The organism is Pseudomonas hormoni (assembly GCF_018502625.1).
Taxonomy (GTDB): Bacteria; Pseudomonadota; Gammaproteobacteria; order Pseudomonadales; family Pseudomonadaceae; genus Aquipseudomonas; species Aquipseudomonas hormoni.
In genome coordinates this window covers 3,515,491-3,571,417 of the sequence record NZ_CP075566.1, presented here as the reverse complement: position 1 = coordinate 3,571,417, position 55,927 = coordinate 3,515,491, and the positions used below count along the sequence as shown (strand labels likewise).

The 55,927-nt window shown below is 59.7% G+C and carries 53 protein-coding genes and 4 tRNA genes (2 of these 57 running past the window's edge); 35 read left to right on the top strand and 22 right to left on the bottom strand.

Annotation, left to right across the window (positions count from 1 at the left end; all coding sequences use genetic code 11):
- Nucleotides 1-941 carry the 5' portion of a glucarate dehydratase gene (gene gudD / locus KJF94_RS16700; RefSeq protein ID WP_214377394.1) on the bottom strand. 403 nt of this gene lie to the left of the window's left edge, so 941 of the gene's 1,344 nt are visible here — the first part of the coding sequence; its start codon is at nt 939-941; its stop codon lies beyond the left edge, outside the window.
- A gap of 24 nt (nt 942-965) precedes the next feature.
- The gene (locus KJF94_RS16695) at nt 966-2,312 is read right to left on the bottom strand and encodes an MFS transporter (protein WP_214377393.1); all 1,347 of its coding nucleotides are present in this window, start codon (nt 2,310-2,312) and stop codon (nt 966-968) included.
- 280 nt (nt 2,313-2,592) lie between these two features.
- Here KJF94_RS16695 and KJF94_RS16690 point away from each other — a divergent pair, with 280 nt between their 5' ends.
- On the top strand, nt 2,593-3,309 hold the full coding sequence (locus tag KJF94_RS16690) for a FadR/GntR family transcriptional regulator (RefSeq protein ID WP_214377392.1): 717 nt from the start codon (nt 2,593-2,595) through the stop codon (nt 3,307-3,309).
- 89 nt (nt 3,310-3,398) lie between these two features.
- Nucleotides 3,399-3,560 (top strand): hypothetical protein, encoded by a 162-nt coding sequence (locus KJF94_RS16685; protein ID WP_214384984.1) that lies wholly within the window; start codon nt 3,399-3,401, stop codon nt 3,558-3,560.
- A gap of 165 nt (nt 3,561-3,725) precedes the next feature.
- Here the strand turns inward: KJF94_RS16685 and KJF94_RS16680 are convergent, their stop codons facing one another.
- Nucleotides 3,726-4,637 (bottom strand): DMT family transporter, encoded by a 912-nt coding sequence (locus tag KJF94_RS16680; RefSeq protein ID WP_214377391.1) that lies wholly within the window; start codon nt 4,635-4,637, stop codon nt 3,726-3,728.
- Nucleotides 4,638-4,733: 96 nt separating this feature from the next.
- On the opposite strand from KJF94_RS16680, the gene KJF94_RS16675 reads away from it, so the two are divergent.
- Nucleotides 4,734-5,597 (top strand): LysR substrate-binding domain-containing protein, encoded by an 864-nt coding sequence (locus KJF94_RS16675; protein ID WP_214377390.1) that lies wholly within the window; start codon nt 4,734-4,736, stop codon nt 5,595-5,597.
- Between the two features lie 177 nt (nt 5,598-5,774).
- Here the strand turns inward: KJF94_RS16675 and trhP are convergent, their stop codons facing one another.
- Entirely contained in the window at nt 5,775-7,100 is a 1,326-nt protein-coding gene (gene trhP / locus KJF94_RS16670; RefSeq protein WP_214377389.1) for a prephenate-dependent tRNA uridine(34) hydroxylase TrhP, read from the bottom strand.
- Nucleotides 7,101-7,263: 163 nt separating this feature from the next.
- Between trhP and KJF94_RS16665 the strand changes: the two genes are divergently transcribed.
- Nucleotides 7,264-8,325: an AI-2E family transporter gene (locus KJF94_RS16665; RefSeq protein ID WP_214377388.1), complete on the top strand. Its 1,062-nt coding sequence runs from the start codon at nt 7,264-7,266 to the stop codon at nt 8,323-8,325.
- Here the strand turns inward: KJF94_RS16665 and KJF94_RS16660 are convergent.
- From KJF94_RS16660 to KJF94_RS16650, 3 genes are all read right to left on the bottom strand, one after another.
- Complete coding sequence (locus tag KJF94_RS16660; RefSeq protein ID WP_214377387.1) at nt 8,322-8,504, bottom strand: hypothetical protein; 183 nt, start codon at nt 8,502-8,504, stop codon at nt 8,322-8,324. The genes KJF94_RS16665 and KJF94_RS16660 overlap by 4 nt on opposite strands.
- Before the next feature lie 112 nt (nt 8,505-8,616).
- Entirely contained in the window at nt 8,617-8,811 is a 195-nt protein-coding gene (locus KJF94_RS16655) for a hypothetical protein (protein WP_084319749.1), read from the bottom strand.
- Nucleotides 8,812-9,046: 235 nt separating this feature from the next.
- Nucleotides 9,047-9,415, bottom strand: a complete 369-nt coding sequence (locus KJF94_RS16650; protein ID WP_214377386.1) for a hypothetical protein — start codon at nt 9,413-9,415, stop codon at nt 9,047-9,049.
- Nucleotides 9,416-9,661: 246 nt separating this feature from the next.
- Here KJF94_RS16650 and KJF94_RS16645 point away from each other — a divergent pair, with 246 nt between their 5' ends.
- Both KJF94_RS16645 and KJF94_RS16640 read left to right on the top strand, forming a co-directional pair.
- Nucleotides 9,662-10,480, top strand: coding sequence for a shikimate 5-dehydrogenase (locus KJF94_RS16645; RefSeq protein WP_214377385.1), 819 nt, complete (start codon nt 9,662-9,664; stop codon nt 10,478-10,480).
- 218 nt (nt 10,481-10,698) lie between these two features.
- The gene (locus KJF94_RS16640; protein ID WP_214377384.1) at nt 10,699-11,217 is read left to right on the top strand and encodes a cupin domain-containing protein; all 519 of its coding nucleotides are present in this window, start codon (nt 10,699-10,701) and stop codon (nt 11,215-11,217) included.
- 142 nt (nt 11,218-11,359) lie between these two features.
- Here the strand turns inward: KJF94_RS16640 and KJF94_RS16635 are convergent, their stop codons facing one another.
- A complete protein-coding gene (locus KJF94_RS16635; protein WP_214377383.1) occupies nt 11,360-12,007 on the bottom strand; it encodes a YceH family protein in 648 nt (215 codons plus the stop codon).
- Nucleotides 12,008-12,318: 311 nt separating this feature from the next.
- Between KJF94_RS16635 and KJF94_RS16630 the strand changes: the two genes are divergently transcribed.
- The 5 genes from KJF94_RS16630 to KJF94_RS16610 are packed head-to-tail and all read left to right on the top strand — an operon-like array spanning nt 12,319 to nt 16,431.
- Complete coding sequence (locus tag KJF94_RS16630) at nt 12,319-13,296, top strand: NAD-dependent epimerase (RefSeq protein WP_214377382.1); 978 nt, start codon at nt 12,319-12,321, stop codon at nt 13,294-13,296.
- 45 nt (nt 13,297-13,341) lie between these two features.
- Nucleotides 13,342-14,082: a glycosyltransferase family 2 protein gene (locus tag KJF94_RS16625; protein WP_214377381.1), complete on the top strand. Its 741-nt coding sequence runs from the start codon at nt 13,342-13,344 to the stop codon at nt 14,080-14,082.
- The gene (locus KJF94_RS16620; RefSeq protein ID WP_192419887.1) at nt 14,079-14,357 is read left to right on the top strand and encodes a lipid-A-disaccharide synthase N-terminal domain-containing protein; all 279 of its coding nucleotides are present in this window, start codon (nt 14,079-14,081) and stop codon (nt 14,355-14,357) included. The genes KJF94_RS16625 and KJF94_RS16620 overlap by 4 nt, the downstream gene beginning before the upstream one ends.
- Before the next feature lie 3 nt (nt 14,358-14,360).
- Nucleotides 14,361-15,881 (top strand): ArnT family glycosyltransferase, encoded by a 1,521-nt coding sequence (locus KJF94_RS16615; RefSeq protein ID WP_214377380.1) that lies wholly within the window; start codon nt 14,361-14,363, stop codon nt 15,879-15,881.
- A gap of 40 nt (nt 15,882-15,921) precedes the next feature.
- Nucleotides 15,922-16,431, top strand: coding sequence for a DUF1993 domain-containing protein (locus tag KJF94_RS16610; protein ID WP_214377379.1), 510 nt, complete (start codon nt 15,922-15,924; stop codon nt 16,429-16,431).
- Between the two features lie 420 nt (nt 16,432-16,851).
- Here the strand turns inward: KJF94_RS16610 and sstT are convergent, their stop codons facing one another.
- Nucleotides 16,852-18,084 (bottom strand): serine/threonine transporter SstT, encoded by a 1,233-nt coding sequence (gene sstT, locus KJF94_RS16605; RefSeq protein ID WP_214377378.1) that lies wholly within the window; start codon nt 18,082-18,084, stop codon nt 16,852-16,854.
- 280 nt (nt 18,085-18,364) lie between these two features.
- Here sstT and KJF94_RS16600 point away from each other — a divergent pair, with 280 nt between their 5' ends.
- On the top strand, nt 18,365-19,519 hold the full coding sequence (locus KJF94_RS16600) for an MFS transporter (RefSeq protein WP_214377377.1): 1,155 nt from the start codon (nt 18,365-18,367) through the stop codon (nt 19,517-19,519).
- A gap of 4 nt (nt 19,520-19,523) precedes the next feature.
- On the opposite strand, the gene nhaR is transcribed toward KJF94_RS16600, so the two are convergent.
- Nucleotides 19,524-20,423 (bottom strand): transcriptional activator NhaR, encoded by a 900-nt coding sequence (nhaR, locus tag KJF94_RS16595; protein WP_214377376.1) that lies wholly within the window; start codon nt 20,421-20,423, stop codon nt 19,524-19,526.
- A gap of 135 nt (nt 20,424-20,558) precedes the next feature.
- Here nhaR and KJF94_RS16590 point away from each other — a divergent pair, with 135 nt between their 5' ends.
- From KJF94_RS16590 to KJF94_RS16570, 5 genes are all read left to right on the top strand, one after another.
- Complete coding sequence (locus tag KJF94_RS16590) at nt 20,559-20,801, top strand: hypothetical protein (protein ID WP_214377375.1); 243 nt, start codon at nt 20,559-20,561, stop codon at nt 20,799-20,801.
- Between the two features lie 28 nt (nt 20,802-20,829).
- Nucleotides 20,830-21,579, top strand: coding sequence for a TerC family protein (locus KJF94_RS16585; RefSeq protein ID WP_017337577.1), 750 nt, complete (start codon nt 20,830-20,832; stop codon nt 21,577-21,579).
- A 481-nt stretch (nt 21,580-22,060) separates the two neighbouring features.
- Nucleotides 22,061-22,720, top strand: coding sequence for a C39 family peptidase (locus KJF94_RS16580; protein WP_250548171.1), 660 nt, complete (start codon nt 22,061-22,063; stop codon nt 22,718-22,720).
- Nucleotides 22,721-22,816: 96 nt separating this feature from the next.
- The gene (locus KJF94_RS16575) at nt 22,817-23,023 is read left to right on the top strand and encodes a DUF6021 family protein (protein ID WP_214377373.1); all 207 of its coding nucleotides are present in this window, start codon (nt 22,817-22,819) and stop codon (nt 23,021-23,023) included.
- A gap of 19 nt (nt 23,024-23,042) precedes the next feature.
- On the top strand, nt 23,043-23,258 hold the full coding sequence (locus KJF94_RS16570) for a hypothetical protein (RefSeq protein ID WP_214377372.1): 216 nt from the start codon (nt 23,043-23,045) through the stop codon (nt 23,256-23,258).
- 242 nt (nt 23,259-23,500) lie between these two features.
- On the opposite strand, the gene pbpG is transcribed toward KJF94_RS16570, so the two are convergent.
- Together pbpG and folD are read right to left on the bottom strand one after the other, a co-directional pair.
- On the bottom strand, nt 23,501-24,439 hold the full coding sequence (gene pbpG, locus KJF94_RS16565; RefSeq protein WP_214377371.1) for a D-alanyl-D-alanine endopeptidase: 939 nt from the start codon (nt 24,437-24,439) through the stop codon (nt 23,501-23,503).
- Nucleotides 24,440-24,678: 239 nt separating this feature from the next.
- Nucleotides 24,679-25,533 (bottom strand): bifunctional methylenetetrahydrofolate dehydrogenase/methenyltetrahydrofolate cyclohydrolase FolD, encoded by an 855-nt coding sequence (gene folD, locus KJF94_RS16560; protein WP_214377370.1) that lies wholly within the window; start codon nt 25,531-25,533, stop codon nt 24,679-24,681.
- Between the two features lie 275 nt (nt 25,534-25,808).
- On the opposite strand from folD, the gene KJF94_RS16555 reads away from it, so the two are divergent.
- The 12 genes from KJF94_RS16555 (at nt 25,809) to KJF94_RS16500 (ending at nt 36,586) form a co-directional block, all read left to right on the top strand.
- A tRNA-Arg gene (locus KJF94_RS16555) sits at nt 25,809-25,885 on the top strand.
- 32 nt (nt 25,886-25,917) lie between these two features.
- Nucleotides 25,918-25,993 (top strand) — tRNA-His (locus KJF94_RS16550).
- A 54-nt stretch (nt 25,994-26,047) separates the two neighbouring features.
- A tRNA-Leu gene (locus KJF94_RS16545) sits at nt 26,048-26,132 on the top strand.
- 78 nt (nt 26,133-26,210) lie between these two features.
- Nucleotides 26,211-26,286, top strand: a tRNA-His gene (locus KJF94_RS16540).
- Nucleotides 26,287-26,686: 400 nt separating this feature from the next.
- Entirely contained in the window at nt 26,687-27,997 is a 1,311-nt protein-coding gene (gene tig, locus KJF94_RS16535; RefSeq protein WP_214377369.1) for a trigger factor, read from the top strand.
- 93 nt (nt 27,998-28,090) lie between these two features.
- Nucleotides 28,091-28,726, top strand: a complete 636-nt coding sequence (clpP, locus tag KJF94_RS16530; RefSeq protein ID WP_214377368.1) for an ATP-dependent Clp endopeptidase proteolytic subunit ClpP — start codon at nt 28,091-28,093, stop codon at nt 28,724-28,726.
- 112 nt (nt 28,727-28,838) lie between these two features.
- On the top strand, nt 28,839-30,122 hold the full coding sequence (gene clpX / locus KJF94_RS16525; RefSeq protein WP_007946893.1) for an ATP-dependent Clp protease ATP-binding subunit ClpX: 1,284 nt from the start codon (nt 28,839-28,841) through the stop codon (nt 30,120-30,122).
- A 161-nt stretch (nt 30,123-30,283) separates the two neighbouring features.
- A complete protein-coding gene (lon, locus tag KJF94_RS16520; protein WP_045060166.1) occupies nt 30,284-32,680 on the top strand; it encodes an endopeptidase La in 2,397 nt (798 codons plus the stop codon).
- A 147-nt stretch (nt 32,681-32,827) separates the two neighbouring features.
- On the top strand, nt 32,828-33,100 hold the full coding sequence (locus tag KJF94_RS16515; protein WP_002552737.1) for an HU family DNA-binding protein: 273 nt from the start codon (nt 32,828-32,830) through the stop codon (nt 33,098-33,100).
- A 233-nt stretch (nt 33,101-33,333) separates the two neighbouring features.
- Nucleotides 33,334-35,205, top strand: coding sequence for a SurA N-terminal domain-containing protein (locus KJF94_RS16510; RefSeq protein ID WP_214377367.1), 1,872 nt, complete (start codon nt 33,334-33,336; stop codon nt 35,203-35,205).
- A gap of 231 nt (nt 35,206-35,436) precedes the next feature.
- On the top strand, nt 35,437-36,246 hold the full coding sequence (locus KJF94_RS16505) for a DUF2242 domain-containing protein (protein WP_214377366.1): 810 nt from the start codon (nt 35,437-35,439) through the stop codon (nt 36,244-36,246).
- Between the two features lie 193 nt (nt 36,247-36,439).
- On the top strand, nt 36,440-36,586 hold the full coding sequence (locus tag KJF94_RS16500) for a hypothetical protein (RefSeq protein WP_191623712.1): 147 nt from the start codon (nt 36,440-36,442) through the stop codon (nt 36,584-36,586).
- A 3-nt stretch (nt 36,587-36,589) separates the two neighbouring features.
- Here KJF94_RS16500 and KJF94_RS16495 read toward each other — a convergent pair whose 3' ends face one another.
- Together KJF94_RS16495 and KJF94_RS16490 are read right to left on the bottom strand one after the other, a co-directional pair.
- Nucleotides 36,590-37,630 carry an AraC family transcriptional regulator gene (locus KJF94_RS16495; protein WP_214377365.1) on the bottom strand — a complete coding sequence of 347 codons (1,041 nt, stop codon included), beginning with the start codon at nt 37,628-37,630 and terminating at the stop codon, nt 36,590-36,592.
- A gap of 3 nt (nt 37,631-37,633) precedes the next feature.
- Nucleotides 37,634-38,764: a nitrilase-related carbon-nitrogen hydrolase gene (locus KJF94_RS16490; protein ID WP_214377364.1), complete on the bottom strand. Its 1,131-nt coding sequence runs from the start codon at nt 38,762-38,764 to the stop codon at nt 37,634-37,636.
- Between the two features lie 209 nt (nt 38,765-38,973).
- Here KJF94_RS16490 and KJF94_RS16485 point away from each other — a divergent pair, with 209 nt between their 5' ends.
- Together KJF94_RS16485 and KJF94_RS16480 are read left to right on the top strand one after the other, a co-directional pair.
- The gene (locus KJF94_RS16485; protein ID WP_214377363.1) at nt 38,974-41,013 is read left to right on the top strand and encodes an oxidoreductase; all 2,040 of its coding nucleotides are present in this window, start codon (nt 38,974-38,976) and stop codon (nt 41,011-41,013) included.
- 189 nt (nt 41,014-41,202) lie between these two features.
- On the top strand, nt 41,203-42,129 hold the full coding sequence (locus KJF94_RS16480) for a 1-aminocyclopropane-1-carboxylate deaminase/D-cysteine desulfhydrase (protein WP_214377362.1): 927 nt from the start codon (nt 41,203-41,205) through the stop codon (nt 42,127-42,129).
- 181 nt (nt 42,130-42,310) lie between these two features.
- Here the strand turns inward: KJF94_RS16480 and KJF94_RS16475 are convergent, their stop codons facing one another.
- The 3 genes from KJF94_RS16475 to KJF94_RS16465 all read right to left on the bottom strand — a co-directional run bounded on the left by KJF94_RS16475 (nt 42,311) and on the right by KJF94_RS16465 (nt 45,187).
- Complete coding sequence (locus KJF94_RS16475) at nt 42,311-42,859, bottom strand: cytochrome b (RefSeq protein ID WP_214377361.1); 549 nt, start codon at nt 42,857-42,859, stop codon at nt 42,311-42,313.
- 235 nt (nt 42,860-43,094) lie between these two features.
- Nucleotides 43,095-43,922 (bottom strand): phosphonoacetaldehyde hydrolase, encoded by an 828-nt coding sequence (gene phnX, locus KJF94_RS16470; protein WP_214377360.1) that lies wholly within the window; start codon nt 43,920-43,922, stop codon nt 43,095-43,097.
- A 155-nt stretch (nt 43,923-44,077) separates the two neighbouring features.
- A complete protein-coding gene (locus KJF94_RS16465; RefSeq protein ID WP_214377359.1) occupies nt 44,078-45,187 on the bottom strand; it encodes a 2-aminoethylphosphonate--pyruvate transaminase in 1,110 nt (369 codons plus the stop codon).
- A gap of 109 nt (nt 45,188-45,296) precedes the next feature.
- Between KJF94_RS16465 and KJF94_RS16460 the strand changes: the two genes are divergently transcribed.
- Nucleotides 45,297-46,157 (top strand): LysR substrate-binding domain-containing protein, encoded by an 861-nt coding sequence (locus KJF94_RS16460; protein WP_214377358.1) that lies wholly within the window; start codon nt 45,297-45,299, stop codon nt 46,155-46,157.
- A gap of 96 nt (nt 46,158-46,253) precedes the next feature.
- Here the strand turns inward: KJF94_RS16460 and KJF94_RS16455 are convergent, their stop codons facing one another.
- On the bottom strand, nt 46,254-47,126 hold the full coding sequence (locus tag KJF94_RS16455; RefSeq protein WP_214377357.1) for a LysR family transcriptional regulator: 873 nt from the start codon (nt 47,124-47,126) through the stop codon (nt 46,254-46,256).
- Between the two features lie 268 nt (nt 47,127-47,394).
- On the opposite strand from KJF94_RS16455, the gene KJF94_RS16450 reads away from it, so the two are divergent.
- Both KJF94_RS16450 and KJF94_RS16445 read left to right on the top strand, forming a co-directional pair.
- On the top strand, nt 47,395-48,720 hold the full coding sequence (locus KJF94_RS16450) for an MFS transporter (protein WP_214377356.1): 1,326 nt from the start codon (nt 47,395-47,397) through the stop codon (nt 48,718-48,720).
- A 4-nt stretch (nt 48,721-48,724) separates the two neighbouring features.
- On the top strand, nt 48,725-50,122 hold the full coding sequence (locus KJF94_RS16445) for an FAD-dependent oxidoreductase (protein WP_214384887.1): 1,398 nt from the start codon (nt 48,725-48,727) through the stop codon (nt 50,120-50,122).
- On the opposite strand, the gene KJF94_RS16440 is transcribed toward KJF94_RS16445, so the two are convergent.
- Nucleotides 50,123-51,451 carry a type VI secretion system Vgr family protein gene (locus tag KJF94_RS16440; RefSeq protein WP_214384886.1) on the bottom strand — a complete coding sequence of 443 codons (1,329 nt, stop codon included), beginning with the start codon at nt 51,449-51,451 and terminating at the stop codon, nt 50,123-50,125.
- Nucleotides 51,452-51,670: 219 nt separating this feature from the next.
- Here KJF94_RS16440 and KJF94_RS16435 point away from each other — a divergent pair, with 219 nt between their 5' ends.
- The gene (locus KJF94_RS16435) at nt 51,671-52,375 is read left to right on the top strand and encodes a YebC/PmpR family DNA-binding transcriptional regulator (protein ID WP_214377355.1); all 705 of its coding nucleotides are present in this window, start codon (nt 51,671-51,673) and stop codon (nt 52,373-52,375) included.
- A 154-nt stretch (nt 52,376-52,529) separates the two neighbouring features.
- Here KJF94_RS16435 and KJF94_RS16430 read toward each other — a convergent pair whose 3' ends face one another.
- From KJF94_RS16430 to KJF94_RS16420, 3 genes are all read right to left on the bottom strand, one after another.
- Nucleotides 52,530-53,834 carry a protein kinase gene (locus KJF94_RS16430; protein ID WP_214377354.1) on the bottom strand — a complete coding sequence of 435 codons (1,305 nt, stop codon included), beginning with the start codon at nt 53,832-53,834 and terminating at the stop codon, nt 52,530-52,532.
- A gap of 187 nt (nt 53,835-54,021) precedes the next feature.
- Nucleotides 54,022-55,152: a cell division protein ZapE gene (gene zapE, locus KJF94_RS16425; RefSeq protein WP_214377353.1), complete on the bottom strand. Its 1,131-nt coding sequence runs from the start codon at nt 55,150-55,152 to the stop codon at nt 54,022-54,024.
- 271 nt (nt 55,153-55,423) lie between these two features.
- On the bottom strand, nt 55,424-55,927 hold the end of the coding sequence (locus KJF94_RS16420; RefSeq protein WP_214377352.1) for an ABC transporter substrate-binding protein. The gene runs 543 nt beyond the window's last position; 504 of the gene's 1,047 nt are visible here — the last part of the coding sequence; the start codon falls outside the window, past its right edge; the stop codon is at nt 55,424-55,426.

Sequence of the window (55,927 nt, the reverse complement as noted above, 5' to 3'; positions counted from 1 at the left end):
GCCAGCGGAATGTCCACTGATTGCAGCTGGATCGCGTGGCCCATTTCCCTCCAGTCGGTGGCGATCATGTTGGTCGCGGTTTTCAGGCCCGTGGCGCGGCGGAATTCAGCCATGACTTCGCGGCCCGAGTAACCGTTTTCCGCGCCGCACGGGTCTTCGGCGTAGGCGAGAACATGATGCTGATCGCGGCACAAACGAATCGCTTCTTTCAGCGACCACGCGCCATTCGGATCGAGGGTGATGCGCGCATCAGGGAAGCGCTCGGCCAGCGCGGTGACCGCTTCGATTTCTTCATCACCACTGAGCACGCCGCCCTTGAGTTTGAAATCCTTGAAGCCGTAACGGGCGTGGGCGGCTTCCGCCAGACGCACCACGGCGTCGGCGCACATGGCCTTCTCGTGACGCACGCGGAACCAGTCGTTGTCGGCGTCTGGTTCGCTGCGATAGGCCAGGTCAGTCTGGTTACGATCACCGACATAAAACAGATAACCGAGCATCTTCACTTCGTCGCGCTGCTGGCCTTCGCCGAGCAGGGCGGCGACCGGCACGTCCAGATGCTGACCGAGCAAGTCGAGCAACGCCGCTTCCAGGCCGGTGACGGCATGGATGGTGATGCGCAGGTCGAACGTCTGCAAACCGCGGCCGCCGGCATCGCGGTCGGCGAAGGTCTGGCGCACCTGGTTGAGAATTTTCTGATACGTGCCAATCGGGCTGCCGACCACCAGACTGCGCGCATCTTCCAGCGTCTGGCGAATACGCTCGCCGCCAGGCACTTCGCCGACGCCAGTGTGGCCGGCGTTGTCCTTGAGGATCACGATGTTGCGGGTGAAAAACGGACCGTGGGCGCCGCTCAGATTGAGCAGCATGCCGTCGTGGCCGGCCACCGGAACGACCTGCATGCTGGTGATGATCGGGGCTCTTGCGGTGTCTTGTGCGTTCATATTCTTATCCTTGTAGACCGGTGTTCAGGCGTGTTCAGGCGTTGGTTTGCCCAGCGCAACGGCCGGTGCTGTTTTCGGGGTATTACGGGCGGCGAAGACGATGATCGCGGCAATGATCGACGTGGCGGCCAGGCCATACAGTCCGCCCTGAATCGAACCGGTGTGCTCTTCGAGCAGGCCGAACGTGGTTGGCGCGACGAAGCCGCCGAGGTTGCCCACAGAGTTGATCAGCGCGATCACGCCAGCGGCGATCCGTGCGTCGAGGTATGCCTGGGGAATCGGCCAGAACAGTGACGAAGCGGATTTGAAACCCAGTGCTGCGAAGCAGATCGCAACGAAGGCAAAGATCGGCCCGCCGGTGGTGGACATGAACATCCCCGCCGCAGCGATCAGCAGGGCGACGGCGACCCAGGCTTGCTGGTGTTTCCATTTCGCCGACAGCGAAGCGAAGGCGTACATGCCGACGATCGACAGCAGCCACGGAATCGAGTTGAACAACCCGACCTGAATGTCGCTGAGGTCGCCCATCTTCTTGATGATGCTCGGCAGCCAGAAGGTCGCGGCGTAGATGGTCAGCTGAATGAAGAAATAGATCAGGCAGAACAGGATGATCTGGCGATCCTTGAGCAGCTTGCCCAGGGACGGTTTGATCGGCGTCGCGGCTTCGCGGGCCAGTTGTTCGTCGTCGATGGCTTTGACCAGTGCGTCCTGTTCTTCGCGGCTCAGCCATTTGGCGTCGTGGGGTTTGGAGTCCAGCCAGAACCAGACGAATACGCACAGCCCGACCGAGAACATCCCTTCAATGAAGTACATCCATTGCCAGCCGTGCAGGCCAAAACCGCTGATTTGCAGGAGCAGCCCGGACAACGGGCCGGAGATCAGTGAGGCAATGGCCGAACCGCTGAGGAAAATCGCAATGGCCTTGCCGCGTTCCACCCCCGGCAACCAGCGAGTGAAGTAGTAAATCACCCCCGGGAAGAACCCGGCTTCAGCCACGCCCAGCAGGAATCGCAGGATGTAGAAGTGGGTTTCGTTCTGGATGAACGCCATGCAAGCGGCCACCAGGCCCCAGGTCAGCATGATGCGGGTCAGCCAGATTCGCGCGCCGACTTTTTGCAGGAGGATGTTGGAGGGGACTTCGAACAGCGCGTAACCGATGAAGAACAGACCGGCACCGAGGCCGTAGGCGGCAGCGCCGATGCCCAGGTCATGTTCCATGTGGGCGCGGACGAAGCCGATGTTCACGCGGTCGATGTAGTTGACGATGAACATGATGACGAACAGCGGCAGAACGTGGCGTTTCACTTTCGAGATGGCGGACTTCAGGACCGAATCGGCGCCGTCGTGCATCCCGGAGATGGATGTATTCACTTGGTTTTCTCCCACTGATTATTTTTATGCGGGGTGTTGCTGGTGCTACGTTGTTGCTAGACATCATACAACTGCATTTTTTTGTTCTGCAAGCGGTAATGTCTTGTGAAATGGCCGTTATCTTAAAATTTGTTTGGTGGTGACGGGTTGTGAATCAGTCTTTGTGCGCTGTATTTGTGGCGTTTGTTGAGTGTTGTCATACAAGTAGAGAGGCGTTTCTTGGGGATTTCACTTGATCGCGGTGCTACGATTCCGTCAGCTCTGCTCTCGGATGACCGCCATGCAAGAAGATCTCGACGCGCCTGCCCGCAAGCGCACCCACAACCTGGCCCACGACCTGGTCGCCAAACTGACCCAGAGCATCCTGCTCGGCCAGATGTTGCCGGGGGACAAGCTGCCCTCGGAGAACACGATTGTTCAGGAACACGGCGTCAGTCGCACCGTAGTGCGCGAGGCGATCTCGAAATTGCAGGCGTCCGGATTGGTGGAAACCCGGCACGGCATCGGCACGTTCGTGATCGAGCGCGCGCCGGAGCAGGGGCTGCGACTGAATGTCGATACGGCGCTGGGGGTGCGCAGCATTCTGGAGTTGCGCATGGGCCTCGAAACCCAGGCCGCCGCGTTGGCGGCCATGCGCCGCACGGATCAGCAACTGGCGCAAATGCGCGAAGCGCTTGATGACTATCAAAGCCTGCTCGCCAACAACGACAGTTGCGTCGAAGCTGACAAGCGCTTTCACCTGCTGATTGCGGAAGCCACCGGCAACGTCTGCTTCACCGAAATCATGCAGCACCTGGGCAGCGCCATGATTCCCCGGACCCGGGTCAACGCCGTCGAGCGTGGCGCGGCGGATTTGAGCAAGCTGGGGCAGCTCGCCAACCTTGAGCACGAGGCGATTCTCAACGCCATCAAACGCCAGGACGCGGATGCGGCGCGGGCGGCCATGTGGCTGCACCTGACCAACAGCCGGGACCGGTTTCTCGCCGATCGCGATTAACCATTTGTCTGTTCGATAGCACGCCGTTAGCGCGCCTGCTTCCAACGAGTACGGCCCAGATTTGCTGGACCTCATCAATGAGGTGCGTCATGGCTAACTCAATGGATCACGATGCTCCACCCGGCATGGACCAAGCGCGGGACCCGGCCGGCGCAGAGCCTGATCGACCTGAAGACTGGATGGACCCCGCCACGGAGGAGGACGTGCCTCCGCCGGATGAGCCCACGCCGCTGTCCGATGACAGGCGCTAAACAGAACCCGGCCAGTGTGCCGGGTTTTTTGTGGCGGGCAGGTTGACCGCGTCATCGTTCATCGCGAGCAGGCTCGCTCCCACATTGACCTCATGAACACTGAAGATCCCCTGTGGGAGCGAGCCTGCTCGCGATGACGCCAGACGCATCACCACAAACTCCCAATCAAACACCCGCCACCCGAATCACCACCCACCGCCGCTCCAGATTCAACGCCAACACACTGACCAACACCACCATCGCCCCCACAACAATCATCACCGTCGGCCGCTCCCCCAGCGCAAACGAAGCCATCGCCATCGCCGTCGGCGGCACCAGATACAGGGTCATCGTCGCCCGGCTCAAATCAACGTGAGCCAGCACAAACGCCCAGGCCAGGTAAGCAAGTGCACTGGGAAACACGCCCAACGCCACCACCGCCCACTGCACATGCATCGGTGCGCTGACCACTTGCGCAACCAACCCCGGCAAGTACACCAGCAACAACACCGTCCCCGACCACACCGTGTAGCAAACCAGCGTCAGTCCGTCGTACCGCCCGGAGTGGTGTTTCTGCAACGCGAAGTAAAAACTCCAGGACACCGCCGCCAGCAGGATCAACAAACCGTGGGCATCGATGCTGCCCACTCCGCGATCGCCCGCGACCACGATCACCACGCCGATCAGCCCCAGAAAAACACAACCCCAACGCCAGGTGCTCACGCGGTCCTTGAACACGAAACGCGCCAGCAGCGTGCTGAACAGCGGCGTTGTTTGCGCCAGCACACTGGACGCGCCGGCGCTGACACCTTGCTGGCCGAAATTGATCGCCACGTGATGCAGGCTCACGGCAAAAAAACCGAGGCCGAACAGCAGCGGCAAATCGCGAAGGTTGGGCAGGGTGATGCCTTTGACCAGCGCAACCATCGCCATGAACGCAGATGCCACCAGGAACCGTAGCAGCGCCAGATGTCCGGGGTCATAGGCCTGCAAGCCGATGTGAATGCCGGTCGGGGAGTAACCCCAGCAGGCCACGACAAACGCCGTGGCCAGAATGATTTTGACGGGAGAGTGGGAGGGCGTTGCGAGCGGTTGCATGGTCGGGCACCTGTGGACAGATGCACCGAGTATCAGAACTCGGACCGTTCGCCACAACTGACTTATACTGCGTCAACTGTTCACTTTGGGTGATGTATGGAGCTGGCGCAGATTCGCATGTTCAAGACCGTTGCCGATGTCGGCAGCATCGCCCGTGCAGCCGAGTTGTTGCATTGCGTGCCGTCGAACATCACGGCACGGATCAAGGCGCTGGAGGCGGAGTTGGGTGTTGCGCTGTTTCTGCGCGAAGGCCGAGGGTTGCGCATCAGCCCGTCGGGGCAGACGTTTCTGGCTTATGCCTCGAAGATTCTCGCGCTCACGGCGGAGGCCCGGCGCGCGGTCGACCCCGCTGCCGAACCCTCCGGCCCGCTGCGCATTGGCGCCATCGAATCCTCGGCCACCGGGCGCTTGCCGCGATTGCTCGCCAAGTTCCACAAGCGTTACCCGGCGGTGGCGCTGGAACTGACCACCGGTACCTGGGGCCAATTGTTGGATGACACCGTCAGCCACCGGCTCGACGGCGCGATCGTCGCGGTGGATGTCGAGCGCGCGCACCTCAAGCGCACGCCGATGTACCGCGAGGAGCTGCTGCTGATCGCCTCGACGTCCCTGGGCCCGGTGCGTGATATCGCCGACTTGCAGGATAAAACCGTGTTCATGTGGCCACAGGGCTGCCCCTACCGCGCGGCGCTGGAACACTGGTTGTTGCGCCAGGGGCAGGCGCTGCCGATTGTCAGCCTGGCCAGTTACGGCGCGATTGTCGGTTGCGTCAGCGCGGGGGCGGGCGTCGCGCTGGTGCCTAAAGGTGTGTTCGATCAGTACGCCAAGGGCGCCGGTTGCGCGGGGTACGAATTCCCCGAGCTGACCGCCATCGACAACCTGTTTTACTGGCATGAAAACGCCGGGGTGCACCCGGCGCGAGAGGCGTTTGTGGCGATGTTGCGCGAAGAGTTCGCGTAGACGATTTTATGGAATACGGGACTTTGTGGCGAGGGAGCTTGCTCCCGCTGGGGAGCGAAGCGCCCCAAAACCAGAGCATAGGTTTCTTCAGGTTGAACAGTGAACACCCATCTGCGAGCGCTTCGCGCTCGAGCGGGAGCAAGCGCCCTCGCCACAGGTTTCATCTGGTCTACCGGGCTACTTCATACCCACATCCCGCATCAACAACCCGAACCGCAAATCCACCGCATCCGGAATCGGCAGGTACACCGTGTGCCCGTCCCCCGGCGCCACGTCGATTGGCTGGCCTTTGACGTTCTGCAGCTGATGCAGATCGAAGTGGAAGTTGCCCTTGGGCGTCATCAGTTCCATGTGATCGCCCAGGCCGAAGCGGTTCTTCACCTTGACCTCCGCCAGACGCTCACGCCGCTCACCGGTCAGCTCACCGACAAACTGCTGCCGTTCCGACACCGAGCTGCCGTTCTGATAGTTCTGGTATTCGTCATGCACATGCCGACGTAGAAAACCCTCGGTGTAACCGCGCTGGGCGAGGGATTCAAGATCGGTCATCAGGCTGCGATCAAACTCTCGACCGGCCACCGCATCGTCGATTGCCCGGCGATACACCTGAGTGGTCCGGGCGCAATAGAAATGGGATTTGGTCCGGCCTTCGATTTTCAATGAGTGCACGCCCATCTGCGTCAGACGCTCGACATGCTGCACGGCGCGCAGGTCCTTGGCGTTCATGATGTAGGTGCCGTGTTCGTCCTCGAACGCCGGCATCAGTTCGTCCGGTCGATTGGCTTCCTGCAACAGGAACACCTGATCGGTCGGTGCGCCAATCCCCAGGGTCGGTTCGGGCTGGAAGGTCTGCACGATCTCGCCGAGCTGGTTTTCCGTGGCCTCTTGCGCCGAGTACTTCCAGCGACAGGCGTTGGTGCAACTGCCCTGATTGGCATCGCGTTTGTTCATGTAACCCGACAACAGGCAGCGGCCGGAGTAGGCCATGCACAGCGCGCCGTGAACGAACACTTCCAGCTCCATGGCGGGCACTTGCTGGCGGATTTCAGCGATTTCTTCCAGGGACAGTTCACGCGACAGGATGATCCGGCTCAAGCCTTGTTGTTGCCAGAACTCGACGCTCGCCCAGTTGACCGTGTTGGCCTGCACCGACAGGTGAATCGGCATCTGCGGGAAGTGCCGGCGCACCAGCATGATCAGGCCGGGATCGGACATGATCAGCGCATCCGGCGCCATGGCGATCACCGGCTCCAGATCCTTGAGAAAGGTTTTCAGCTTGGCGTTGTGCGGGGCGATGTTCACCACCACGTAGAAACGCTTGCCCTGGGCCTGGGCTTCGCGAATGCCAAGCGCCAGGTTGGCGTGATCGAATTCGTTGTTGCGCACCCGCAGGCTGTAGCGCGGCTGGCCGGCATACACCGCATCGGCGCCGTAGGCGAAGGCATAACGCATGTTTTTCAGGGTGCCGGCGGGGGCGAGCAGTTCTGGCGTGGCGAGGGTCATGGGCGGGTCGATCGCAAAAGTCCGCGAGGGTAATCGGCTTGGCCGCAGGTTTCATTGATCTGGATCTATGCTTGATGAACAAGCGGATGGCACTCGCGCGGACCGTGGCGGACTAAGCATCAGGACGCGACATTGCGTCCCTGCGGACTGACATGGATCGGACATGAACGAAGAGACGGTACAAAACAAATCACTGGTGGTTCTGCTTGGGCTGGTCACCGCCGCGTTTATCTGGATTTTGCTGCCGTTCTACGGCGCGGTGTTCTGGGCGGTGATCCTCGGCATTCTCTTCGCACCGCTGCAGCGTCGCCTGCAACTGAAGTTTGGCTGGCAACGTAACGTGACATCGCTGCTCACCCTGAGCATTTGCCTGGTCATCGCCATTCTGCCGGTGATCATCCTCAGTATCCTGCTGGTGCAAGAGGGGGCCACGCTGTACAAAAGCATCGAAAGCGGCGAGCTGGACATTGCGGGGTACGTGACGCATTTCAAACACAGCCTGCCGCCGTACTTTCAGCACTTGCTCGATCGGGCCGGGGTCGGTGAGCTGGACGGGTTGCGGGAGAAAATCATCAAGAGTGCGGTGACGGGCAACGAGTTTGTCGCCACGCAGGTGTTCAGTTTCGGGCAGGGTACGTTTGATTTCGTGGTGGGTTTTTTCATCATGCTCTACCTGCTGTTCTTCTTTTTGCGCGACGGTGCAGAGCTTGCACGCAAGGTTCGCGCTGCCGTGCCGCTGGAGGAACACCAGAAACGCCGCTTGCAACTCAAGTTCAACCGCGTGGTGCGCGCCACGGTGAAGGGCAACCTGCTGGTGGCCATCACGCAGGGCGCATTGGGCGGTTTGATTTTCTGGTTTCTCGACATCCCGAGCGCGTTGCTCTGGGCGGTGTTGATGGCGTTTCTGTCGCTGTTGCCAGCGGTGGGCGCGGGGATTGTCTGGGCGCCGGTGGCGGCATTTTTCCTGTTCACCGGAGCAATCTGGCAGGGCGTGGTGCTGGGGTTGTTCGGCGTGTTCGTGATCGGCCTGGTGGACAATGTGCTGCGACCGATCCTGGTGGGCAAGGACACCAAGATGCCGGACTATCTGATCCTCATCTCGACCTTGGGCGGCCTGGCGATTTTCGGGCTCAACGGCTTTGTCATCGGGCCCCTGATCGCGGCGCTGTTCATGTCGAGCTGGGCGATTTTCACCGAAACCAAACCGCGGGTGCAGCTGCCTTAAGCGCTGAGTCGACCGGGGTCGAGGCTCTGCGACAGTGCCTTGGCGGCGTTAAGCGAGGGGAGTGGGCCGCTGATCGGTTCGCCGTCCTGCACCAGATACCAACAGGCGAGCAATCCTAGCTCTCTAAGCGGGGCGGGAACGGCGCTGCCGATAACGGACATGATCTGAACCTGGGACATAAGTACCTCCATCAATCTATGGAGCTACCTTACGGACCCGACGCTTGAACGAGAAATCAACGCTTTCGATAGTCGTCATTGACGCCAGTGGCCCCAAACGACCGCCTGTCGGTCAGTCGACCACCAGGTCCAGCATATGGACCACTTCGTGCTCGTTGAGCAGGCCTTTGCGCACCAGGTTTTCGGCCAGCAGCGAAAGAAACTTGGCGCTGCGATGGCCTTCCAGGTGCTTGAGTTCGGTCAGGGCGTTGTACACCTTGCTGGAGGTGCACAAGCTGATATCGCGGTGCGGGTTTTGCGTGGGCATGAGGTCGTCCTTGTTGTTATCAACCTGTTGTTGGCGGACAGATCCAAGCTTGCGGACCTGACATGACATAAACATGACCGTTTCCCCCGGCGCGGGGGAAGGGCGCTTGATTCAATCTTGCCCGCTTGAACCGGCGGGACTGTCCCGATAGCGACCTTGGCGAGATTTTTTCAGACCTTCACCGACGAACGGGCATAAAAAAGCCCCGCTATAAAAGCGGGGCCTTGTGCGCCTGTTACCAGCGGCCGTAACCATGGGGATGGCCGTAATAACCGCGTGGCGGGCCGTAATAGCCACGGGGCGGACCGTAGTAGACCGGTGGCGGGGCGTAATAGACCGGTTGTTGTACGTAGACCGGCGCCGGCTCGTAGTAAACCGGTGGCGGTTGCTGCACGTACACCGGTTGCGGCTGGTAGTAAACCGGTTGTTGCTGGACATAAACGGGCCGGTTGCTGTTGATGATGGCCGAACCGACAATGGCCGAGCCAACGATCGCGCCAAATACCGCTGGACCTTGCCAACCGTGACCGCCGCCAGCCTCTGCCTGCCCTGCGATAGCAAGAGCACCGATCAGCAAGGCAACTGTGGGGATTTTACGGATCATGATCATTCCTCGGTTCTTCAACCCGGCGCTTGCGTCTGCAATAGACCCAAGGATTGTCGCGGGGATACTTCTAAGACAGCGTTTTTTCGAAAATCAGCACAGCCGTTGGGTAAATTTTGTGTAAGGTCTGTACCGGCTTCCTTACCCGCGTGCGCTGCCACGAGCAGGCACGCCGATATGATCGATCAGATCTCGATGGAATGGCTAATCCCGTCCATCTGAAAGTGCTACCGAAGGAGATTCTTCATGCAGATGAACCCCAACAAAGACACCCAGCTGTGCATGTCCCTGTCGGGGCGCCCGGGAAACTTTGGCCTGCGATTTCACAATCATCTGTACGAACAGTTGGGGCTGAATTTCTACTACAAGGCCTTTCGCAGCCAGGACCTGACCGGTGCCGTCGCGGGTATTCGCGCCCTGGGCATTCGTGGTTGTGGCGTATCGATGCCGTTCAAGGAAGCGTGCATTGCGCTGGTCGATGAGCTGGACGCGTCCGCCGCCGCCATTCAATCGATCAACACCATCGTCAACACCGACGGTCACCTCAAGGCTTACAACACCGATTACATCGCCATCGCTCAATTGCTGGAAACCCATCAGGTGCCCAAGGAATCGACCTTCGCCCTGCGCGGCAGCGGCGGCATGGCCAAGGCTGTGGCGAGCGCCTTACGCGATGGCGGGTACAAAAAGGGTTTGATCGTGGCCCGTAACGAGCGCGCCGGGCGTGCCCTGGCGGAGTCACTGGGCTATGAATGGCAAGCCGAGTTGGGCGCCCGGCGTCCGCAGATGCTGATCAACGTGACGCCGATCGGCATGACTGGCGGGCCGGAGGCCGATCAGCTGGCCTTCGACTCCAATGTCATTGTTGCTGCCGAGACTGTCTTCGATGTGGTGGCGATCCCCTCGGAAACACCGCTGATCGTGCGCGGTCGCGCTGAAGGCAAGCGAGTGATCACCGGGCTGGAGGTGATTGCAATCCAGGCGTTGGAGCAGTTTGTGTTGTACACCGGTGTGCGGCCGACGGAGGAGCAGTTCAAGAAAGCGGTGGAGTTTGCCCGGAGCTGACTTTCCTCAAGTTATTTGATGGCTGTGCCGGCCCCATCGCGAGCAGGCCCGCTCCCACATTTGATCGCATTCTTCTGGAAGAACTCGGTCAAATGTGGGAGCGAGCCTGCTCGCGATGGGCGCGACCCGGTCTCCCAGATGAATTCGCACCTGGGCCTATACTTCCTCGCCAGCAAGCAAAGACTTGCCACCCCATAAAACCGTGCCCCGAGGTCCCCATGCATCCCGCCATCCTCAACCTCAATCAGGTCGAACTCGAACCGCTGCCCCAAGCCCTGGCGCCGACCGGTGAAACGGCTGGCCGCTATCAGCAGCGGATGGCTCGCGTCGGTCAGCAACTGGGTGCGCAAAAGCTTGGCTATCGCTTGTACGTGCTGGAACCGGGCATGCGTGGCAGTCCGTTTCACAGCCATCGGGTCAACGAGGAAATGTTTTACGTGGTGGCCGGGGAAGGGGAGATCCGTCTCGGGGCCGAGCGTTTTCCCATTCGTGCGGGTGACGTGATCGCCTGCCCGCCGGGCGGTCCGGAAGCAGCGCACCAGATCATCAACACCAGCACCCATGAACTGCGCTACCTGGCGGTCAGCACCCAGCAATCGCCGGAAATATGCGAGTACCCGGATTCCGGAAAATACGCGGTGATGGACGACTTCAAGGTCGATGCCGAGGGTAATGCGTCGGGCTTCGTCGCCATTGCCCGGCCGTCTGACGGCGTGGATTACTGGGACGGCGAGTAAAGCACTGACACCCCCCATCTAACTGTGGGAGCGAGACCGGCTTGCCGGCGATAGCGGTTCGTCATTCAACATCAATGTCGACTGATCCACCGCTATCGCCGGCAAGCCGGTCTCGCTCCCACAGTTGGTTCTACGTTGCTGGTTATTCTAGGCGTGCCAGTCGCTCTTCCAGCGCGGCAATGCGTGCTTCGAGCTCTTCGATCCGCTCTACGGAAACGCCGCTACCCGAGCCACGCTCCACCGGATTCTGCCGTGCCGCGAGAATCACTTCGATATCCGCCGGATCGCCCAGCGCATGCATGTAGCGATCTTCCCGCTGCCCGGCCTGACGGGGAATCAGCAACGCCAGACCGCGAGCAATCAACCGTTCAAGTTGATGCACGACCTGTTCGGCATCTTCGAACTCATGCATGCGGCCGCTGCGGGTCAGCAGTTCGTTGACTGTCTGCGGACCGCGCAGAAACAGCAGTCCCGTCAGAATCACCTGCGCCGGCACCAGCTCCAGGGCCTTGTCGACCTTGTGTTCCCAGCGGTCGGCGCGGCTGCCCATCACCAGTTTGGTAAACCCGCGACCTTCAAGGGCGCGCAGGCTCTGGCCGACCTGGCCCTGGGTGAGGTTCATCACCGGTTCGCGGCTGGTTTTCTGGTTGCAGGCGATCACCAGGGCGTTGAGGGTCAGCGGATAGGTTTCCGGGCTGGTGGCCTGTTTCTCGATCAACGAACCGAGAATGCGGATTTCCGTGCTGTTCAGGCGCGGTTCGTCGAAGGTCGTTTCTTGCTCAGTGCTCATGATGCTGCGTCCTTACCCCGGTTCATATTCTTCTCCTGCTGGCATGCACTTTAGATTGGCGTGCGCCAATGGCAACTGAATTCGTCGCGCCACCCCTGCAATGGTCATAAAAGCGACATCAATCCATAACGCTATTTTTACATTCTGGCGGGCACCGTATGCAGGGCCGCGAAATGACGGCCGCACCTGACAGGCGCGGCGTCAGAGCGTATCGACGACGTCACTGGCCTTACTGACTGCAACCTGGAGCAAGGCATGACGCTGACGTTGGGAACGACCCGCAATAATGCGCTGATCGGCGCGTACCTGCCATGACCGTGCTGGTCACCGGCGCCGCCGGTTTCATCGGGTTTCACACGGTCAAGCGCCTGTGTGAGCAAGGTCTTGAAGTGGTCGGCATCGATAATCTCAACGACTACTACAGCGTGGAACTCAAACACGCCCGGCTCAACGAGCTGCGTGCCTTGCCGGGCTTTCATTTCCAGACGCTGGATATCGTCGACAAGCCTGCCCTGCTTGCGTTGTTCAAGGAGCACCGCTTTACCGAAGTTATCCACCTGGCCGCCCAGGCCGGCGTTCGTTACTCGCTGGACAACCCGGACGTGTACGCGCAATCGAACCTGACGGGGTTTCTGAATGTGCTGGAAGCCTGCCGACACCATCGCCCCGAGCATCTGATCTATGCCTCGAGCAGCTCGGTGTACGGCACCAACAGCAAAATGCCGTTCTGCGTCGAAGATGCCGTCGATCATCCGGTTTCGCTGTACGCCGCGAGCAAGCGTGCCAATGAGCTGATGGCCCACAGCTACTGCCATCTGTATGGAATCAAGGCCAGCGGCTTGCGGTTCTTTACCGTGTACGGACCTTGGGGCCGCCCTGACATGGCGCTGTTCAAGTTCACCCAAGCGATCCTCAACGACAAACCGATCGACCTCTACAACCAGGGCCTGATGTCGCGGGATTTCACCTACATCGACGACATCGTCGAAAGCATCGTACGTCTGCGTCCTCGTCCGCCATTGCCGGAGGGCGCGGGCGAGGGCGTCAACCGGATTTTCAATATCGGGCGGGGCGTGCCGGTGGCGCTGCTGGATTTCGTCGATTGTCTGGAGTCGGCGCTGGACCGGCAAGCCCAACGCAATTTGCTGCCGATGCAGGCGGGCGATGTGCTCAGGACCTGGGCAGACGTGTCGGCATTGGCGCAATGGGTCGATTTTCGTCCGCAAGTGTCGGTCGAGGCCGGCGTTGCGCAATTCGTGAAGTGGTATCGCCACTTTTATCAGATTTGAAACGTTGGCCCTCGATCATAAAAAATCCAGGGAACAGGGGCCTCTATGAGCCAAGACCTATTTGTATCCGTGCTGATTCCGGCAAAAAACGAAGCGAGCAATCTCACCTTGCTGCTGGAAGAAATCCGCATCGCACTGGCGGATGAAGCGTACGAAGTCATCGTTGTCGACGACGGCAGCACTGACGCCACCTTGCAGGCATTGCGAAACACCCGGCACAGCGGGCTGAGCACGTTGCGCATCCTGCGGCATGAGCGTTCGCTGGGACAGAGCACTTCGCTCTACCACGCCGCACTTGCCGCCCGGGGCCAATGGCTGGCCACCCTCGATGGCGACGGTCAAAACGACCCTGCGGACATCCCCGGCATGCTGGCGCTGGTGCGCAGTGAGTCAGCCACCGCCGACCTGCAATTGGTGGCCGGGCATCGGGTCAACCGCCGCGACACCGCGAGCAAGCGCTGGGCCTCGCGGTTTGCCAACGGGATACGCCGCCGCATGCTCAAGGACCAGACGCCGGACACCGGTTGCGGGCTGAAACTGATTCAGCGCGCGGCGTTTCTGCGTTTGCCGTACTTCGACCATATGCACCGCTACATTCCTGCGCTGATCCAGCGCCACAACGGCCGCATGATCACCCACCCGGTCAACCACCGATCCCGTACGGCCGGGGTTTCCAAATACGGCAACATTGACCGTGCGCTGGTGGGTGTTCTCGACCTGATCGGTGTCTGGTGGCTGATCCGGCGCACGCGTCTGAACACTCATGCGCAGGAGATCGAAGGATGAACCTGTCCCGCGAAACCCTGTGGCTGGTGGTCGGTTTCAGTGGCCAGATCGCCTTTACCGGCCGCTTTGTCCTGCAGTGGCTGTACAGCGAATACAAAAAGCGCAGCGTGATTCCGGTGAGCTTCTGGTACCTGAGCATCATCGGCAGCGCGCTGTTGTTCGCGTACGCGATTTACCGACAGGACCCGGTGTTCATCGCCGGCCAGGCGTTCGGCTCCATCGTTTACTTGCGCAACCTGCAATTGATTGCCCGCAGCAAAACCTTGAAGGACTGACCCATGCGCCGAACCCTGTCACCCGGCGTCGAATGCCTGGGGCTGATGTTGCTTGCTCTGTTGCTGGTCGGCGCGGGGCTCGGTCTGCGCCAGCCGCAGAATGTGGACGAGGAGCGCTTCCTCGGCGTGGCGCTGGAGATGCTGCACAACGGTTCGTGGCTGATTCCCCATCGCGCCGCGGAGATTTACGGCGATAAACCACCGATATTCATGTGGACCGTGGCGTTTTTCACCTGGATCACCGGGATGCCCGCCATTGCCCTTTATATTCCGGGGCTGCTGTCTGCCACCTCGGTTACGGCGATGCTCTACGACCTGGGCCGCAGACTCTGGAACCGGCGAGCCGGTCGAACGGCGGCGCTGCTGTACCTGGCGACCTATCAGACCTACAGCATTCTGCGGACCGGCCAGATCGACAGTTTTCTGATTCTGTTCACATCGCTGGGCCTGTACGGCCTGACCCGTCACCTGCTGCTCGGGCCTGCCTGGCGCTGGTTTTACGCCGGATGCGCCGCCATGGGCATCGGCGTGATCACCAAAGGGGTCGGCTTCGTGCCGGCGTTGATGCTGATTCCGTATGCCTATGCCGTGCGCAAAGGCTGGCCCGGCGTGGTGGCGATGCCGGGCGAGGCGCGCAAGTGGTTGATGGGTGTTGTGGTGGTACTGGGCGCCGTTGCCATCTGGCTGCTGCCCTTGGCCCTGTCCATCGCGCTCAATGGCGGCGCTGACGAAATCGCTTATGCGCGGGAAATCCTGCTGCGCCAGACGGCGGGGCGCTATGCAGCAGCCTGGGATCACCGCGAGCCATTCTGGTATTTCTTTGTCAACGTCATTCCGCAGTATTGGCTGCCATTGGTGCTCGCCTTGCCGTGGCTGATTCCCGCCTGGCGCAGGCAGTTGCGCAAGCGCGACGGTCGAGTGCTGGTGCTGCTGGGTTGGGTGGTGCTGGTCGTGCTTTTTTTCTGCCTGAGCAGCGGCAAGCGCAAGTTGTACATCTATCCGGCATTGCCGGGGCTGGTGCTGGTCGCCGCGCCGCTGATGCCGTGGCTGTTCAAGCGCTGGTTCCGTCGGCGTCTGCTCGGCTGGCGAATCTTTCAGGGGGTGGCCGTGGCCTGGTTTGCGCTGTGGTTTGCCCGCGGTTTCATCGAGCCGGTCAAGGATGGGGACAACCCTCATGAAGCGCTGATGGCGCAGGCGGCGACAATGACCCAGGGCGCTGACCTGGTGTTGGTCAACTGGCGCGAGGGGCATTGGTTGTTCGCAAGGCAACCGATCGTGCATTTCGGAATGGCCGGTTCCACGGTCGAACAGGCGGCGCAGTGGCTGCGCGAGCATCCGCAGGCGTACGCGTTGGTGCCGGATGAACAGCTCGGCCAGTGTTTCAATCCTCAGGCCGCCCGCGAGTTGGGCGAGACCTCGCGGGCGCAGTGGTCGATCGTCGGTGCCGACGCTGATAATGGCAATTGCCATCCTGGCCCGCCCGCCCATATCTATCGCTTCACCTGGGACCGTGCATCGCTATAATCGTCCCCACGTTTCACACCTGTCACCACACGAGACTGCCATGACCATTTCCCTGTATGACGCTTCCGTTCCGGTTTTCAAACAATTGCTCACCGCCCTGAGCGACGTTCTGAACAAGGCCGAAGCCCACGCCACTGCGAAGAACATCGATCCGAACGCTTTCCTGCAGGCCCGTCTGTACCCGGACATGTTCCCGCTGGTGCGTCAGGTGCAGATCGCGGTGGATTTCGCCAAGGGTGTTTCTTCGCGTCTGGCCGAGATCGAAGTGCCGAAGTACGACGACACTGAAACCACCTTCGCCGAGCTGCAAGCGCTGCTGACCAAGGTTCTGGCTTACATCGGCGAGATCAAGCCGGAGCAGATCAACGGCAAGGAAGGCATCGAGATCGTTACTCGTCCAGGCACGCCGAAAGAGAAGCGCTTCAGCGGCCAGGCTTACCTGCTGAGCTACGGTTTGCCGCAGTTCTTCTTCCACGTCACCACCGCTTACGCGCTGCTGCGTCACAACGGCGTGGAAGTGGGCAAGCGCGATTACATGGGCGCGTTCTAAACCGCCCGGGTACAAAAAAGCCCCCGCAGCCTCAGGTTGCGGGGGCTTTTTCATCTGTAAGCATTTTTCATTTACGCCGCTGACCCTTGTGGGGGCTGGCTTGACAGCGATGGCGGCCTGATAGCCGACCTATATTTTGTTGACCGAGTACATATCCATTCCTGCGGTAACGGCGGCTAGTGGTTTCGCCCTTACGGCGAGTCCCTTTTCCAAACGCCGAAAAGGAACCAAAAGGCTTTGCCCCTGACGTACGGCCCGAGCCTTAGCGAGGCACCGAACGAAAGGGGCAAAAGCGCTTGGTTACTTGGCGCCGGGCGGCGTTCCGTTTTTCCAAGTAACCCGCTGTAAGAGCGGAACCAATAGCCGCCGTTACCGCAGAAACGGATATGCCCCCAAAACAAACCAACCCCAAACAGCGTGTCACGCCAAACGCTGAGCCTTCTCGTCCTCACCCAAACAAGCCGCCGCCGTAAACAACACATCAGTAGAAGAATTCAACGCAGTCTCCGCCGAATCCTGCAACACCCCGATGATGAACCCGACCGCCACCACCTGCATGGCGATCTCACTCGGAATACCAAACAGGCTGCATGCCAATGGAATCAGCAACAACGACCCGCCCGCCACACCCGAAGCGCCACAAGCACAGATCGCCGCAACGACGCTCAACAGAATGGCGGTTGGAATGTCCACCGCAATACCCAGCGTATGCACAGCCGCCAGAGTCAGCACGGTGATGGTGATCGCAGCCCCCGCCATGTTGATCGTCGCACCCAGCGGAATCGAGACTGAATAAGTGTCCTCATGCAGCCCCAAACGCTTGCTCAACTCTAGATTGACCGGAATGTTCGCCGCCGAGCTGCGGGTAAAGAACGCCGTGATGCCGCTTTCACGCAAGCACATGATCACCAGCGGATACGGGTTGCGACGCAGCTTCCAGAACACGATCACCGGGTTCATCACCAGCGCCACAAACAGCATGCAGCCCAACAACACCGCCAGCAGATGCGCGTAGCCGATCAAGGCACCGAAGCCGGAAGTGGCAAGGGTCGAAGCCACCAGGCCGAAAATCCCCAGCGGCGCAAAACGGATCACCAGGCGCACGATCAGGGTCACGCCGTTAGACAAATCACCGAGTACTTCACGCGTGGTGTCACCGGCATGGCGAATGGCAACGCCCATGCCGATGGCCCACGCCAGAATGCCGATGAAATTGGCATTCATCAGCGCGCTGACCGGGTTATCCACCACGCTCAGCAGCAGACTTTGCAGCACTTCACCGATACCGCCCGGCGCCGTCACCGCGACGTCGTGAGTGGACAGCACCAGACTCGACGGGAACATCATGCTGGCCACGACCGCGACCACCGCGGCGGCAAACGTGCCAAGCAGGTACAGAAACAGAATCGGCCGGATGTGGGTTTCCTGGCCGTGCTTGTGGTTGGCGATCGACGCCATGACCAGCACGAACACCAGAATCGGCGCGACAGCTTTCAGCGCCGAGACGAACACTTTGCCGATGAACGCGGTGGACTTCGCCACCTCGGGCGCAACCAGCGCCAGGGCAATCCCGGCGAGCAGGCCGATGATGATTTGCGAAACCAGGCTCAAGCGTTTCAAGCGTTGCAATAGCGAAGGGGATGAAGCGGTCATAAAACGGCATCTCTGATTTTTTTAGGTGCGGGGGTGTTGCGACATCGCGGCCATTGAAGGGCGGATGAACAGGGTGTACGAATCGCAGGGCGCGGACTTTATCACAGCGTCGTCTGCATCCTTCAGACCTGTGACGATCTGCCACCCGCCTGTTAAACGCGATTGGCAGGTTCGTGCAACCCCATTTGGAAACACTCTGTTAACATTGCGCATCCTCATTTTCATCTCTGCCAGTGGGCCTTCGGGCTATCGCTGGTGTCGTCGTTTTCTGGAGTTCTGCATGCTGTTGCCCATCCTTCTGTTGTCCGCCGCCGGTTTCACGGTGCTGACCACAGAATTCGTTATCGTCGGCCTGTTGCCGGCGATTGCTCGAGACCTCGAAGTCAGCATCCCGCAAGCGGGTTTGCTGGTGACCCTGTTCGCCTTCACCGTCGCCGCGTTCGGGCCATTCCTGACCGCGTACTTCGCCCGGTTCGAACGGCGCAAGTTGTTCATTTCGGTATTGATCATGTTCGGCCTGGCCAACACCCTCGCGGCGTTTGCGCCGAACATTTGGGTGATGGCCGTTGCGCGGTTGATTCCCGCGCTCGGGCTGCCGGTGTTCTGGGCGCTGGCCAGTGAGACAGCGGTGGACATCGTCGGGCCGGATTACGCCGGGCGCGCCATCGCCAAGATCGGTTTTGGCATCGTCTGCGCCACGGTGTTTGGCATTCCGGTCGGCACGCTGATTTCCGATGCATTCGGTTGGCGCAGTGCCTTTGGCATTCTGGCGGTGATCGCGTTTGCCAAGGCGTTGCTGCTGTTTATCTACCTGCCAAAAACCAGCCTGCATCAGCATCAAGTGAGTTTTCGTTCACAGTTCAAAATTCTGCGCAGTCCCCTGATGATTGGGCATGTGTTGCTGTCGATCCTGGTGTTCAGCGGCATGTTCACCGCTTACACCTATCTGGCCGACATCCTTGAGCGGCTGGCCGGCTTCAATGGCACGGTGGTGGGCTGGTGCCTGATGGGCTTCGGCGCGGTGGGCTTGATCGGCAACTCGCTGGGCGGTCGCGCGGTGGATCGTCATCCGCTGATCGCTTCCGTGACGTTCTGCGCCTTCATGATTGCCGGCATGGTGGCGCTGGTGCCGAACATTCATTCGCCGCTGGGGCTGGCGGCGGCGATGGGGATCTGGGGCGTGACGCAGGCGGCGTTGTTCCTCGTCAGTCATGTGCGATTGATGAAGGCAGCGCCTGAAGCGCCGGCCTTTGCCGCGTCGCTGAACATTGCCGGGGCCAACCTCGGGATCGGTCTGGGTGCGATGATCGGCGGGCGCGTGATCGACAGCGTTGGCCTCGGCGGGCTTGGCTTTGCGGCGGCTGCTTTTATCCTGGCTTCGATTCTGCTGGCCATGGCGCTGATGACCTTCAAGCCCCGCGAAATCTGCGCCTGACACCTCACATCGCGGTGAACAGCTCGCGTCGGGCACCTTCGGTAATCGCAACGATGCCGGGGTGCTTGACCTTGCGTTCCACCGAAATGGCGTAGAACGACTCGGTCACGGCGTCGGTCTGGCCAATCAGCTCCACGCCGTATTGGCGTTTCACTTCATCGGCAATCACGCTCGGGCCGATGAAAATCCCGCTGCCCGATTGACCAAACGCCTGCATCAACGCGCTGTCGTCGAATTCGCCGACGATGCGCGGCTGGATCTGTTGCTCGGCAAACCAGCGCTGCAAACGACTGCGCACCACGGTTTCCGGCCCCGGAATCAGCAACGGTGCGCCGTGCAGGCTGCGCGGGAAATCCTGACCGTACTGCGTCGCGAGTTCAGCGGTGGCGAAGAAGCTGATCCCGCATTCCCCGAGTTTCTGGCTGTAGCCCTTGATGTCCAGGTGCGACGGCATCGGACTGTCGGAGATCACCAGGTCAAGGCGCTGAATCGCCAGGTCGGCGAGCAAGCGCTCCAGTTTGTCTTCGCGACAGGTGATACGCAGCGGCTCGCTCAACTCCATGGTCGGCGCAATCAGGCGATAGACGATGGATTTGGGCACAACGTCGGCCACGCCGACCCGAAACAGGATCTGCTGCTCATTGGGTTGCGCCCGCAACATCAACTCCAGTTCACCGCCGAGCTGAAACATCTGTTCGGCGTAGGGCAGGGCCTGACGCCCGGCTTCGGTGAGTTCCAACTGTCGGCCAACCCGGCGAAACAATTCGATGCCATACGTTTGTTCGAGCAGGGAAATCTGCCCGCTGATGGTCTGCGGCGTCAGGTTCAGCTGCTCGCACGCGCGCACGATGCTGCCGGTCTTGGCCACCACCCAGAAATAATGCAGTTGACGATAGTTGAGCATGGCGACCTACAGTTCGTTAAAACCGAAGTATAACCGCTGAAAATACGAATTTTCCTGAAGTGTTCGCCTCCCTAGAATGCCTCGCTATCAACGGGCCATCGTTTCGGCCCGTTTTGTTCTATCGAGGAAAGCATCATGAAGCTTAGAACCACGGCACTGCTGATTGCGTCTTTACTGGTATTGGCCGGTTGCGACCAGGCCGAAAAAAGCGCTCAGCAACTGATGGGCAAGGCTGCCGAATCCGCCAAACAAGCGATCGACGATACCCACAAAGCTGCCGAGCAAGCGATCAGCGATGCCACCGGCGGGTTGATCAGCAAGAAAGAACCATCGGGCGATGACAAAGAGAAATCCGAATCTTCGTCCCAGGAAATCTAAACCGTCTTAAACGAGTCAGGACTGACCCATGGAATACCTTTTAGAACTTGCTGCAAGCCCCACCGCCTGGGTCGCCCTGGCTACGCTGGTGGTGATGGAAATCGTGCTCGGCATCGACAACCTGATCTTCATCTCGATCCTGACCAATAAACTACCCGAGCAGCATCGGCAGAAAGCGCGGCGCATTGGTATTGGCATGGCGCTGATCCTGCGACTGGCCCTGTTGAGCACCATCGCGTTCATCGTCCAGCTGACTGAGCCTGTGATCGAGATCCTCGGCCACGCGTTCTCCTGGAAGGACATGATCCTGATCGCCGGCGGACTGTTCCTGTTGTGGAAGGCGACCACCGAGATCCATCACAGCATGGACCCGGCGCCGGATGATCCGAAGTCGGCGACCTCGACCGTGACCCTGGGCTTCGCCGCTGCGATTGGTCAGATCCTGATGCTGGACATGGTGTTCTCCATCGACAGCATCATTACCGCTGTCGGCATGACCGAGCATTTGCCGATCATGATCATCGCGGTGGTGGTGTCGGTGCTGGTGATGTTGCTGGCCGCCGACCCGTTGGCCAAGTTCATCAACGACAACCCGACGGTGGTGATGCTGGCGCTGGGCTTCCTGATCATGATCGGCATGACGCTGATCGCCGAAGGCTTCGGCGCCCACGTACCGAAAGGCTACGTCTACGCGGCCATGGCGTTCTCGGCCACGATCGAGGGCTTGAACATGATGTCCCGTCGGGCGAAGCAGAAGCGCATAGCCGCTGAAGCGTAACCTGCGTTATACAAAAGGCCGCCTGCGCTCGAAAGAGCCCAGGCGGCCTTTTTTTGTTCGGGGTGGCTGAATGCGCCCGTCAATGCGCAGTAGCGTGGCGCGGAGCCGGTTTATCGGTGTTTGCTATCCGAATGGGCCGGGCAGGGTGATGGTGCCGGCGCGCAATCCGCAGGACGCCCCACAACATGGAGGCGGCAACGGCCAGCCAGCCAGAAATCAACATTACTATGGTCATTGTCAGGCTCATCGGTGCCTCCTCTTTGCCCTGCTGCGGGCACACACTCTGTGCAACTGACAGTCTAGTCGCTGCCGTGTTTCAGGCTATTGACCAAAGGTCGTCTGTCACCAACCAGTTCGCTCTATCGAATGCACTCGACTGCCGGTTAAGGCTATACCGCTGCCGCGTGGCGTCCTATGATCGACGGCCAAGCCGGGAGCACGATGACGGCGTCTGAACAAAAGAGTGATGAGGGTGCGGGTAATGTCGCGAATTCGAATGGCAGCACTGATTGCCGGTTGTGTTGCGGGTCTGGCCGGCTGCGCGGGAAGCGTTGCGCCAGAGGTCAAGCGGCTGCCGGAACGGGTAGAGCTCAGCGGCACGTTCTACCGCGGGCAAGACTATCAAAGCGGACCGCAGGTCCTGGCGAGCATGCTGTCGCAGCAGGGCGTGGTGATTACACCGGGTTTGCTCGAAAAACCCCTGCACGTGCCTGGCGCGGAAGCTCAGTTGCAACAGAATATGCAGAACCTCGCCCGCGAGTACGGCATGGTGGTTTATCCCCTCGACAGCAATCTGCCTGCGCTGCTGACCCAGGTCGCGGCGGGTTATCCGGTGATGGTGCGCTTCACCGAGGGCTCGGCGTTCTGGGCGGAACCGCGTTACGCCATTCTCGCCGGGTACAACCGTCAGAAACAGACAGTGCTGCTGCGCGCCGGGATGAATCGTCGGGAGTTGATGAGCTTCGGTTCGTTTGAGTCAGCTTTCAAGGACGCCGGCGGTTGGGCGGTGCTGATCCAGAAGCCGAACCAGATTCCGGCCAATGTCGATCAGCAACGCTGGTTGAAAGCAGCGAGTGACCTGGCTCAAGCCGGTCAGGAACAAGCGGCGGCCCGAGCGAAGAAGGCGCTGGGCGCTCAGTAGGTTTCCGTTCGTCATCTGCATTGCACTGCTGCGCGCGGTTAGCCTCTGAAGGATAAGGGCCCGGATTTTTTCCGGGTCAGTTCCAAGGAGGCGTTCATGACAAATCCCACTGCACCCACCGGCCCGCACTCGTCTGAGCATTCATCAGGCGACGAGTTGGGTTTTGACCCCGATTCGCCGGACCTCGCCGATCCTCAGGTCGACCCCATCGGCCCTGCCAAGGCGCCCAAAGACGTAAAACCGGGCGAGGATACCAAGGCCCCTGCGAAGCCTTACGACCCGCTGGCAAATCTGAAACCCTGACGTTAAGTGTGAGGTGTGTATGTCTACCGATTCGAGTTTTGACGACAAACGTCCCGACAGTGTTCCAACCACCCCCGAAGACGACATGGATCCGGTGATGGATCCGGACAGCCCGATGCGCGACCCGTTGGCCAGGCCGTTGGTCACGCCAACCGAGCATCCGCTGGGCAGGAGGGATCCGAGTGCCGGCGACGGCATTCCGGATGACGACCAGATGCCGCTGCCCAATGATTAACGCTGGACGAAAAAAAACCGACTGTGTTCAGAGAGTCTTGAAACAGAGAAACCTGTGGCGAGCGAGCTTGCTCGCGCTGGGGCGCGAAGCGGCCCTAAAAATCTGAAAACCATTGTCGATTTTGTGAGTGCTACGCACTCAAGCGGGAGCAAGCTCCCTCGCCACAATGCTACGTACGGTCCAAGAGCGCGCCTAAGTGAACAGCATTACCCGACCAGTCGGGGCTTTTGCTTTCTGCGTCGTTACTTCGAGGCTTCAACCACACCGCTCTGACGGTGCTTGAGGTTTTTTTCCGATTTGTATTGCAGTGCTTCAGACGGAACGTTGGTGCCCTTGCCGGTCTCGATCCAATTGCGAATACGGCTGGCATCGGCGAAGTGCGTGTACTTACCGAAGGCGTCGAGAATCACCAGCGCCACCGGGCGATTGCCCATGCTGGTCACTAGCACCAGACAATGGCCTGCCTCGTTGGTGAAGCCGGTTTTCGTCAGCCGGATGTCCCAGTTCGGCTTGCCGACCAAATGGTCGGTGTTGCGGAAACCCAGGCTGTAATTGGGCTTGCGGAACGAGACGGTTTTTTCCTTGGTGGTGCTCAGCTCGGTCAAAATCGGGTACTTGTGCGCCGCGACCAGCAATTTGCTCAGGTCGCGTGCGGTCGATACGTTACGCGGCGAAAGACCGGTCGGTTCGACATAGTGGGTACTGGTCATGCCGAGCGCCTTGGCCTTGGCGTTCATGGCGGCAATAAAGGCGACATAACCGCCCGGATAGTGGTGGGCCAGGCTGGCGGCCGCGCGGTTTTCCGACGACATCAGGGCAATCAGCAACATTTCCCGGCGCGGCATTTCGCTGTTGAGTTTGACCCGGGAAAACACACCTTTCATCTCCGGTGTGTCGCTGATGTTGATGGAGATGTACTCGTCCATGTTCTGCTTCGCTTCAACCACGACCAGTGCGGTCATCAGTTTGCTGACCGAGGCGATCGGCACGACCACGTCCGGGTTGCTGGCGTAGATGACTTTGTTGGTCTGCAGATCCATCAGCAGCGCGCTGCCGGAGGCGATCTTCAGTTGGGTGGTGTCACGTGGTGCCGCAGTGGTGTCGGCAGCATTGACCGTTGGCGTGATGAACGTCCCTGTAAATGCAAAAAATAGGCTCAGGATGGAAAGACGGATTTTCACGCTGGCAGACTCATAAGGTGTGGATTAGCCGTTTTGTAACGGGCTGTTTCTTAAAAACCGACGCATTTTAGAAGTATGGCTGAAGAACTGTCGATGGTTGTTCAGTGAACAGGTGAAAGTCCTTGAAAACCCCTACAAAACAGCAGGTTTCCGGCGAATGGTAGGGGCCGTTCTCCGGGCAAAAAGAACCCCGCCATTGGCGGGGTTATTTTGTTCGTCGCTGATACTCAAGCGTGAACTCAGCTGTGCAGCGTTTCCGCCGCGTACAGCGTGTTTTCCAGCAGGCAGGCGCGGGTCATCGGACCTACGCCACCCGGCACCGGCGTGATCCAGCCAGCGCGGGGCAGGGCGGTTTCGTAGATCACGTCGCCGACCAGTTTGCCGTCTTCCTGACGGTTGATGCCGACGTCGATCACGATGGCGCCTTCCTTGATCCACTCACCCTTGACCAGGCCCGGCTTGCCGGCGGCCACGACCACCAGGTCGGCGCGACCGATGTGGCCTGCCAGATCCTTGGTGAAACGGTGGGCGACGGTCACGGTACAACCGGCCAGCAGCAACTCCATCGCCATCGGACGGCCCACAATGTTTGAGGCGCCGACAACCACTGCGTCCATCCCGTAAAGATCGGCACCGGTGCTTTCCAGCAGCGTCATGATCCCTTTGGGCGTGCACGGGCGCAGCAGCGGAATACGCTGGGCGAGGCGGCCGACGTTATAAGGATGGAAACCGTCGACGTCTTTGTCCGGACGGATGCGCTCCAGCAATTTGGAAGCATCCAGGTGTTCAGGCAAAGGCAGCTGAAGCAGAACGCCGTCGATTGCCGGGTCGTCATTCAGGCGATCGATCAGATCGGTCAGCGCTTCTTGAGTGGTTTCGGAAGGCAGGTCGTAGGCTTGGGAAATGAAGCCGACCTCTTCACAGTCTTTACGCTTGTGCGAGACATAAACCTGAGAGGCAGGATCGCTGCCGACCAGGATCACCGCGAGGCCCGGCGTGCGCAGGCCTTGCTCGCGACGCTCGGTCACTCGTTTGGCGATCTGCTGGCGCAGGCTGGCGGCGATCGATTTGCCGTCGATTAGTTGTGCAGTCATTGCGCGTGATTAACCATCGAGAGGGGAAAAAAAGAGAACGCATTCTCGCATGTCATGAGGTGAGGGCAAAGGCGCTTGGTCTGCAAATTCCTCTAACCCCTTTAATTAAATGAATTTTTTATAAAAAGGATTTGACGCCCCCCGGGGGGCTCTATACTATTCGTCGCACTTGTCGGGCACAGCCTAGCACTGGTTAAGAAGGCTGCGCGGAATTACGGTTCTGCAAGGCTGAAAAGCACTTAGTTTGTAGTCCTCCAAGAGTACAGATTAATAAGGCGCCCGTAGCTCAGCTGGATAGAGCATCCGCCTTCTAAGCGGATGGTCGCAGGTTCGAGTCCTGCCGGGTGCGCCATTAGGCAGCATTGGCACAAGTAGCGCGATATGGTGGGCGTAGCTCAGTTGGTAGAGCACGGGATTGTGACTCCCGTTGTCGTGGGTTCGATCCCCATCGTCCACCCCATATTTCGAAAGGCGCCAGATTAACAGTCTGGCGCCTTTGCTTTAACGGCTATACGCGGATGTGGTGGAATTGGTAGACACACTGGATTTAGGTTCCAGCGCCGCGAGGCGTAAGAGTTCGAGTCTCTTCATCCGCACCAAATAAAGCTTCACTCATGCCGGTTGGCCTGGTTGGGGCTCCACAAAGAAGTTGTTTGGCTTCTTTGTAACGCAATATGGTGGGCGTAGCTCAGTTGGTAGAGCACGGGATTGTGACTCCCGTTGTCGTGGGTTCGATCCCCATCGTCCACCCCATATTTCGAAAGGCGCCAGATTTAACAGTCTGGCGCCTTTTTTGTTTCAGTGTTTTGAGAGTCGGCGGCTGCAGTTCCGGGTCGCATGGGCAGGGCGTTTCGTCGTATTTATGTTTCTCGATGATGCCGCGCTGCCCGCCGGCCTTGCTCGCAAGGTCGGCAGTCAGGGTGATGATCGGCAACCGCTTCTATATATAGAAGGGTTGGCGCAGAGCCTTGGCGTGATGGGTTGTATTTGCCACCGGGGCGAGATGCATTCGTGTATTCGCCCCTCTAAATTGCCTGCTGCGTTTTTACCCGTTTTCAGTAGGGTGACTTCTTGAGTTTGACCTACTAGAATGCATGCCCTTGATTCTGGGGTCGGAAACGGCCGGCCAACGTCTGTGCAACGAGGAATATCCATGCAAGTTTCTGTTGAAAATACTTCTGCTCTTGAGCGCCGCATGAGCATCACCGTGCCGGCTGAGCGCATCGAGACTCAGGTCAACAAGCGTCTGCAGCAGACTGCCCAAAAGGCCAAGATCGCTGGTTTCCGTCCAGGCAAAGTGCCGATGAGCGAAATCAAGCGCCGTTTTGGTGCTGATGCACGTCAGGAAGCTGTCGGCGACGTTATCCAGTCCTCGTTCTACGAAGCTGTTGTCGAGCAGAAGCTGAACCCGGCTGGCGCTCCTTCGATCGAGCCGAAATCCCTGGAAGCTGGCAAAGACCTGGAATACGTCGCGATTTTCGAAGTGTTCCCTGAGTTCACCGTTGCCGGTTTCGAAGGCATCACCGTAGAGCGCCTGAGCGCTGACGTGGCTGACGCTGACCTGGACAAAATGCTGGACGTCCTGCGCAAGCAGAACACCCGTTTCGAAGTGGCCGATCGCGCTGCCCAGAACGATGACCAGCTGAACATCGATTTCGTCGGCAAGGTCGACGGTGAAGTGTTCGCTGGCGGTTCCGCCAAAGGTACTCAGCTGGTTCTGGGTTCCGGCCGCATGATTCCTGGTTTCGAAGACGGTCTTGTTGGCGCTAAAGCCGGCGAAGAGCGCGTTCTGAACCTGACGTTCCCAGAGGACTATCAGAACCTCGACCTGGCGGGCAAAACCGCTGAGTTCACCGTGACCGTGAACACTGTTTCCGAGCCAAAACTGCCAGAGCTGAACGAAGAGTTCTTCGCTCAATTCGGCATCAAGGAAACCGGTCTGGAAGGCTTCCGCGCCGAAGTTCGCAAGAACATGGAGCGTGAACTGCGTCAGGCAATCAAATCCAAGGTCAAGAATCAGGTAATGGACGGTCTGCTGGCCACCAACCCGATCGAAGTGCCAAAGGCTCTGCTGTCCAACGAAGTTGACCGTCTGCGCGTGCAGGCTGTTCAGCAGTTCGGTGGCAACATCAAGCCTGATCAACTGCCGGCCGAGCTGTTCGAAGAACAAGCCAAGCGTCGCGTTGTGCTGGGTCTGATCGTGGCTGAAGTGGTCAAGCAATTCGACCTCAAGCCTGACGAAGCCCGCGTTCGCGAAATGATTCAGGAAATGGCTTCGGCTTACCAGGAGCCTGAGCAGGTTGTGTCCTGGTACTACAAAAATGACCAGCAACTGAACGAAGTCCGTTCGGTTGTGCTGGAAGAACAAGTTGTGGATACTGTTCTGCAGAAAGCTAGCGTGACCGACAAATCGGTCTCTTACGAAGAAGCAGTCAAGCCGGTAGAAGCTCCACAAGCCGACTGATCGTTTTTGCGGTAAGAAGTACACACCATAAGCCAGCCTTCGTGCTGGCTTATGCGTATTCAAGACATAACTATTTGGGAGTGACTGCAGAGCATGTTCCGTAATTCGTATATTCAGCAGAACTCTGATATCCAGGCCGCAGGCGGCCTGGTCCCGATGGTTGTCGAGCAGTCCGCTCGTGGCGAGCGCGCCTACGACATCTACTCGCGTCTCCTCAAGGAGCGAGTGATCTTTCTGGTTGGTCCGGTAGAGGACTACATGGCCAACCTGATCTGTGCGCAACTGCTGTTCCTTGAAGCGGAAAACCCGGACAAGGACATCCATCTCTATATCAACTCCCCGGGCGGTTCGGTGACGGCGGGCATGTCGATCTACGACACCATGCAATTCATCAAGCCAAACGTGTCGACCACCTGTATCGGTCAGGCCTGCAGCATGGGCGCATTCCTGTTGACCGCCGGTGCCCCTGGCAAGCGTTACTGCCTGCCGAACTCACGCGTGATGATTCACCAGCCACTGGGCGGTTTCCAGGGGCAGGCATCGGATATCGAAATCCATGCCAAGGAAATCCTCTTCATTCGTGAGCGTCTCAACACGCTGATGGCCAAGCATAGCGGGCACACTCTTGAAGAAATCGAGCGTGATACCAACCGCGACAATTTCATGAGTGCAGAAGCCGCGCGTGAATACGGGTTGATCGATGAAGTGATCACCCAGCGCCCCGCTTAAAATAAGCAGCTCAAAATAAGGTGGGTCGGCTGGTCCGATCACCAGCGGGCTTGAAAAAGCCCGCAATAGCCTTCATCTTGTGTTGCAAGCCTATCGGATTTGGATCGAACGAATGACTGACACCCGCAACGGCGAGGACAACGGCAAGCTGCTCTATTGCTCCTTCTGTGGCAAAAGCCAGCATGAAGTGCGCAAATTGATTGCCGGCCCCTCGGTCTTTATCTGCGACGAGTGCGTCGACCTGTGCAATGACATCATCCGAGAGGAGGTGCAGGAAGCCCAGGCCGAAAGCAGCGCGCATAAATTGCCTTCGCCTAAAGAAATCAGCGGCATCCTTGATCAGTACGTGATTGGTCAGGAGCGTGCGAAAAAGGTTCTGGCCGTAGCGGTGTACAACCACTACAAACGCCTGAACCAGCGTGACAAAAAGAATGACGACGTCGAACTCGGCAAAAGCAACATCTTGCTGATCGGCCCGACAGGCTCGGGTAAAACCCTGCTTGCCGAAACACTGGCCCGCTTGCTGAACGTTCCGTTCACCATCGCCGACGCAACCACCCTCACCGAGGCGGGTTACGTGGGTGAAGACGTCGAGAACATCATTCAGAAGCTGCTGCAGAAGTGCGATTACGACGTGGAAAAAGCCCAGATGGGCATTGTCTACATCGATGAGATCGACAAGATCTCGCGCAAGTCTGACAACCCGTCGATCACCCGGGACGTTTCCGGTGAAGGCGTGCAGCAGGCCCTGCTCAAGTTGATCGAAGGCACGGTAGCTTCCGTTCCGCCTCAAGGTGGTCGCAAGCATCCGCAACAGGAATTCCTTCAGGTCGACACCCGTAACATCCTGTTCATCTGTGGCGGTGCGTTCTCCGGTCTGGAAAAGGTTATTCAAAACCGTTCCACCAAGGGCGGCATCGGTTTCAACGCAGAAGTGCGCAGCAAGGAAGAAGGCAAGAAAGTTGGTGAGTCCCTGCGTGAAGTCGAACCTGACGATCTGGTCAAGTTCGGTCTGATCCCGGAATTCGTCGGTCGTCTGCCGGTCCTCGCCACGCTGGACGAGCTTGATGAAGCTGCATTGATGCAGATCCTCACCGAGCCGAAAAATGCTCTGACCAAGCAGTACGCCAAGCTGTTCGAGATGGAAGGCGTGGACCTGGAATTCCGGGCCGACGCGCTGAAATCGGTCGCTAAACGTGCCCTGGAACGCAAAACCGGTGCCCGTGGACTGCGCTCGATTCTCGAAGGTGTGTTGCTCGACACTATGTATGAAATCCCCTCGCAGTCCGAGGTGAGTAAAGTAGTGATCGATGAAAGCGTTATAGAAGGCAAGTCCAAGCCACTGTATATCTACGAAAACAGTGAGCCGGCTGCCAAGGCCGCGCCAGACGCTTAAGCGTCACGCAGCTGGAATAAAGAAGGGGCCTTCGGGCCCCTTTGCTTTTTGCGCGTTTTAACCCTGTCTTTGCGCTTGTTTTTTTTGAAGGCAGCCCCCATCTTGGTTTCAAGCTTACTTCCATCTGTTTACGGCCTTATGGCCGCCGTAGAGGCGAAATCATGAAGACAACCATCGAATTGCCTCTCCTGCCATTGCGTGATGTTGTGGTTTATCCGCACATGGTTATCCCGCTGTTCGTGGGGCGCGAGAAATCCATCGAAGCCCTCGAGGCCGCGATGACGGGCGACAAGCAGATCCTTCTGCTGGCTCAGAGAAACCCTGCTGACGACGATCCCGGTGAAGATGCACTCTATCGCGTAGGTACGATCGCTACCGTTCTTCAACTGCTCAAGCTGCCGGATGGCACGGTCAAGGTTCTGGTCGAAGGTGAGCAGCGCGGCGCCGTGGAGCGCTTCAGCGAAGTGGACGGCCACTGCCGTGCCGAAGTCTCATTGATCGACGAAGTCGACGCGCCTGAACGCGAGTCGGAAGTGTTTGTCCGTAGCCTGCTGGCTCAGTTCGAACAATATGTGCAGCTGGGCAAGAAAGTCCCCGCAGAAGTCCTGTCGTCGCTCAACAGCATCGACGAGCCAGGCCGCCTGGTCGACACCATGGCTGCGCACATGGCCCTGAAGATCGAGCAAAAGCAGGAAATCCTCGAAATCATCGATTTGTCGGCTCGGGTCGAACACGTCCTGGCGTTGCTGGATGCCGAAATCGATCTGCTGCAAGTCGAAAAACGCATTCGCGGTCGCGTCAAAAAACAAATGGAGCGCAGCCAGCGCGAGTACTACCTGAATGAGCAGATGAAGGCCATTCAGAAAGAACTCGGCGACAGCGACGAAGGTCACAACGAAATCGAAGAGCTGAAAAAGCGCATCGATGCCGCCGGCCTGCCGAAAGATGCCTTGGCCAAGGCCCAGGGTGAACTGAACAAGCTGAAACAAATGTCGCCAATGTCCGCGGAAGCGACCGTGGTGCGTTCGTACATCGACTGGCTGGTTCAGGTGCCGTGGAAGGCTCAGAGCAAAGTGCGCCTGGACCTGGCACGTGCAGAAGACATCCTCGACGCGGACCACTACGGTCTGGAAGAAGTCAAAGAGCGGATCCTCGAATACCTCGCCGTGCAAAAGCGCGTGAAGAAGATTCGTGGTCCGGTGTTGTGCCTGGTCGGGCCGCCTGGTGTGGGTAAAACCTCGCTGGCGGAGTCGATTGCTCACGCCACCAACCGCAAATTCGTACGCATGGCCCTCGGCGGTGTGCGCGATGAAGCGGAAATTCGTGGTCATCGCCGGACTTATATCGGTTCGATGCCAGGAAGATTGATTCAAAAGATGACAAAAGTGGGCGTCCGCAACCCGCTGTTCCTGCTCGATGAAATCGACAAAATGGGCAGCGACATGCGTGGCGATCCGGCGTCGGCGTTGCTGGAAGTGCTGGATCCGGAGCAGAACCACAACTTCAACGATCACTATCTGGAAGTCGACTACGACCTGTCCGATGTGATGTTCCTGTGTACCTCGAACTCCATGAACATTCCGCCGGCGCTGCTCGACCGGATGGAAGTGATTCGTCTGCCGGGCTACACCGAAGACGAGAAGATCAACATCGCCGTCAAATACCTTTCGCCGAAGCAGATCACGGCCAACGGTTTGAAGAAAGGCGAGTTGGAATTCGACGCTGAAGCGATCCGCGACATCATCCGCTACTACACCCGCGAAGCCGGTGTACGTGGGCTGGAGCGCCAGATTGCCAAGGTTTGCCGCAAGGCGGTCAAAGAGCATGCGATGGAAAAACGCTTCTCGGTGAAGGTCACTGCCGACATGCTGGAGCACTTCCTGGGCGTGCGTAAATTCCGCTACGGCCTGGCTGAATCGCAGGATCAGATTGGCCAGGTGACCGGTCTGGCATGGACTCAGGTCGGCGGCGAATTACTGACTATTGAAGCGGCTGTCGTGCCGGGTAAAGGCCAGTTGATCAAGACCGGTTCCCTGGGTGACGTGATGGTCGAATCCATTACCGCAGCCCTGACCGTTGTCCGCAGCCGTGCGAAGAGCCTGGGGATTCCCCTGGACTTCCACGAGAAGCGCGACACACACATCCACATGCCGGAAGGGGCGACCCCGAAAGATGGCCCTAGCGCCGGTGTAGGCATGTGCACGGCCCTTGTGTCGGCATTGACCGGGATTCCGGTGCGCGCTGATGTCGCCATGACCGGCGAAATTACACTGCGTGGTCAAGTACTGGCGATTGGTGGTCTTAAAGAAAAACTGCTCGCGGCTCACCGCGGCGGAATCAAGACGGTCATCATTCCTGAAGAGAACGTACGCGATCTGAAGGAAATTCCGGACAATATCAAGCAGGATCTGCAGATTAAACCGGTTAAATGGATTGACGAGGTCCTGCAAATTGCGCTGCAATACGCGCCGGAGCCCTTACCCGATGTAGCTCCGGAGATAGTTGCAAAGGATGAAAAACGCGAGTCTGACTCTAAGGAAAGAATTAGCACGCATTAGTACGCATTTGCCTGGGTGGCTTGTTGACAGCTTTTTAGAGCCCTTGTTATAAAGCGGCTCTTAAGTGTCTGTAGGCCATTCAGCACTCGTTTTTGCTTTCACCAAAAAACTTAGAATCATACTCAAATAGATATAAGGGGACTTAGAGTGAACAAGTCGGAACTGATTGATGCTATCGCTGCATCCGCTGATATCCCGAAAGCTGCTGCTGGCCGTGCGCTGGACGCTGTAATCGAATCCGTCACTGGCGCTCTCAAGGCTGGCGACTCTGTTGTTCTGGTTGGTTTCGGTACTTTCTCCGTAACTGATCGTCCAGCTCGCATTGGTCGTAACCCACAGACCGGTAAGACACTGGAAATCGCAGCAGCCAAAAAACCAGGTTTCAAAGCCGGTAAAGCACTGAAAGAAGCTGTCAACTAAGTTCGATTCAGGTTTTTGCCTATCCGGGTCGGGGTCATGCCTGACCTGGCAGCGGAGCGGTAGTCCAGTCGGCAAGTCGCCGGTCCGAGACGCCGAGGGTCGCAAGTTCGAACCCTTGGTCCGCTCCGCCAGTTACGAGAAGGCGCATCCTCGGATGCGCCTTTCTTCTATCCGGATTCTACCCACGCTCCACGGTTGCCTAATTTTGAAGTTCAACCGTTTCTGGGGGACGCATGCTGCAGAATATCAGGGACAATTCACAAGGCTGGATTGCCAAGACCATTATCGGGGTCATCGTCGCACTGATGGCTTTGACCGGTTTCGACGCCATTTTTCAGGCCACCACCCATCGTAATGATGCGGCCAAGGTCAACGGCGAAGAAATCAGCCAGAACGAGCTGAGCCAGGCGGTTGATATGCAACGCCGTCAGCTCATGCAACAGCTGGGCAAGGATTTCGATGCTTCCTTGCTCGACGAAAAAATGCTGCGCGAATCGGCCCTCAAAGGCCTGATCGATCGCAAACTGCTGCTGCAAGGCGCAGAAAACTCGAAATTCGCTTTTTCCGAAGCGGCTTTGGATCAGGTGATCCTGCAAACCCCTGAATTCCAGGTGGACGGCAAGTTCAGCTCCGAGCGTTTCGATCAGGTCATTCGTCAACTCGGCTACAGCCGCATGCAATTCCGCCAGATGCTGGCTCAGGAAATGCTGATCGGTCAGCTGCGCGCGGGTCTGGCAGGTAGCGGTTTCGTCACCGACGCACAGGTTCTGGCTTTCGCCCGTCTGGAAAAACAGACCCGCGATTTCGCAACCCTGAACGTCAAGGCTGACCCGGCGGCTGTGAAGCTGACCGACGATGAGGTCAAGGCCTACTACGACGAACACGCCAAGGAATTCATGACGCCGGATCAGGTGATCATCGATTACCTCGAGTTGAAGAAGTCTTCCTTCTTTGATCAGGTCGCCGTCAAGGACGAAGACCTGCAAGCGGCGTATCAGAAAGAAATCGCCAACCTGTCCGAGCAACGCCGGGCGGCGCACATTCTGATCGAAGTGAACGACAAGGTGACCGAGGCGCAAGCCAAGGCCAAAATCGAAGAAGTTCAGGCCCGTCTGGCCAAAGGCGAGAAGTTCGAGGCCCTGGCCAAGGAATTCTCCCAGGACCCGGGTTCGGCGAACAACGGCGGTGACCTCGGCTACGCAGGCCCTGGTGTCTACGATCCAGCCTTCGAAACAGCGCTGTATGCGTTGGCCAAGGATCAGGTTTCGGCACCGGTTCGCACTGATTTCGGTTTCCACCTGATCAAGCTGTTGGGTGTCGAGGCGCCGGAAGTTCCGACCCTCGCCAGCCTGAAAGACAAGCTGACCAAAGAGCTGAAAACCCAGCAGGTCGAGCAGCGTTTCGTCGAGGCGACCAAGCAACTGGAAGATTCGTCGTTCGAATCCTCCGATCTGGCCCAGCCGGCGCAGGACCTGAAACTGACCGTTCACACCTCCAAGCCGTTCGGCCGTGAAGGTGGCGAAGGCATTGCAGCCAACCGTGCCGTGCTCACTGCCGCGTTCAGTCCTGAAGTGCTGGATGAGGGTGCCAACAGCACCGCCATCGAGCTCGATCCGGAAACCGTGATCGTGCTGCGCGCCAAGGAGCACCTGAAGCCTGCGCAATTGCCGCTGGAAAGCGTGTCTGCCGCCATCCGTGGTCAATTGGCCAAGGAGCACGCCAGTGCTGCCGCCAAGACCAAGGCTGACCAGCTGATCGCCAGTCTGCGCGAAGGCAAGACGCCACTGGACAAGGCAATTGATGGCCAGGCCTGGAAAGTCACCGCAGCAGCGACACGCGCTCAGGAAGGGATTGACCCTACCGTGCTGCAAGCGCTGTTCCGCATGCCGAAACCAGCCGCCAAAGACAAACCGACCTTCAGCAGCGTGACCCTGGCTGATGGCAGCCTGGTGATCGTGCGTCTGAACGGCGTCAACGAAGCCGCTGCACCGACCGAAGAAGAGAAGGCTCAGTACCGTCGCTTCCTCGCCTCGCGCATCGGCCAGCAAGACTTTGCGGCGTACCGCAAGCAGCTGGAAGCCGAAGCAGACATCAAGCGTTTCTGATGCCTGACTGAGTTTCCCGCAACACAAAGACCCCGACCGAAAGGTCGGGGTTTTTTGTGGGCGCAGGAAAAGTGGGCAGCAGCTATCCGTCGCCTGGGTTTTTTACCGAACGACTTTTCCCTGTAAATGGCAGTCATTACACTTGTAACTGTTTCAAGACACTAATCGGTGCGACGCTAAGCATCGATCTGTTGCACAATACGCCCCGGACCGTTTTCTTCAGGATGTTCAATGTTTAAATCATTTCCCGTGCGGGTTGTCGGGCTGGCTCTGGTGCTGGCGGCCGCGGCCGGTTGCTCGTCGAAAAAAGCCCCCATCTATGAGCATGAGAACTTCGACGACTCCGGAACGTTTTCGCGCAACTATCCGGTAACCGATGCGCAAACCTGCGAAGCCGCCCGTCGGGCGCTGCTCAGTCAGGGCTACATCATTACCAGCAGCGATCCGAAATTGATCAGTGGTCACAAAAGCTTCCAGCAGACTGGCGATACCCACATGGAGATCAGTTTCAGTGTGGTCTGTGCCGATGATGGCAGCGAAGGGCACCACGCCACCATGTTTGCCAACGCATTGCAGGATCGCTATGCGCTGAAGAAAACCAACAACTCCGCCAGCCTTGGCGTGGGCGTGCTGGGTTCGGTTTCGATGCCGATCGGCTCGTCCGATGATTCGATGGTCAAGGTCGCCAGCGAAACCGTATCGTCGGCGAAGTTCTACGAGCGCTTCTTCACCCTGGTGGAATTGTTCCTGCCGCCGGAAGCGAAAAAAGCCGCGCACATCGTCGAGAAACCGAAAACCGACCTGGGCGTGCCTGAAACCAAGGCCGCACCGGCTGCATTGGCGCCGGAGCCTGCACCCGCCGCTGAGCCGGCTCCGGCACCAGCCTCTGAACCGGTTGCACCGCCACCTGAACCCGCACCGGTTGCACCGGCTGAAAACGCCGAATCGGCCCCGTCGACGGAAAACGTCACGCCACCGCCGCAGTCGGATTTGCCTCCGCCGAGCGAGCCGATTCCGGCCATGCCGGTCACCAGCCAGTAATCGGCAACTGGCGTTCCGGGATCGGCTCACAGCTCATCGATCCCGGAACAGCGTTCAATCGCGTCAACCCAGGCCGTATTCCTACAGCCTTTATCGAAAAAATCCTGTGATAAATTCCTGACCGCCTGCTACGTTTTATTCAGTAGCGACGAAGCGTCGTGCCTGCGTCATTTTTCTTTCATGCGGGCACTTTATGCTCAAGGCGCTGGTCATTTATTCAAGCGTTTTTTCAATGAGCTGTGGGAGATTCACAATGGACGATTATCAAGAAGAGCTGCTCGAGTTTCAGGCGTTTGAACTGGACCCGCTGGAACCGGCGGAAGACGCTACCGAGTTGTAAGCGTCAGGCTGTTTGGCGGTGACTGCGGCGAAATTCGCCGGGTGTCTGACCGCTCCAGCGTTTGAAAGCGCGTTGAAACGCTTCGGCTGAGGCAAAGCCCAGCAGGTAGGCGATTTCACCGAACGCCAGTTCGGTATCGCGAATGTAGGTCATGGCCAGGTCGCGACGGGTGTCGTTGAGAATTGCACGAAACTGCGTGCCTTCCTCGGCGAGTTTGCGGCGCAAGGTCCAGGTAGGCAGCTTCAGGCGTGCCGCCACTTCTTCCAGGTCGGGTTCCCGGCCACCATTGAGCAACGGCCCCAGTAACTGAGTGATGCGTTCACGCAGGCTGCGGGTGCGTGTCAGTTGTTCAAGTTCCCGTTCACACAGTTGCAGCAGGTGCCGCCAGGTACTGGGGCAGTGCAGCGGGTTGCGCTGGGCGAGGCTGGCCAGGCTCAGACGCAGCTGGTTCTGTTCGGCGCCGAACTGGATTGGGCAATCACCCAATACCGCATACGCATCTCGGTAATCCGGTTCATCGAACTCGATTTCGATGCGCTCGGCGCTCAAGGGAACAGGGCTGACGCTGGACAATTGCTGCAACCATCCGGCAAGGATCGAATCCACCACGAAGCGGTTGTAGGCGTTGTAAGGGCTGATGGAATAGAACCGCAGCCAGGCGCCTTGGGCGTCTTCATGAAAGCTCGATTGGCCGCGATAGTTGGAACCGTACAAGGCTTCGAAGCGAATCAGGCAGCGCGCCGCTTCCCGTACCGTTGGCGCCTGCGCGGCGGTGACCCCGGCCAGACCGGCCTGGCTCAGGCGGCTGAGCTGGCCCATGCGCAAACCCAGCGCCGGGTTGTTGGTCAGTTGAATCGCGCCATGGCCCAGGCGCATGTAGCGCGGGATCGAGAGTCGGGCGCAGGCTTCGCTGAGGCGAGCCGGGTCGAGGCCATATTGATCGAGGAGGGGCTGAGGGTCCAGGCCGTGGCTGCGCACAGCGTCGGCCAGGCTATGAACAAAGCCTACCGACAAATCGCCCAGACGCACCGGCAACGGTTTCATGGCTTACAACCAGAGGTTCAGCAGTCGCGCGCCACGGACATTGCCACCGGCGAAATGCTGCCCGTTGCTGCTGAGAAAGCTTTGCCCGGCGCTGCCCTGGTCCCAGAACTGCCCGCGCAGGAACACACTCATGCCGGCAATGGCCTGGCTGCTGGGTGGTTGAGCGGTCAGTGTCAGGCGATGCCAGGCCTGGCCTTCGCTGAGCTCGCCGGCTTTGAGACTGACGGAGCCGGGCGTCGACAAACCTTTGTAACCGCGCCATGGCTTGTCCCAGGTACCGCGACCGCTGACGAACGCCGGGACCGCAACCAGCTTTGCGCCCTGATCGTCGAGTTTGCGGTAGTTATCCGGGTACCAACTGTCGCTGCCAATCAGCACACCAAGGCGCCCGGCCGGGGTGTCGACGACGTTGAGCGTGTGTTCGCCATTGGCCTTGATCACATCGTGCTCGGCGAAAATCGGATGCATCTGGCGCTGTGGCTGGCCAATCGGCAGACCATCGCGACCGAACACCACGCTGCTGTTGTACAGCGCGCCGCGGCCGATTTTCAGGCTGCCGTCGATGATGCTCGGCTCGGGCAACACGATGGAGCCCGCCACCAGTGTCACGTGAAATTCTTTCGCCAGACCACCGAACAGTGCCTGGTACTCCTTGGCCATGCCTTTGGCTTTCATGCGCAGGTGCGCATCGTCCAGGCGGTTGTCGCCCTTGGCGCTGATCAGGGCGCGGACGAACTTCAAGGGATTGCTCACCGCCAGCCAGTTCATGGCTTCCTTGATGGTGTTGGCCTGGTACAGCTCGTCCTTTTCGCCACTGACCATCAACCAGGTGCCGACATGTTCGGGCAGCACGACGATGGTTTTTTCATTCAACAGGCCCTGTTCCTGGGCTTTCTGCAGATAGGCCGCGAGTTTGCGGTGCAGGCGCTCGGCGCTTTGGTAGTCGGTGGGAAACAGTTCCGGCTGGATGCCCAGCAGGTTGCCGCGATCGGCAGGCGTGCCCTGATCGATGGCGAGATCGATCCGCAGGTCCGACAGGTAATGACCCACCGGACGGTCCGCGGCCCACATGGCGTAGGTCGTCAGGGCGGCAATCAATGCCATGGAGAAGGTCAGGTACAGAAGTTTGCGCATGGGAAAACAGTCAACGGCCGTGTGCAGGGTTCGATGACTAGGGTAGGGCCCATGTCAGCGCTTGCCAAGGGCTGCTGCACATTTAGATCATTAAGTTGTCAGTTACGGTCATTGAGCGGCCGGGGGAGTGCTCATAGTCTGTGCACATGACAGAGGGGCGCCAAAGAGCGCCCACACTTTTTCCGTGATCGCTCGTTGTGGAGTTACCGATGACCGCCGCTCATTACCCGCACCTGTTGGCCCCGCTGGACCTGGGTTTTACCACGCTGCGCAACCGTACCCTGATGGGGTCGATGCACACCGGTCTCGAGGAGAAACCCGGCGGTTTCGAGCGCATGGCCGCCTACTTCGCCGAACGTGCCCGTGGTGGCGTTGGCCTGATGGTCACGGGCGGTATCGGCCCGAACGACGAAGGCGGCGTGTATTCCGGCGCGGCCAAGCTGACCACTGAAGAAGAAGCGCTCAAACACCAGATCGTGACCCGCGCGGTGCACGAAGCGGGCGGCAAGATCTGCATGCAGATTCTTCACGCCGGTCGTTATGCCTACAGCCCGAAACAGGTTGCGCCGAGCGCCATTCAGGCGCCGATCAACCCGTTCAAGCCCAAGGAGCTGGACGAGGAAGGCATCGAGAAGCAGATCAGCGATTTCGTGACCTGCTCGGCCCTGGCGCAAAAAGCCGAGTACGACGGCGTCGAGATCATGGGCTCCGAAGGTTATTTCATTAACCAGTTCCTCGCGGCCCACACCAACCATCGCACTGACCGCTGGGGCGGCAGTTACGAAAACCGCATGCGCCTGCCGGTGGAAATCGTCCGTCGTGTGCGCGAAGCCGTTGGCCCGAATTTCATCATTATCTTCCGCCTGTCGATGCTCGACCTGGTAGAGGGCGGCAGCACCTGGGAAGAAATCGTGACGCTGGCCAAGGCCATTGAGCAGGCCGGTGCGACGATCATCAACACCGGTATCGGCTGGCACGAAGCACGGATTCCGACCATTGCCACCAAAGTGCCGCGCGGGGCGTTCAGCAAAGTCACCGCCAAGTTGCGTGGTTCGGTGAGCATTCCGCTGATCACCACCAACCGCATCAACACCCCGGAAGTCGCCGAGCAGATTCTGGCCGAGGGCGATGCCGACATGGTTTCCATGGCGCGGCCGTTCCTCGCCGACCCGGACTTCGTCAACAAGGCCGCCGCTGGTCGTGCCGATGAAATCAACACCTGCATCGGTTGCAACCAGGCGTGCCTCGATCACACGTTTGGCGGCAAGTTGACCACGTGCCTGGTGAACCCGCGGGCCTGCCATGAGACAGAACTCAATTACCTGCCGGTGCAGCAGCTCAAGAAGATCGCTGTGGTCGGTGCCGGCCCTGCGGGTCTGTCTGCTGCAACCGTGGCTGCCGAACGTGGACATCAGGTGACGTTGTTCGATTCGGCCAGCGAAATCGGCGGCCAGTTCAACATCGCCAAGCGCGTGCCGGGCAAGGAAGAGTTCTTTGAAACCCTGCGCTACTTCAACCGCAAACTGCAAACCACCAACGTCGAGGTCTGCCTGAACACCCGCGTCGACGTGGCGAAACTGGTGGAAGGCGGTTACGACGAAATCATCCTCGCTACGGGCATTGCGCCTCGCACGCCGGCGATTCCGGGCGTCGAGAACGCCAAGGTGCTGAGCTACCTGGACGTCATCCTTGAGCGCAAACCGGTGGGCAAACGTGTCGCGGTCATCGGCGCGGGCGGTATCGGTTTTGACGTGTCGGAGTTCCTGGTGCATCAAGGCGTAGCCACCAGCCTCGACCGCGAAGCCTTCTGGAAAGAATGGGGCATCGACACCCATCTGGAAGCACGCGGCGGTGTGGCCGGCGTCAAGGCCGAACTGCATGCACCGGCCCGTGAAGTGTTCCTGCTGCAACGCAAGAAAACCAAGGTCGGCGACGGCCTGGGCAAAACCACTGGCTGGATTCACCGTACCGGCCTGAAGAACAAGCAAGTGCAGATGCTCAACAGCGTCGAATACCTGAAGATCGATGACGAAGGCTTGCACATCCGCATCGGTGAAACCGGCGAGCCGCAAGTGCTGGCGGTGGACAACATCGTGATCTGCGCCGGGCAGGATCCGCTGCGTGAGTTGCAGGACGGGCTGGTCGCAGCCGGGCAGAACGTGCATTTGATTGGCGGCGCGGATGTGGCGGCGGAGCTGGATGCGAAGCGGGCGATCAATCAGGGCTCGCGGTTGGCTGCGCAGTTGTAATCACCGCAATCCCTGTGGCGAGGGAGCTTGCTCCCGCTCGGTTGCGCAGCAGCCGCAGATCAGCGATGGTGATTAACCTGACGCAACACCATTGCTGATAAAAGGAGGCCTTCGGCCTCCAGCGGGAGCAAGCTCCCTCGCCACAAATTGGCTGTTAAGATGCCGGCTCTTTACCCAGAGCCGGCATCGATGCTTCTCCCTCCCAGTGACTGGCTACCCCAAGCCCCACTCGAACTTCTGCAACTTGATTGGCTAACCCGATCAGGCATCGAAGTCGCCATCCTGCGCCTCGACCGAGTCGACCCGCTGATCAGCGGCAACAAGTGGTTCAAGCTCATCGAACACCTCAAAGCAGCCGACCTCGCCGGTGCCAAAGGCATTATCAGCCTGGGCGGAGCTCACTCCAATCATCTGCATGCACTGGCGGCTGCTGGCAAACGCTTCGGGTTCAACACGGTGGGTTTGCTGCGCGGTCATCCGCAAGAAACCCCTACGATTAAAGACTTGCAAGCATTCGGCATGCAGTTGCACTGGCTGGGTTATGGCGGTTATCGCGCGCGGCATGAATCTGGTTTTTGGGAATCCTGGCGGGAGCAATACCCCGATCTGCTTCCAGTGCCTGAAGGCGGCGGAGGATTGCCGGGCGCAAAGGGCTGCATGCAGTTGAAAACAGGGGTTCGCGAGCAACTGAACGGTCTGGGCTGGAACGGCTACGACGGTTGGTGGCTGGCCTGCGGAACCGGCACCACGCTGGCCGGCCTGGTACTGGCCGAAGCGGGGGAGCATCCGGTTTACGGCGCGCTGGCAGTGCCCGACGACCATGGTGTGGCGCAGCAGGTCGAATCGATCGTGCAGGAAGCAGGCTTGCACGATCCGGTCTATGAACTGTTTGACGCCAGTCGCGGCGGTTTCGCCAAAGTCGATCCGCTGTTACTGGATTTCATCGCGCAGACCGAACAGGCCAGCGGCATTCCCCTCGAACCGCTGTATACCGGCAAAGCGCTGCTGGCGCTCAAGCAGCACGTCGAAGCGGGCAGATTTGCAAAGGGCACGCGCCTGATTTTCATCCACACCGGCGGCTTGCAGGGCCGCCGCGGATTCAATCCACAGACCTGAAGAGCACATCGCACTCTTGTAGCGAGGGAGCTTGCTCCCGCTGGGCTGCGAAGCAGCCCTGATTTCGGCAATCGCGTCGAATCTGACACACTGCACGCAAAGGTTTTAGGACTGCTACGCAGTCCAGCGGGAGCAAGCTCCCTCGCCACAGGTGGTCATTGTTTGGATCCGGCGCCGGGATTCAGCCGCGCTTGGGCATCATCCGCAACAAGGTGTTATCACCCACCACATAGTGGTGATAAATCCCCGCCACGGCGTGCAGCCCGATCAACCAGTAACCAATGGTGCCGCCGAGCACGTGCCAGCCTTCAATCTGCCTGGCCAGCGCCTTGTCCTCTGACACCAGCAGCGGCAAGTCAAAGCCATAGAACATCACCTGATGACCCTTGGCGCTGGTGACCAGCCAACCCAGTATCGGCATCGCGATCATGAAAATGTACAACGCCCAGTGCATCAACCTGGCGAGCGTGGTTTGCCAGTGCGGGGAGGCGGGGAAGATCTGCGGTGCCGGGCCGAGGCTGCGGGCGAACAATCTGAGCCAGACCAGCACGAATACCGTCAACCCCAGCATGAAGTGCGATTCGGTGATCAGCGTTCGGCCGCCGCTGCCTTTTGGAAAGATCCCGCGAAATTCGATGCAGGCGTACACCAGCGCCAGCAGGACCAGCATCAACCAGTGCAGTGTGATCGACACGGTGCTGTAGCGTGAATCGGAGTTTTTCCAGGGCATTCGGCGTTCCTCACAGTTCGGGTCGAGCCACCGTTCTTGGTCGACGGTGTGCTCTAACTGTAATCCTGTTTCGCCGGGTTTGCCTGGAGCCAGTGGAGGTTCAACGCTCTAAATCAGGTGAGCCCCCTCTGTAGGAGCGAGGCTTGCCCGCGAAGGCGTCTGAACATTCAACATGGATGTCGGCTGATAGAACGCCTTCGCGGGCAAGCCTCGCTCCTACAGGAGATGCGGGGGATCAGTCGGTTTGCGGCATCTCACCTTTGGCCAGACGCTTGTTGATGTCGGCGATCACTTCCGGCAAATCGGTGATGGTGTCGATCATGTAGTGCGGGCGCGAGCCTTCGAACAGCGCGTGGATGCGCTTGCGTTCGCTGGCCAGTTGATCACTGCCGAGGGCGCGATAACCTTCGTAGTCCAGGCCCAGCGCGTTGCCCGAGCAGATCAGCGCAACGGTCCACATACCGGCGCGACGGCCTTCGAGAATGCCCGGCACGGTGTCGTCGATCTTCACACACGCGGCGACATCGTCGATGCCCAGGGCGATGACGTTGGCCAACGCCTGAGCCGGCCATGGGCGACCGTTAGGCACTTCGTCGGTGGCGACCACGTGATCGGCGATGTATCCGTTGGTGGCGGCCAGTTCGACCACTTTGTCCATGACCTGTTTCGGGTAGCCGGAGCACGAGCCGATCTTGATTCCTTGTTGGCGCAGGTTGGCAATGGTATCCAGCGCGCCCGGAATCAGTGCCGAGTGCTCGGCGATTTTCTCGATCTGCAGCGGCATGAAGCGTTGGTAGATGGCGGTGACGTCATCGTCGGTCGGCGTGCGGCCGAATGCCTTGCGATAGCGTTCGGCGACTGCCGGCTGATCGCACAGGGTGCGGATGTGGTCCCACTTGCCCATGCCCATGGGGCCACGGGCTTCTTCGATGGACACCTGGACGTCGAATTCGGCGAAGGCCTCGACAAAAATCTGCGTGGGGGCGAACGAGCCGAAGTCGACCACGGTGCCGGCCCAGTCGAGGATGGCGGCCTGGAGTTTGGTTGGGTTGGTGTAGTTCATGGCAAATGAATTCCTGTGAGAACGAAATATTCGGGAGTTCGATGTACCTGTGGGAGCGGGCTTGCCCGCGATGAGGCCGTGTCAGTCGACATCTATGTTGAATGTCAGACCGCTATCGCGGGCAAGCCCGCTCCCACAGGGGTAGGCGGTGTGGTTCAGATTTCGAGCACTTCCATCTCGCGCAGCACTTCAGCCACCGCCGCCACGGCCGCGTGCATCTCGGCCTGGTTGACGTGGCCGATGCAGCCGACGCGGAAGGTTTCGACCTGGGTCAATTTGCCGGGGTAGAGGATGAAACCCTTGGCCTTGACGCGTTCGTAGAATTCCTTGAACTGGTAGCGCGGGTCTTTCGGCGCGTGGAAAGTGACGATGATCGGTGCCTGAATGGCGGCGGGCAGGAAGCTGCGCAAGCCGAGTTTGGCCATGTCATCGAGCAGCACTTTGCAGTTGTCGGCGTAGCGCTGATGCCGAGCCGGCAAGCCACCTTCTTCGTTGTATTGCAGCAGGGCTTCGTGCAGTGCCGCGACCACGTGGGTCGGCGGGGTGAAGCGCCACTGACCGGTCTTGGCCATGTAGGTGTGCTGGTCGAAAAGGTCCATCGCCAGGGAGTGCGAGTTACCCGCGGCGTTCGCCAGTGCTTCTTTGCGAGCGAAGACGAAACCCATCCCCGGTACGCCTTCCAGGCATTTGCCCGAGGCGGCGATCAGCGCGTCGAACGGCACCTGTTGCGCATCCACCGGCAGCGCGCCGAAAGAACTCATGGCGTCGATGATCAGGCGTTTGCCGTGTTGCGCAATGACCTGGGCGATTTCCGGCAGCGGGTTGAGGATGCCGGTGCTGGTTTCGCAGTGAATCAGCGCGACGTGAGTGATGCTGGTATCGGCTCGCAGCAGACGGTCGACGTCGGCAGCGGTGGTCGGTTCGTCTTCGGCGGTTTCAAACGTGCTGAAGGCGCGGCCGAGCACTTCGCAGATTTTCGCCAGGCGTTTGCCGTAGGCGCCGTTTATCAGCACCAGGACTTTGCCGTCGCGAGGCACCAGCGTGCCAATTGCCGCTTCGACCGCGAAGGTGCCGCTGCCTTGCAAGGGCACGCAATGGTGGCTGTCGCCGCCGTTGATGATCGCCAGCAATTGTTCGCAGAGGCTGGCGGTCAGTTGATTGAAGCGGTCATCCCATGAACCCCAGTCGACCATCATCGCCTGACGGGTGCGGGCCGAAGTAGTCAACGGGCCGGGGGTGAGCAGGATGGGTTCGGCAGTACTCATTCTCGTGTCCTCGTAATCGATGGGATGAAGCTACGGGGCTTAAATTGCAATTTGCCGTGCTATCAATCAAATTGTTTGTTGTTATGCCAACCATCAGTGAGGGTTATTCATGAACCTGTTCCAGCTCCGCGCCTTCGATGCGGTGGCCCGCGAAGGCAGCTTCACCCGTGCCGCCGCGCGGCTGTTCATCAGCCAGCCGGCGGTCACCGGGCATATCAAGGCGTTGGAGGAGCACTACCAGATCACCTTGCTGCGGCGAACGGCGCGACGGGTGGAGCTGACGGAGGAGGGCACCAAACTCGCAGCGATCACACGGGCGATGTTTGGTCTGGCTGAAGAGGCGCAAGTGATGCTCGAGGCCAATCGGCAGTTGCTCACTGGCCGCCTGGAAGTGGCGGCGGACGGGCCGCACATGGTCATGCCGATGCTGGCCAGTTTGCGGGCGCGGTATCCGGGGATCACCGTGAACCTGCGCCTGGGCAATGCCCAGGAAACCCTGGCGGCGCTGTTGTCGGAGCATGCCGACGTGGCGGTGCTGACCGAGGTCGAGCCGCGAAAGGGCTTGCATTTGCAGGCACTGAGCGAGTCGCGGATTTGTGCGCTGGTGCCGGATAGTCATCCTTGGGCGCACCGTTCGAAGGGCGTGCCGCTCAAGGAGCTGGATCAGGTGATCATGGTGTTGCGCGAACCGAGTTCGATTACCCGGCGTACGTTTGATGAGGCGTGTGTTCAGGCGAAGGTGAACCCGCGGGTGTTGCTGGAGCTGGACAGTCGCGAGGCCGTGACCGAGGCCGTCGCGGCGGAGTTGGGGGGGGGGGGGGTGTCATCGGTGGAAGTCAGCCATGACCCTCGGGTGGCGGCGGTGCCGATTATTGGTGAGGGGTTGGTAAACCGGCACATGATCGGGTGTATGGAGCGGCGTAGAGATTTGCGTTTGATACAGGCGTTTATTGAGTTGGCGCCAGTCTAATAGACCGAGGCGCGGCCTTCGCGGGCAAGCCTCGCTCCTACAAGGACGCGTGCAACCTGTAGGAGCAAGGCTTGCCCGCGAAGGGGCCAGACCTGCCTACACCAGACTCTCGCGCACCATCTCCAGAAACGTCGCCACCACCCGCCGCGAACTCTGCTCGCGCAAGCACACCAGCGTCTCCGTCAGCCGCCGTGTGCAATCGGTAATCGGCAACGCACACACCCGCGAATCCGCGCCAAATTCCGCGGCCGAGACCACGCCCACCCCGATCCCCACGACCACCGCCTCACGCGCCGCTTCCCGACCTTCAACCTGAATCGCCGGGCGAATCCGGAAACCGGCGCTGGCCATTTCCTCTTCCAGTGTCTGACGCGTCACCGAGCCGATTTCCCGCAACACCAGCGGCGTGTCGTCGAGGTCCGCCAGGCAGATCGACTCGCGGTCGGCCCACGGATGATTGCGCGAAACAAACGCGACCATCGGGTCGTTACGCAGCGGCAGCGAGATCAATCGTTCATCGCTGACTTCACGCCCAAGCAACGCCAGGTCAGCCTGATAGTTGAACAGCCGAAACAGCGATTCATCGGTGTTGCCGGTTTCGATTTTCACGCTGATGCCGGGGTAACGCTCGCAGAACCGCGCAATCTGCGGCAGCACATGCACCGGCGCATCCACCGCCAGAATCAGGCTGCCGGTCTGCAACGCCTGGGAGTCCTGCAACAACTCCTGCGCCTCGGCCTCGATGACAAACAGCCGCTGGGTGATGCCGAGCAAGCGTTCACCCAGATCGGTCAGGCGCACCGAACGTTTGTTGCGGTGGAACAGCAACACGCCAAAGCGTTCTTCGAGTTTGCGCACCTGGTCGGAAATCGCCGGTTGGGTGAGAAAAAGCCGCTCGGCGGCTTTGGTGAAGCTTCCGTGAACGGCCACGGCGTGGAAGGCTTTGAGCTGGGCGTGGGAAACCGACATCGAAACCTCCAGTAACAAGCTGAGCTTATATTGGAAATACGATAAATCGATTTCACTTATTAATCAGTAATTGTTTTTATCGGCCTCAGTCGCGGTGACTGGTCAGTCGAACAGCCTCCGTGACCATGAGCCTGCGCGTGCATTTGCAGGACTCATCTGACCGGTATCGCCTCAGGGACGCAGCGATATCGCAGTGCTCAACAATAAAAACACAGGCGTTATTTCTCAATTTCTGCCGGCACACTCACACCCTGAGGTCAGAACCACAATGAACAAGCACATCGGCACCATCAAGCGTTGGCGCGTGCAGATCTTCGCGATCACCTGGCTCGCCTACGCCGCTTTCTACTTCACCCGCAAAGCGTTTTCCGTGGCCAAACTGGGGATCGCCGAAGACCCCACGTTCACCCTCGACAAAATGGCCATGGCCAACCTCGACGCCATCTACCTCGCCGCTTACGCCATCGGCCAATTCACCTGGGGCATCCTGGCCGACCGCTTTGGTCCGCGGGTCGTGGTGCTCGGCGGCCTGCTGATTTCCGCTGCCGCAGCGCTGGTGATGGGCAGCTTCGCCACGTTACCGATTTTCGCCACCTGCATGCTGATTCAAGGCCTGGCTCAGTCCACCGGATGGTCGGGGTTGTGCAAGAACATCGGCAGTTTCTTCCCCGCCGAACAGCGCGGGCGGGTGCTCGGTTTATGGAGTTCCTGCTACGCCTTTGGCGGGCTCGTGGCTTCGCCGTTTGCCGGTTGGTGGGCGTACACGCTCATCGGCAGCTGGCACGCGGCGTTCATTTCCAGTGCGGCGGTGGTTGGGCTGGTCGCCGTGCTGTTTTTTATTTTTCAACGCAACAAACCGGAAGACGTCGGCTTGCCGGCGGTGGAGCCTGAGCCCGAGCTGACCGCCGAGGAGGCGTACGCTCAAAGCAAGATCAGCGTGCTGGAACCGCTGAAGGAAATCCTGCGCAACCGCACGGTGCTGATTCTCGGGCTCGCGTATTTCCTGCTGAAACCGGCGCGCTACGCGATTCTGCTGTGGGGGCCGGTGATCGTTTTCGAGCAGATGCCGACGGTGGGTAAAGTCGGTGCGGCGATCATCCCGACAGCGTTCGAACTGGCCGGGCTGCTTGGGCCGATCCTGCTCGGGCTGGCCTCGGACAAACTGTTCGGTGCCCGGCGCATGCCGGCCTGCGTTATCAGTTTGCTCGCGCTGACCATTTCCCTGGCGTTGTTCATGGGCGCCTTGCACACCGGCAGCGTGATGTTGGTGGTGGCGTTGTTGTTCGTCATGGGCCTGACCTTATACGGGCCGGACTCGATGATCAGCGGCGCGGCGGCCATCGATTTCGGCACCGCCAAGGCCGGCGCAACGTCGGCAGGCTTCGTCAACGGTTGCGGCTCCGTCGGGGCGATTCTCGGCGGCTTGCTGCCGGGCTACTTCGACTCGGTCACCGTGTTCATCATCTTCGCCGGCTGCGCGTTGTTCTCCGCGCTGGTGCTGATCCCTTACTGGAACAGCCGCCCGGCTGGCCTGCAGGCCAAAAGTGCGTTCGTGCCTAACCGGCCGATGAGTGTCAAACCCCTGCGTACCTGAGGAAATAGCGATGAGACCTTTCTGGCTGGAACACGCGCTGGCGGCCGAGTCGTGCGCGCCGTGCGAACCCTTGGTAGGCGACACCCGCGCCGATGTGTGCATCGTCGGCGGTGGCTACACCGGGTTGTGGACCGCGATCATGCTCAAGGAGCAGAACCCTGAACTGGACGTGTTGCTGATCGAGGCCGACATCTGCGGTGCCGGCGCCAGTGGCCGCAACGGCGGTTGTGCGCTGTCGTGGTCGGCCAAGTATTTCACCCTGGAAAGGTTGTTCGGCGTCGAAGAGGCGGTGCGTCTGGTCAAGGAATCCGAGCGCAGCATTTACGCGATCGGCACCTTCTGCGAACAGTACGGCGTGGACGCCGATTACCGCCTCGACGGCACGCTCTACACCGCGACCAATCGCGCGCAATGCGGTTCGACCGACGCGGTGATCGCAGCGCTCGAGCGCAACGGTATCAACTCTTTCACTCAGCGGCCGGTCGCGGATGTGCAGCGCATGGCCGGCTCTCGCAAACACCTGGAAGGCTGGTTCTCACCGGCCGCCGCGAGCGTGCAGCCAGGCAAACTCGTGCGCGGTTTGCGCCGGGTTGCGTTGCAGTCGGGTGTGAGGATTCATGAAAACACCGCGATGACCGGACTGGAGGAGGGCAAGCCGGCGGGCATTCAAACCCCGAACGGCACTGTCCACGCGGACCGGGTCGTACTGGCGATGAACGCGTGGATGGCCCGCGCATTCCCGCAGTTCGAACGCAGCGTGGCGATTGTCTCCAGCGACATGCTGATCACCGAACCACGCCCGGATCTGCTCAACGAAATCGGTTTGACCAGCGGCGTCACGGTGCTCGATTCGCGAATTTTTGTGCATTACTACCACAACACCCCAGACGGCCGGATCATGCTCGGCAAGGGTGGCAACACGTTCGCCTACGGTGGGCGAATGCTGCCGGTGTTCGATCAGCCGTCGCCCTATGCCGGTTTGTTGAAGCACAGCCTGAGTGAATTCTTTCCGGCGTTTGCCGAGGTCAAGGTCGAGGCCACCTGGAACGGCCCTTCGGATCGCTCTGTCACGGGGCTGCCGTTCTTCGGCCAGATGAGTGCCCACGGCAATGTGTTTTACGGGTTCGGTTATTCCGGCAGCGGGGTCGGACCGTGCCATATGGGCGGGCAGATTCTCGCTTCGATGGTCCAGGGGCTGGACAACGCCTGGACCCGTTCGCCGCTAGTCAACGGCCCTTTGGGCTTCTTTCCCCCGGAACCGATTCGCTACCTGGGCTCGCTGATGGTGCGCAACGCCATCCGCCGCAAGGAGCGCGCCGAGGATCACGGGCGCCGGCCACGGCATCTGGATGTGCGCCTGGCGAAATTCGCGGCGGCGGCCGGCAAGGCAGACAAGGGCTGATCAGGTTTTGCGGTTCACCAGCCAGTCAAACAGCAGGCGGTCATCGCCCTTGGGTTGCGGGACGGGGCCAGGCGCTGGCGGGCTGCTCGCGGTGGCGTACAACACGGGGCGGTCCGGATCACTGTCGAGAAAACTGATGAGCACGTCGGTTCCGGCGACCGGCAGCCTGGACGGATCGATCCGGCCATCGGGCGCAACGACGACCACGGGCAGCCAGAACCCGCTGGACTCATCCTCCTCGGTCTGCGGGGTTGGCCATAACCTGACCTTTATCCGGCCTTGATCATCCAGTTCCGCTGGCTGGCCGACAGGGCCCAGCACCCGCGCTGTCTGAAAACCGGGAATGTTGGGCCTGGCCTGTGTGAGCGAGGGCCGGAATACCGTTGACCATGGAATGGCGGTGAACTGATTGCTGTAACGCCGGACCCCGTCGGTTGCGTTGCGCTCAAGAATCGACGGCTGCCGACCCTGATGCCGGATTTCGATCACCAGCCATTGATCGTTGAAGTTCGGCAGCGGATGTTCCGACACTTGTACGATTCGTCCGCTGCGCAATGCGCTCTGGTTGCTTTGACCCTGCATCTGCCCATGCCGGCAGCGCAGGCGTTCCAGTGTTCGACGGCTGAGCTGGTCGCGCTCGAGCGGTTGTGGGGCAGGGTGCGCGGTGAGTGGGGGCGAGGTGTGGCGCTGGAACAGTTCACTGATCACCGGCACGTTTACGGCAGGAGACGCGTCGCCGTGAAACGGCAGGAGCAGCGGTTCCTGAGGGAAACTCAGGCTGTCGTCCGCCAGCACCAGCACATGGCCGTCGCGCTGATGTTCGAAGTGATAGTGAATGCCTTCTTCTTCGCAGAGTCGTTGCAGGAAGGCCAGGTCCGTCTCATCAAACTGAATGCACAACGGCCTGGCGGGATAGCGTCCGTTCGGCAGCTCAAAGCGGTAGCTGTCTTCTGGCAGCCCGTTTTCTTCGAGCAATTGGCGCAGGATGGCAGGCACATCGAGTTGATGAAACACCCGGCGTGAACGCTGTCGGTCGAGGTTTTGCAACCTGGGCACCAGCGCCAGCCTGTAGCCGACCCGGTGCAGGTCGCGATGTTCGCGGGTGGCGCAGTGGATGATGCCGTGAATGCCCCGGCCCTCGGTCAGGCTGAGGAACACCGGTTGTTGCAGCAGGCAATCGAGGCTCATGGCCGGCGCCAGGCCGATCACTTCGATGTCGAATCGGTAAGGCTGGTTGAGGGCTTCAAGGCCAGTGAACTGCAGCACCTGCAAACTCAAATTGCCGTTCAGCAGGGTCAGGATGAAGGGACTTTCCTTGTCGTTGTGCATCGAGCGCGCTTCTGCCAGGGAATACGGGCGCAGAGGGTACGGAAACATGACTCATTGTGGTCACCGCAAAGCGATGTTTCAGAATCGCCCTACAACTCGCGGTGAAGATGTCGATTCGACAGGATGGATTTTTTGGTCGATTGCCAACTTTAGGCCGTATAAACTTGCACAAAGCGTCGGCCAATAGATGTCTCGGCGCCACAGATAAGAGAGTGAGTAATGGGCGCACAGTGGAAGGTTAAACACAAAGAAGCGGCGTCTAACGCCAAGGGCAAGATCTTCGGCAAACTGGTGAAAGAAATCACCATCGCTGCGCGCAACGGTGCCGATACCGCCACCAACGCACACTTGCGCCTGGTGGTTGAACAGGCGAAAAAGGCTTCGATGCCCCGCGAAACCCTGGAACGTGCGATCAAGAAAGGCTCCGGCCAGCTCGGCGAAACCGTGCAATACCATCGCGTGACCTATGAAGGGTTCGCGCCGCATCAGGTGCCGCTGATCGTTGAGTGCGTGACTGACAATATCAATCGCACCGTCGCGGAAATCCGCGTCGCGTTCCGTAAGGGGCAATTGGGTGCGTCCGGTTCCGTGGCCTGGGATTTCGACCATGTGGGCATGATCGAGGCGTCCCCGGACAGCCCGGATGCCGATCCGGAAATGGCTGCCATTGAAGCCGGTGCACAGGATTTCGAGCCTGGCGAAGACGGCGCGACCTTGTTCATCACCGAAGCGAGCGACCTGGATTCGGTGCAGAAAGCCTTGCCTGAGCAGGGTTTCACCGTGTTGTCGGCGAAGCTGGGTTACAAGCCGAAGAACCCGGTCAGCGGCTTGAGCGATGAGCAGATGGCTGAGGTTGAAGCCTTCCTGGAAGGCCTCGATAACCATGATGATGTGCAGGACATGTTTGTCGGGTTGGCGGGTTAAGCCGAATCGTTTGAGATTTTGTGGCGAGGGAGCTTGCTTGTGGCGAGGGAGCTTGCTCCCGCTGGACGGCGAAGCCGTCCCCAAAGCAGCGGCTGCTGCGCAACCGAGCGGGAGCAAGCTCCCTCGCCACAGGTTTTGTATTGCCTTCATGCCTTCAGTTGAACCTGGCCAACTCCCGCACAATCTCGCTGAACCCCGGTCGCGCCAGTACATCCGGCTGACAGCAACGCTGCTGCAAATCCTCAAGATGTACACGCATCTCATCGCTCAACCCCGCGTCGATCCGCTCCAGCAATTCCCCCAATAGAACGCCAAACGCACGCACCTCGATCCGTTGCAATGCACGGCTTTCAAGGCTGTCTTCCGTCGAATGAAAAGACGCTGCGCCAAAGTCCCCCAACAGGCAATCACCGTGTTCGTTCCACATAATGTTGTGGCCATAGAGGTCGCCGTGGGTGATGCCCTGACGGTGCAGATGCTCGGCCACTGACGCGATGCCACCAGCGATCCGCAAGGCCACGCCGGCGCTGAACCGGGTGTCGCTGGCGTAGACATCGCGGCTGCAGGACGCCAGGCTCGGCAACCCGGCGAGGTTGCGATAACTCGGCTCGATCAGCTCCATGACCAGCCCGGCCTGCGCCTGCGGGTGCTCGATGATCCGTCCTTCGACCCGGATCAGGTTAGGGTGAAGCCCGGCGGTCATGCAGGCGTTCATTTCGTGCAGCGGCGAGCCATCGCTGGTCATTTCGCCCTTGTAGAGTTTGACCGCGACCGGCGTTGTCTGCTTCCACAACGCCTGATGAATGACCCCGGAAGCGCCTTCGCCCAATTGTTGTTCCAGACTGAGCTGCGACCAGGGAATCGTCGGCGTGGCCTCGAGCGCGGCCGCATCCGCCTCTGTTTCCAGCGGATTACCGGCGTAGGCCAGCCAGGTCAGGCTTGGCAGGGTCAATAGCCATTCCGGCAATTCGGTCAACTGGTTGGCGGCGATGCGGGTCAGCTCTAGGCGATGGCAATTGCTCAGGCTCTCGGGCAAGCGCTGCAGACGGTTACCGGCCAGCATCAGTTTTTGCAGGTGCGGGCGCTCACCCAGTTCGGTGGGCAGTTCGCTGATGCGGTTGTCGGTCAGGATCAGCCAGCGCAACAGCGGTGGCAGTGCAGCGCCCGGAACGGTTTCGATGCGGTTGGACTTGAACCCGAGCATGGTCAGGGCGGCGCACTGGCCAAGGCAGGCGGGCAGTTCGCTGAAATGGTTGCGGTCGCAGAACAACACACGCAAACGGGTCAGGCGATGAAAGTCGTCCGGCAGCCTGCTCAAGGCGTTGCCGCTGAGGTTGAGCACCTCGAGCGAGTCCGCGAGGTCGAGGATTTCCCGGGGGAACTCCGTCAGGCCGGCGGCCAGGTCCAGGCGAGTGGAGCCAGCCAGCAGGCCGGCGCGCAGTTGCGCAAGGGTATCCATGAACAGATTCGCTATAGATCGAGGGTAGGGCGCGGGGGCCTGAAAAAGGGCGACATGATAGCGGTAAAAACGAGGTGACTGTCAGGCCGCCTTCGCGAGCAGGCTCGCTCCCACACTGGAACACCGGTCTACTGTGGGAGCAAGCCTGCTCGCGATGACGGTGGCTGCTGCGCCGCAAATACTGGATTCAGGCCGACTCCCTGACTTCCACCAACTGCCCCAACCGACTACGGGTGCGCGCCAGATCAATGGCATCGCCGCCCAGGTTTTCTCGCAACGACCGCTGGCCCAGCAGGATCAGGTGCTTGTCCTGATCGTACAAAACGTCCACCAGATTGATGAAGCGCTGTTGTGCGGCGATTGAGCAGTCGGCGAGGAGGGGTAGTTTGTCGATGATCCAGTGATCGAATCGCCGGCACAGTTCCAGGTAATCCATGACAGCGGTGGGGTGGTCGCACAGGTCGGCGAAGGTGAAACCGATGGTTCGTCCTTCGCAGTAGCGGGCTGGAAGATGCCGGGTGCCGACGGGCAGCGCGATGGTTGGCGCGTCGGGCTCGGGCAGGTTCAATGCCTGACGCTGCGCCACGGTGGCCGGCCATACGTAGTGGCCCTGGGTAAACAGCTGCTGGGCGTGGGTTCTCGCCTGGCTGCGGTAATCGTGAGGGCCGCCGACTTCCATCACTTGCATGCGGGCGTTGATCAGGTCGATCACCGGTTTGAAGCGCGCATGATAGAGCGGGTTGGGCAGCAAGCCTTCGGGCGGGTAATTCGACGTGACCAGCAGCAGGATGCCGCGGCGGAACAGCGCCTTGAACAGCCGCGTAATGAGCATTGCATCGCCGATGTCATGGACATGAAACTCGTCGAAGCACAGCACCCGGCAATCGCTCAGCAGCTCGTCCAGGGTTGTCGCCAGTGCATCAGGGTGGTCGCGATGACTGAACATGCCCTGGTGCAGTCGGGCGAAAAACTCATGAAAGTGCAGGCGCTGTTTTGCCTCGATGGGTAGCGCCTGGAAAAAACCGTCGAGCAACCAGCTCTTGCCCCGACCGACGGCGCCATGCAGGTAAAGACCCGGCAATGGTTTCGTCGACGGGCCAAGCAGCGTCGTGGCGTGCTGCGCCATGCAGTCGATCACGCGCTGTTGGCTGTGGCTGAGTGTGTAACCCTGGGAATGGGCCTTGTGGCGAAAGTAGTCGTGGACTGCGCGTCCCGTCGCGGAATGACTGGCGAAGGCGGTCGATACCTTGCCGAAGAGGCGGCGCAGCGCGGGCCAGCGTGGTGTGAATCGCGAACGGTCAGGCGGTCGAACGGCCACTGGCATCACCCCGTTATCGTCAGGCAGGCTCCCCGAGCTGCGGCGGCGTAGTGTAACCAATACCGGAATTTTGCTGCCAGTTGTGTAGACAAGTGCGGGACGCAAAACGAGCGTTGCAGGATGTGGGGTTTGACGCGAAACCTGTGGGAGCGAGACCGGCTTGCCGGCGATGGCGGTGGGTCAGCCACAACATTACTGACTGACACTGCGCTATCGCCGGCAAGCCGGTCTCGCTCCCACAGGGATTTGTTGCGTTTACGCTATCGGAGAACTACCGCTCGATACTGCGATTCCACCGCGCATTCCACGCCGGGCGCTGTTCGTTGACCTGATCCCAGTCGATCGCAATCGCCGTTTGCAGGTACTGCTTCATCGCCTCGACCTGGCCGCGAGTCTTGTCGGTGGTCGGGGTGTTCGGGTTGGACGGGATCTGATCGCCGTCTTCAAGGGCGGCGGCTTGCGCATCGGGAGTCAGCAGAAACGCGGCGAGTTTCTGCGCCAGTTCCGGTTGGGTGTTGTTGGCGATGGCGCACTCAGCGACGTTGAGTACCACCGCGCCTTCTTTCGGTTGCGCGTACTCGACCGGCATGCCTTTGAGTTTCAGGGCCGTCACCTGAGTCGGTGTCAGCGGGAACAGCGCCGCTTCGTCGGTCTGGAGCATTTCGGAAATCTTCGCCGAGCTCGGAATGTATTCCAGCACGTTGCGCCCGATGGTGTTCGGCCAGGCCTTGAAACCCGGTTCGACGTCGGTTTCGCTGCCACCCTGAATCCGGTT

Excerpts from the sequence above, each read along its gene's own strand:
- KJF94_RS16690 (WP_214377392.1), top strand. The coding sequence starts at position 2,593 with ATGCAAGAAGATCTCGACGCGCCTGCCCGCAAGCGCACCCACAACCTG.
- KJF94_RS16685 (WP_214384984.1), top strand. The coding sequence starts at position 3,399 with ATGGCTAACTCAATGGATCACGATGCTCCACCCGGCATGGACCAAGCG.
- KJF94_RS16680 (WP_214377391.1), bottom strand. The coding sequence starts at position 4,637 with ATGCAACCGCTCGCAACGCCCTCCCACTCTCCCGTCAAAATCATTCTG.
- KJF94_RS16675 (WP_214377390.1), top strand. The coding sequence starts at position 4,734 with ATGGAGCTGGCGCAGATTCGCATGTTCAAGACCGTTGCCGATGTCGGC.
- trhP (WP_214377389.1), bottom strand. The coding sequence starts at position 7,100 with ATGACCCTCGCCACGCCAGAACTGCTCGCCCCCGCCGGCACCCTGAAA.
- KJF94_RS16665 (WP_214377388.1), top strand. The coding sequence starts at position 7,264 with ATGAACGAAGAGACGGTACAAAACAAATCACTGGTGGTTCTGCTTGGG.
- KJF94_RS16660 (WP_214377387.1), bottom strand. The coding sequence starts at position 8,504 with ATGTCCCAGGTTCAGATCATGTCCGTTATCGGCAGCGCCGTTCCCGCC.
- KJF94_RS16655 (WP_084319749.1), bottom strand. The coding sequence starts at position 8,811 with ATGCCCACGCAAAACCCGCACCGCGATATCAGCTTGTGCACCTCCAGC.
- KJF94_RS16650 (WP_214377386.1), bottom strand. The coding sequence starts at position 9,415 with ATGATCCGTAAAATCCCCACAGTTGCCTTGCTGATCGGTGCTCTTGCT.
- KJF94_RS16645 (WP_214377385.1), top strand. The coding sequence starts at position 9,662 with ATGCAGATGAACCCCAACAAAGACACCCAGCTGTGCATGTCCCTGTCG.
- KJF94_RS16640 (WP_214377384.1), top strand. The coding sequence starts at position 10,699 with ATGCATCCCGCCATCCTCAACCTCAATCAGGTCGAACTCGAACCGCTG.
- KJF94_RS16635 (WP_214377383.1), bottom strand. The coding sequence starts at position 12,007 with ATGAGCACTGAGCAAGAAACGACCTTCGACGAACCGCGCCTGAACAGC.
- KJF94_RS16630 (WP_214377382.1), top strand. The coding sequence starts at position 12,319 with ATGACCGTGCTGGTCACCGGCGCCGCCGGTTTCATCGGGTTTCACACG.
- KJF94_RS16625 (WP_214377381.1), top strand. The coding sequence starts at position 13,342 with ATGAGCCAAGACCTATTTGTATCCGTGCTGATTCCGGCAAAAAACGAA.
- KJF94_RS16620 (WP_192419887.1), top strand. The coding sequence starts at position 14,079 with ATGAACCTGTCCCGCGAAACCCTGTGGCTGGTGGTCGGTTTCAGTGGC.
- KJF94_RS16615 (WP_214377380.1), top strand. The coding sequence starts at position 14,361 with ATGCGCCGAACCCTGTCACCCGGCGTCGAATGCCTGGGGCTGATGTTG.
- KJF94_RS16610 (WP_214377379.1), top strand. The coding sequence starts at position 15,922 with ATGACCATTTCCCTGTATGACGCTTCCGTTCCGGTTTTCAAACAATTG.
- sstT (WP_214377378.1), bottom strand. The coding sequence starts at position 18,084 with ATGACCGCTTCATCCCCTTCGCTATTGCAACGCTTGAAACGCTTGAGC.
- KJF94_RS16600 (WP_214377377.1), top strand. The coding sequence starts at position 18,365 with ATGCTGTTGCCCATCCTTCTGTTGTCCGCCGCCGGTTTCACGGTGCTG.
- nhaR (WP_214377376.1), bottom strand. The coding sequence starts at position 20,423 with ATGCTCAACTATCGTCAACTGCATTATTTCTGGGTGGTGGCCAAGACC.
- KJF94_RS16590 (WP_214377375.1), top strand. The coding sequence starts at position 20,559 with ATGAAGCTTAGAACCACGGCACTGCTGATTGCGTCTTTACTGGTATTG.
- KJF94_RS16585 (WP_017337577.1), top strand. The coding sequence starts at position 20,830 with ATGGAATACCTTTTAGAACTTGCTGCAAGCCCCACCGCCTGGGTCGCC.
- KJF94_RS16580 (WP_250548171.1), top strand. The coding sequence starts at position 22,061 with ATGTCGCGAATTCGAATGGCAGCACTGATTGCCGGTTGTGTTGCGGGT.
- KJF94_RS16575 (WP_214377373.1), top strand. The coding sequence starts at position 22,817 with ATGACAAATCCCACTGCACCCACCGGCCCGCACTCGTCTGAGCATTCA.
- KJF94_RS16570 (WP_214377372.1), top strand. The coding sequence starts at position 23,043 with ATGTCTACCGATTCGAGTTTTGACGACAAACGTCCCGACAGTGTTCCA.
- folD (WP_214377370.1), bottom strand. The coding sequence starts at position 25,533 with ATGACTGCACAACTAATCGACGGCAAATCGATCGCCGCCAGCCTGCGC.
- tig (WP_214377369.1), top strand. The coding sequence starts at position 26,687 with ATGCAAGTTTCTGTTGAAAATACTTCTGCTCTTGAGCGCCGCATGAGC.
- clpP (WP_214377368.1), top strand. The coding sequence starts at position 28,091 with ATGTTCCGTAATTCGTATATTCAGCAGAACTCTGATATCCAGGCCGCA.
- clpX (WP_007946893.1), top strand. The coding sequence starts at position 28,839 with ATGACTGACACCCGCAACGGCGAGGACAACGGCAAGCTGCTCTATTGC.
- lon (WP_045060166.1), top strand. The coding sequence starts at position 30,284 with ATGAAGACAACCATCGAATTGCCTCTCCTGCCATTGCGTGATGTTGTG.
- KJF94_RS16510 (WP_214377367.1), top strand. The coding sequence starts at position 33,334 with ATGCTGCAGAATATCAGGGACAATTCACAAGGCTGGATTGCCAAGACC.
- KJF94_RS16505 (WP_214377366.1), top strand. The coding sequence starts at position 35,437 with ATGTTTAAATCATTTCCCGTGCGGGTTGTCGGGCTGGCTCTGGTGCTG.
- KJF94_RS16500 (WP_191623712.1), top strand. The coding sequence starts at position 36,440 with ATGCTCAAGGCGCTGGTCATTTATTCAAGCGTTTTTTCAATGAGCTGT.
- KJF94_RS16495 (WP_214377365.1), bottom strand. The coding sequence starts at position 37,630 with ATGAAACCGTTGCCGGTGCGTCTGGGCGATTTGTCGGTAGGCTTTGTT.
- KJF94_RS16490 (WP_214377364.1), bottom strand. The coding sequence starts at position 38,764 with ATGCGCAAACTTCTGTACCTGACCTTCTCCATGGCATTGATTGCCGCC.
- KJF94_RS16485 (WP_214377363.1), top strand. The coding sequence starts at position 38,974 with ATGACCGCCGCTCATTACCCGCACCTGTTGGCCCCGCTGGACCTGGGT.
- KJF94_RS16480 (WP_214377362.1), top strand. The coding sequence starts at position 41,203 with ATGCTTCTCCCTCCCAGTGACTGGCTACCCCAAGCCCCACTCGAACTT.
- KJF94_RS16475 (WP_214377361.1), bottom strand. The coding sequence starts at position 42,859 with ATGCCCTGGAAAAACTCCGATTCACGCTACAGCACCGTGTCGATCACA.
- phnX (WP_214377360.1), bottom strand. The coding sequence starts at position 43,922 with ATGAACTACACCAACCCAACCAAACTCCAGGCCGCCATCCTCGACTGG.
- KJF94_RS16465 (WP_214377359.1), bottom strand. The coding sequence starts at position 45,187 with ATGAGTACTGCCGAACCCATCCTGCTCACCCCCGGCCCGTTGACTACT.
- KJF94_RS16460 (WP_214377358.1), top strand. The coding sequence starts at position 45,297 with ATGAACCTGTTCCAGCTCCGCGCCTTCGATGCGGTGGCCCGCGAAGGC.
- KJF94_RS16455 (WP_214377357.1), bottom strand. The coding sequence starts at position 47,126 with ATGTCGGTTTCCCACGCCCAGCTCAAAGCCTTCCACGCCGTGGCCGTT.
- KJF94_RS16450 (WP_214377356.1), top strand. The coding sequence starts at position 47,395 with ATGAACAAGCACATCGGCACCATCAAGCGTTGGCGCGTGCAGATCTTC.
- KJF94_RS16440 (WP_214384886.1), bottom strand. The coding sequence starts at position 51,451 with ATGCACAACGACAAGGAAAGTCCCTTCATCCTGACCCTGCTGAACGGC.
- KJF94_RS16435 (WP_214377355.1), top strand. The coding sequence starts at position 51,671 with ATGGGCGCACAGTGGAAGGTTAAACACAAAGAAGCGGCGTCTAACGCC.
- KJF94_RS16430 (WP_214377354.1), bottom strand. The coding sequence starts at position 53,834 with ATGGATACCCTTGCGCAACTGCGCGCCGGCCTGCTGGCTGGCTCCACT.